General features: G+C 65.8%; 34 protein-coding genes and 1 pseudogene (1 of these 35 cut by a window edge). 13 read left to right on the top strand and 22 right to left on the bottom strand.

Features of this window, described 5'->3' with window-relative positions; genetic code table 11:
- Positions 1–341: 341 nt before the first annotated feature.
- Positions 342–1,340 carry a lytic transglycosylase domain-containing protein gene (locus ACPGXI_RS05400; RefSeq protein ID WP_526650565.1) on the top strand — a complete coding sequence of 333 codons (999 nt, stop codon included), beginning with the start codon at positions 342–344 and terminating at the stop codon, positions 1,338–1,340.
- Between the two features lie 32 nt (positions 1,341–1,372).
- On the opposite strand, the gene ACPGXI_RS05395 is transcribed toward ACPGXI_RS05400, so the two are convergent.
- Positions 1,373–2,713, bottom strand: coding sequence for a cytochrome P450 (locus ACPGXI_RS05395; RefSeq protein WP_526650563.1), 1,341 nt, complete (start codon positions 2,711–2,713; stop codon positions 1,373–1,375).
- An 89-nt stretch (positions 2,714–2,802) separates the two neighbouring features.
- A complete protein-coding gene (locus tag ACPGXI_RS05390) occupies positions 2,803–3,693 on the bottom strand; it encodes an SDR family NAD(P)-dependent oxidoreductase (RefSeq protein WP_526650593.1) in 891 nt (296 codons plus the stop codon).
- A gap of 74 nt (positions 3,694–3,767) precedes the next feature.
- Here ACPGXI_RS05390 and ACPGXI_RS05385 point away from each other — a divergent pair, with 74 nt between their 5' ends.
- The 3 genes from ACPGXI_RS05385 (at position 3,768) to ACPGXI_RS05375 (ending at position 6,588) form a co-directional block, all read left to right on the top strand.
- On the top strand, positions 3,768–4,211 hold the full coding sequence (locus ACPGXI_RS05385) for a nuclear transport factor 2 family protein (RefSeq protein WP_526650562.1): 444 nt from the start codon (positions 3,768–3,770) through the stop codon (positions 4,209–4,211).
- A gap of 101 nt (positions 4,212–4,312) precedes the next feature.
- Complete coding sequence (locus ACPGXI_RS05380; RefSeq protein WP_526650591.1) at positions 4,313–5,473, top strand: acyl-CoA dehydrogenase family protein; 1,161 nt, start codon at positions 4,313–4,315, stop codon at positions 5,471–5,473.
- Positions 5,474–5,481: 8 nt separating this feature from the next.
- Complete coding sequence (locus ACPGXI_RS05375; RefSeq protein ID WP_526650560.1) at positions 5,482–6,588, top strand: acyl-CoA dehydrogenase family protein; 1,107 nt, start codon at positions 5,482–5,484, stop codon at positions 6,586–6,588.
- A gap of 22 nt (positions 6,589–6,610) precedes the next feature.
- Here the strand turns inward: ACPGXI_RS05375 and ACPGXI_RS05370 are convergent, their stop codons facing one another.
- From ACPGXI_RS05370 to ACPGXI_RS05325, 10 genes and pseudogenes are all read right to left on the bottom strand, one after another.
- Positions 6,611–7,858: a threonine/serine exporter family protein gene (locus ACPGXI_RS05370; RefSeq protein WP_526650558.1), complete on the bottom strand. Its 1,248-nt coding sequence runs from the start codon at positions 7,856–7,858 to the stop codon at positions 6,611–6,613.
- 49 nt (positions 7,859–7,907) lie between these two features.
- Positions 7,908–8,789, bottom strand: a complete 882-nt coding sequence (locus ACPGXI_RS05365) for an LLM class flavin-dependent oxidoreductase (protein WP_526650589.1) — start codon at positions 8,787–8,789, stop codon at positions 7,908–7,910.
- 69 nt (positions 8,790–8,858) lie between these two features.
- Positions 8,859–9,998, bottom strand: coding sequence for a TDT family transporter (locus tag ACPGXI_RS05360; RefSeq protein WP_526650556.1), 1,140 nt, complete (start codon positions 9,996–9,998; stop codon positions 8,859–8,861).
- Between the two features lie 103 nt (positions 9,999–10,101).
- Complete coding sequence (locus tag ACPGXI_RS05355) at positions 10,102–11,118, bottom strand: nitronate monooxygenase (protein ID WP_526650554.1); 1,017 nt, start codon at positions 11,116–11,118, stop codon at positions 10,102–10,104.
- A gap of 40 nt (positions 11,119–11,158) precedes the next feature.
- Complete coding sequence (locus ACPGXI_RS05350; RefSeq protein ID WP_526650552.1) at positions 11,159–11,653, bottom strand: Rrf2 family transcriptional regulator; 495 nt, start codon at positions 11,651–11,653, stop codon at positions 11,159–11,161.
- A gap of 87 nt (positions 11,654–11,740) precedes the next feature.
- Complete coding sequence (locus tag ACPGXI_RS05345; RefSeq protein ID WP_526650550.1) at positions 11,741–12,493, bottom strand: 3'(2'),5'-bisphosphate nucleotidase CysQ; 753 nt, start codon at positions 12,491–12,493, stop codon at positions 11,741–11,743.
- A complete protein-coding gene (gene cysN, locus ACPGXI_RS05340) occupies positions 12,490–14,367 on the bottom strand; it encodes a sulfate adenylyltransferase subunit CysN (RefSeq protein ID WP_526650548.1) in 1,878 nt (625 codons plus the stop codon). Before cysN ends, ACPGXI_RS05345 begins: the two co-directional genes overlap by 4 nt.
- Before the next feature lie 63 nt (positions 14,368–14,430).
- Positions 14,431–15,404, bottom strand: a pseudogene (cysD, locus tag ACPGXI_RS05335) (sulfate adenylyltransferase subunit CysD).
- A gap of 163 nt (positions 15,405–15,567) precedes the next feature.
- The gene (locus tag ACPGXI_RS05330) at positions 15,568–17,178 is read right to left on the bottom strand and encodes a sensor histidine kinase (protein ID WP_526650546.1); all 1,611 of its coding nucleotides are present in this window, start codon (positions 17,176–17,178) and stop codon (positions 15,568–15,570) included.
- Positions 17,156–17,860, bottom strand: coding sequence for a response regulator transcription factor (locus ACPGXI_RS05325; protein ID WP_526650587.1), 705 nt, complete (start codon positions 17,858–17,860; stop codon positions 17,156–17,158). The genes ACPGXI_RS05330 and ACPGXI_RS05325 overlap by 23 nt, the downstream gene beginning before the upstream one ends.
- A gap of 246 nt (positions 17,861–18,106) precedes the next feature.
- Here ACPGXI_RS05325 and oppB point away from each other — a divergent pair, with 246 nt between their 5' ends.
- The 4 genes from oppB to oppA all read left to right on the top strand — a co-directional run bounded on the left by oppB (position 18,107) and on the right by oppA (position 23,642).
- A complete protein-coding gene (oppB, locus tag ACPGXI_RS05320; RefSeq protein WP_526650544.1) occupies positions 18,107–19,084 on the top strand; it encodes an oligopeptide ABC transporter permease OppB in 978 nt (325 codons plus the stop codon).
- Between the two features lie 69 nt (positions 19,085–19,153).
- The gene (gene oppC / locus ACPGXI_RS05315) at positions 19,154–20,065 is read left to right on the top strand and encodes an oligopeptide ABC transporter permease OppC (protein ID WP_526650585.1); all 912 of its coding nucleotides are present in this window, start codon (positions 19,154–19,156) and stop codon (positions 20,063–20,065) included.
- A complete protein-coding gene (gene oppD / locus ACPGXI_RS05310; protein ID WP_526650542.1) occupies positions 20,062–21,900 on the top strand; it encodes an oligopeptide ABC transporter ATP-binding protein OppD in 1,839 nt (612 codons plus the stop codon). The genes oppC and oppD overlap by 4 nt, the downstream gene beginning before the upstream one ends.
- A gap of 11 nt (positions 21,901–21,911) precedes the next feature.
- The gene (oppA, locus tag ACPGXI_RS05305) at positions 21,912–23,642 is read left to right on the top strand and encodes an oligopeptide ABC transporter substrate-binding protein OppA (protein WP_526650536.1); all 1,731 of its coding nucleotides are present in this window, start codon (positions 21,912–21,914) and stop codon (positions 23,640–23,642) included.
- Here oppA and ACPGXI_RS05300 read toward each other — a convergent pair.
- From ACPGXI_RS05300 to ACPGXI_RS05285, 4 genes are all read right to left on the bottom strand, one after another.
- Entirely contained in the window at positions 23,629–24,939 is a 1,311-nt protein-coding gene (locus tag ACPGXI_RS05300; protein WP_526650534.1) for an alpha/beta hydrolase, read from the bottom strand. The two genes, oppA and ACPGXI_RS05300, sit on opposite strands and share 14 nt — an antisense overlap.
- Before the next feature lie 31 nt (positions 24,940–24,970).
- Positions 24,971–26,515 carry a GMC family oxidoreductase gene (locus ACPGXI_RS05295; RefSeq protein ID WP_526650532.1) on the bottom strand — a complete coding sequence of 515 codons (1,545 nt, stop codon included), beginning with the start codon at positions 26,513–26,515 and terminating at the stop codon, positions 24,971–24,973.
- A gap of 105 nt (positions 26,516–26,620) precedes the next feature.
- On the bottom strand, positions 26,621–29,299 hold the full coding sequence (locus ACPGXI_RS05290; RefSeq protein ID WP_526650530.1) for an AAA family ATPase: 2,679 nt from the start codon (positions 29,297–29,299) through the stop codon (positions 26,621–26,623).
- Complete coding sequence (locus ACPGXI_RS05285) at positions 29,296–30,519, bottom strand: metallophosphoesterase family protein (RefSeq protein ID WP_526650583.1); 1,224 nt, start codon at positions 30,517–30,519, stop codon at positions 29,296–29,298. The genes ACPGXI_RS05290 and ACPGXI_RS05285 overlap by 4 nt, the downstream gene beginning before the upstream one ends.
- Positions 30,520–30,644: 125 nt before the next feature.
- On the opposite strand from ACPGXI_RS05285, the gene ACPGXI_RS05280 reads away from it, so the two are divergent.
- The gene (locus ACPGXI_RS05280) at positions 30,645–31,208 is read left to right on the top strand and encodes a SixA phosphatase family protein (protein ID WP_526650528.1); all 564 of its coding nucleotides are present in this window, start codon (positions 30,645–30,647) and stop codon (positions 31,206–31,208) included.
- Between the two features lie 34 nt (positions 31,209–31,242).
- Here the strand turns inward: ACPGXI_RS05280 and ACPGXI_RS05275 are convergent, their stop codons facing one another.
- Together ACPGXI_RS05275 and ACPGXI_RS05270 are read right to left on the bottom strand one after the other, a co-directional pair.
- Positions 31,243–31,737 carry a DUF3558 family protein gene (locus ACPGXI_RS05275; protein ID WP_526650581.1) on the bottom strand — a complete coding sequence of 165 codons (495 nt, stop codon included), beginning with the start codon at positions 31,735–31,737 and terminating at the stop codon, positions 31,243–31,245.
- Between the two features lie 50 nt (positions 31,738–31,787).
- The gene (locus ACPGXI_RS05270) at positions 31,788–32,372 is read right to left on the bottom strand and encodes a DUF3558 family protein (protein ID WP_526650526.1); all 585 of its coding nucleotides are present in this window, start codon (positions 32,370–32,372) and stop codon (positions 31,788–31,790) included.
- A 128-nt stretch (positions 32,373–32,500) separates the two neighbouring features.
- Here ACPGXI_RS05270 and ACPGXI_RS05265 point away from each other — a divergent pair, with 128 nt between their 5' ends.
- On the top strand, positions 32,501–34,243 hold the full coding sequence (locus ACPGXI_RS05265) for an ABC transporter ATP-binding protein (protein WP_526650524.1): 1,743 nt from the start codon (positions 32,501–32,503) through the stop codon (positions 34,241–34,243).
- Positions 34,240–36,156, top strand: coding sequence for an ABC transporter ATP-binding protein (locus ACPGXI_RS05260; protein ID WP_526650522.1), 1,917 nt, complete (start codon positions 34,240–34,242; stop codon positions 36,154–36,156). The genes ACPGXI_RS05265 and ACPGXI_RS05260 overlap by 4 nt, the downstream gene beginning before the upstream one ends.
- A gap of 60 nt (positions 36,157–36,216) precedes the next feature.
- Here the strand turns inward: ACPGXI_RS05260 and abmR are convergent, their stop codons facing one another.
- Positions 36,217–36,816, bottom strand: a complete 600-nt coding sequence (gene abmR, locus ACPGXI_RS05255) for an ATP-binding transcription factor AbmR (protein WP_526650521.1) — start codon at positions 36,814–36,816, stop codon at positions 36,217–36,219.
- A gap of 111 nt (positions 36,817–36,927) precedes the next feature.
- On the bottom strand, positions 36,928–37,131 hold the full coding sequence (locus tag ACPGXI_RS05250) for a hypothetical protein (protein ID WP_526650519.1): 204 nt from the start codon (positions 37,129–37,131) through the stop codon (positions 36,928–36,930).
- A 71-nt stretch (positions 37,132–37,202) separates the two neighbouring features.
- Here ACPGXI_RS05250 and ACPGXI_RS05245 point away from each other — a divergent pair, with 71 nt between their 5' ends.
- The gene (locus ACPGXI_RS05245; protein WP_526650517.1) at positions 37,203–38,105 is read left to right on the top strand and encodes an AIM24 family protein; all 903 of its coding nucleotides are present in this window, start codon (positions 37,203–37,205) and stop codon (positions 38,103–38,105) included.
- A gap of 8 nt (positions 38,106–38,113) precedes the next feature.
- Here the strand turns inward: ACPGXI_RS05245 and dtd are convergent, their stop codons facing one another.
- Entirely contained in the window at positions 38,114–38,563 is a 450-nt protein-coding gene (dtd, locus tag ACPGXI_RS05240; protein ID WP_526650515.1) for a D-aminoacyl-tRNA deacylase, read from the bottom strand.
- Between the two features lie 307 nt (positions 38,564–38,870).
- Between dtd and ACPGXI_RS05235 the strand changes: the two genes are divergently transcribed.
- Complete coding sequence (locus ACPGXI_RS05235) at positions 38,871–40,343, top strand: diguanylate cyclase domain-containing protein (RefSeq protein WP_526650513.1); 1,473 nt, start codon at positions 38,871–38,873, stop codon at positions 40,341–40,343.
- 89 nt (positions 40,344–40,432) lie between these two features.
- On the opposite strand, the gene ACPGXI_RS05230 is transcribed toward ACPGXI_RS05235, so the two are convergent.
- On the bottom strand, positions 40,433–40,563 hold the end of the coding sequence (locus tag ACPGXI_RS05230) for an adenylate/guanylate cyclase domain-containing protein (protein ID WP_526650511.1). It continues 997 nt past the right edge of the window; only the last 131 of its 1,128 coding nucleotides appear in the window; its start codon lies off the right edge, out of view; it ends in the stop codon at positions 40,433–40,435.

Raw genomic sequence — 40,563 nt, 5'->3', positions numbered from 1 at the left:
ACGGCAGAAGAAGCGCGGCCTGCGACCGCGGGTGCTGGTCACCGCGCTATTATTCCGCCGTGGCTAACTATGCGGTGGTCGCAGGGATCGTCGTAACCCTGCTCGGTGCGCTGTGGTTGGTGTGGGTCTACGTAGGTGCCGCAGCCGTAAAGTGCGGGATTTGCGGTCACAGGCAGAGACTGCGAGCAAGCCGGAAGCAAACATTCACCTGCCGACGATGCAAGAAAACGTTGCCACGCCGGTTGGCCTACCGGGTCGGCGCCTAACCGCAGGGCCGCGAATCAGCCCGGTCCGCTCACCGCGAGCGGTCGGGGGCCAACCTGAATGAGGTGGGGTACGCGATGATCACCAAGAGGTCGATCACCAAGAGGTCGATCACCAAGAGCTTGGCCGTGTCGTCGCTGATCACCGCCATCGCCGTAGCCCTCCCAGGATGCTCGGAGCCCGGCGGCCCACCCACCGTCACCGCGAGTGCATCTGACACCGGCAACGCCCTGGCGCCGGCACAACCCATGCTGACACCAGTCCCCCCACCCGCCGCCCCGCAACCACAACTGCCCGAACCGGCGCAGCCACGGCTCGCGTCTGACCCAGCGCAGCTGGCCGACGATCTGATCGCCGACGAGCAGGCGCTGCGGGACCCGTCGTCTCCAGAGGCTGTCAAGGCGGCAGCAGCGCGCCGTCAACAGGTCGCCTACCGCGCGATTGGACAGCACCCCGAATGGGACCCGGTCACACGGCCGCGAATCCCGCCGTCGCTTCTCGATAACTACGACCGCAATGTCAACGCCCGCCGGCAGCTGGCGGCGATGCACACCCACGGACAACCCACCCTGCCAGCGTGGCGGATCAATCCGCCGACACCTACCGGCGAGCTGCTCGGCTACTACCGGCTGGCCGAGTCAGCGACCGGCGTCGGCTGGAACTACCTGGCGGCGATCAACATGATCGAAACAGCGTTCGGCCGTATCGCGGGAGTGAGCACCGCCGGCGCCCAGGGTCCCATGCAGTTCATGCCGGCCACGTTCGCCGCCTTCGGCGAAGGCGGCGACATTCTGTCGCCCCACGACAGCATCATGGCAGCGGGCCGCTACCTCGCCGCGAACCGTTTCGCCGGAGATCCGGACTACGCCCTATACAGGTACAACAACTCGAACCGGTACGTTCAGGCAGTCCATGACTACGCGGCGGTCATCGCCGCCGATCCGACGGCATTCGACGCCTACCACCGGTGGGACGTGTACTACAGGACGACCGCCGGTGACGTCATCCTCCCGATCGGCTACGAGTCCGCCTCACGCATTCCCGTCGACGAATACCTGGCCGCCAACCCACAGTGACCGCGCCGCGGCGAACCGCAGGAATCCACGCTTCACGCATGAACCTCCGTGCGCCGGGACAGCTGATCCACGTACACGCGGGCACCGTTGCGCGGAACGAGGACCGGGGCGGCGTGGGTCGCCGCGGACTCCTGCTGTCGGCTGACCGGGCGTAGCTCGGCTTCACTGAGCATGGTGTGCAGAATCGTGGTGAGCTCACACATGGAAAAACTGGCCCCGATGCACCGCTTGAGCCCTCCACCGAAGGGGACCCAGCCGTACGGACTGGGTTTGGCTCCGACGAAACGGTCGGGATCGAACCTGTCTGGCTCCGGATAAGTCCGCGGATCGCGGTTGATGACATCGAGTAACAGCACTATCCGCGTCCCGGCGTCCAATGTGTAGTCACCGAGTCGGTACTTGCCGACGGTCATCCGGCCGGTGATCGGGGCCGGCGGGTGCAGGCGCAATGTCTCGTTGATCACCGCCTCGGTGTAGTCGCAGTGGCCGGTGCCGACCTCCGCGCGTACCCGGTCCTGCACCCGCGGATGGTGTGCCAACAGGTCCACCAACCACGCCAGGGTGGTCGCGGTGGTCTCGTGGCCGGCGAGCATCAACGTCACGATGTCGGCCCGAATTTCTTTGTCCGACAGCTGCTCCCCATCTTCTGACCGCGCATCGACCAACATGCTCAGAATGTCGGTGGGCTGTCGCCGCGTCGCCACCGAGCGCCGCCGCGCGATCAACGGCAGAACCAGATCGTCGATCTCGCCGTTGATGTCGGCGAGGGTGCCCCAGGACCGCAACGCCCCCAGACGTCGTGCCGCGTAGCGGACGGGTGTCTCGGTCGACAGCGCCAAATCGAGCAGCCGGGCGAACGGCGCGCCCAGTCTGGCGACTTCGGTGGCGTCATGTGCCCCGAAGATCACCTGAACGATGACGTCCAGCGTCAGATCGCGGCCCGCGTCGAGCATTCGCATCGGCACCCCGGCCGGCCATGACGCCATCGCGGCGCGGGTTGCGGCTTCGATCGCCGGAACGTAACCGCGCAGGGTCTCACCGTGCATGGGCGGTGTCAGCAGCTTGCGCCGACGCAGATGGTCGGGTTCCTCGAGCACGAACATCGACCGGCGACCGTAGATCGCGGCCGCGGGTCCGACACCTTCGCCACCGAGCAGCACATCGGGTCTCGCCGTGAACACCTGCTTGGCCAACGCCGGATCCGCGACGGCGACGACCCGGCCGTAGCCGAGAACAGGAAGCGCGATCACCGGACCGTAGCTCTGCACGAGCCGGCGCATCAGGGGTTGCCCGCCGATTCCATATGCCGCGGCGTACAGGCCGCCGAACAACGGAGAAATCAACCGCGGAGCCGGCAAACTTGGGGGACGCATGACAGACACGATGACACGCCGGCGCGACAGCAGGGCGCGCTTTGCCCGCCATCTGCTGGGTCCGATTTCTCTTTGGGACCACCGAACGGCTAGATGCCCAACCTGGTGCCCGTTTCGAGTTCGGCGAATTCCCACAGCCGTCGCGCATCCTGGTAATCGCAGGCGGCCTGTGTGCGGCCGCTCAGCGTCGGCCCGCCCTTGTAGCCCAGCCTCCCGTCGATGCCGACGTAGCTACCCGGCGGGATCGGCTCGGTGATGCAGTACAGCGTGGGTGCGGCCCCGGCCTCGATATCGTTGCCGATCTGGTTGGCCACGGAGTTCACCACCATGTGGAATGCGGACATGATCTTGGTGTCGGAGACCTGTGCCAGGTTGGATGCCACAAAGCCCGGGTGGGTCAGATAGGTGGTCACCGGGGCGCCTGCGGTACGCAGCCGACGGTCGAGTTCAAGCCCCCACAGCATCACCGCGAGCTTCGAACGTGCGTAGGCCGGGAAGGCCGACCACTTTCGCGATCGAAGATGGGGATCATCGAAGGCGATCGATGACATCTTGTGGGCATCCGAAGCGACGTTGATGATCTTCGAACGCACCCGATCGAACAACAGGTTGGTCAGCGCGAACGGCCCGAGGAAGTTCGTGCCCAAGGTGATCTCGAAACCGTCGACGGTGTCACCGCGGCGCTGCGCAACCATGCCCGCGTTGTTGATCAGGACATCAACGTCGCCGTCGAACAGGTCGGGGAAGGCTCGCACCGACGACTGATCGGCCAGGTCAAGCTTGACAACGGACGTGGCCCCGCCCATCTCGGCCGCGCGCAGCGCACCCAGTTCGACATTGCGGACCGCCAGCAGCACCTGGGCGCCCGCCCGCGCGAGCGCTGTCGCCGTCGCCAGCCCTACACCGTTGGTGGCGCCGGTGACGATGACGCGCCGACCACTCATATCGCCCAGCCGGGCCGCTGACCATTGCGATGTCACGGCTTTGAGGCTAACGGTACTCACATCAGCGGATTGTGTTGACATGACGACCCCCGGCTGGTTTTCTACCGCCGATGAGCGACGCCGCGCGCGAGATCGAGAACTTGATCTACACCTATGCCGAGCGGATCGATGCGGGCGATGTGGACGGTGTCGCCGCACTGTTCGCCCACGGCCGGATTCGGGGCATGGAGGACGGCCCACCCGAGACGGTCTTCGAGGGCGCCGCCCGGGTGCGGAAGATGTATGACATGACCATTCGCCTGCACGACGACGGCACGCCCAGAACCAAGCATTTCACCACCAACGTGCAACTTCGTGTCGACGAGGAAGCCGGCACCGCGCGCGGCAGCGCCTACTACTGCGTCACCCAGGCGACTCCGGGACTTCCCCTGCAGGTCATTGTCACCGGCCGATACCGCGACACTTTCCACCGCATCGATGGAATCTGGTGGTTCGACACCCGAATCATGTTCGTCGACCAGGTCGGCGACACTGCCAGTCACTTGGAGTTCTGACCGGCCTGGCTGACCGACGCGATACCGGGCACCCCGGCCACGCTCGACCAACCCGGTGGTTAGTCTGCTTGGAGATCCATCGACTGACCCAGGAGGCCGCCATGCAGTTGGCGTTGACACCCGAGGAAGCCGACTTCCGTGACGAGCTTCGCGCGTTTTATCGCAACCAGATCCCGGCAGAGATCCGCGAGCGCACCCGCACCGCCTCGGAGGCCAACCGCGACGACATCGTTGCCACCCAGAAGATCCTCAACGACCACGGGCTCGCGGTGCCCAATTGGCCGGTCGAATGGGGTGGCAAAGACTGGACCCCGACCCAACAGCAGATCTGGCTCGATGAGATGCAGCTGGCCAGCGTGCCAGAACCGCTGACGTTCAACACCAACATGGTCGGACCGGTGATCGCCGAGTTCGGCTCCCAGGCAATCAAAGAACGCTTCCTGGCCCCGACTGCGGCCCTGGACATCTGGTGGTGTCAGGGCTTCTCCGAACCCGAAGCCGGCTCGGACCTGGCATCGCTGCGGATGACAGCGCTGCGAGACGGCGACACCTACCTGGTCAACGGCCAGAAAACGTGGACAACGCTGGGGCAGTACGCCGACTGGATCTTCTGCCTGGTCCGCACGGACCCGGCCGCCCCGAAGAAGCAGGCCGGAATCTCTTTCCTGCTCATCGAGATGAACACCCCGGGCATCACCCTGCGGCCCATCAGATTGGTCGACGGCAGCTACGAGGTGAACGAAGTCTTCTTCGAAGACGTCCGGGTGCCCGCCGATCAGCTCGTCGGCGAGGAAAATCAGGGCTGGACCTACGCAAAATTCTTACTGGGCAACGAACGCAACGGTATCGCCCAGGTCGGCCGCACCAAGCTCCGCCTCGCCGAGATCAAGGAGCTCGCCACCGCGAACGGCCTACTCGGTGACCCGCTGTTCGCCGCGCGGCTGGCCGAGGCCGAAAATGACATCGTTGCACTGGAATTGACACAAATGCGGGTCGCATCGGGTTCGGAGGGCGGCAAACCGAATCCAGCCTCGTCGGTGCTGAAGCTGCGCGGCAGCCAACTGCAGCAGCTCGCCACCGAATTGCTCGTGGAGGTAGCCGGGCCCGACGCATTGCCGTTCGACGCCGGCGGTGGCATCGCAACGCCGGAGTGGGCGCAACACAGCGCACCGCGATATCTCAACTACCGCAAGACATCCATCTACGGCGGCAGCAATGAGGTGCAACGCACCATCATTGCGTCGACGATTCTCGGATTGTGAGGTGAACCATGGACTTTCAACTGACCGAAGAGCAGGTCCTGCTCCGCGACACCACCCGAGACGTGCTGTCGCGGGCCTATGACCCCGAGAGCCGGCTGCAGGTCGTCGGCACCGACCTGGGCTGGAGCCGCGACGTGTGGAACCAGCTGGCCGAGATCGGCATCCTGGGCCTGGGTTTCGACGAGGATGCCGGCGGCCAGATCGAGATTCAGGTGGTGTTGACCGAAATTGGACGACGCCTTGCGCCTGAGCCGGTCGTGCACGCAGCGTTGGGTCCGGGTGCGCTGATCGCCGAAGTGGGCACCGCCGCGCAGCGCGCGGTGCTCGATGAGGTCGCAGCCGGTGAGCGGCTGCTGGCCTTCGCGCATTCGGAGCCCGGGATGAGGTTGCCCACCGCGAAGGTGACGACAAAGGCGGCGCGCGAAGGTGATTCGTGGGTGCTCAGTGGGCGCAAGAATCCGGTCCTGGCCGGCGACTGCGCCGACACGCTGGTGGTCAGCGCGGCGTTGCCGGATGGCGGCACCGGGTTGTTCCTCGTCGATGCCGCGGCGGCGCGCCGGCAGCCGTACCGAACCTTCGACGGTCTGCGGGGCGCCCAGATCGACTTGGAGAGGGTGGCCGCCGAACCTCTCGGTGAGCCCGTTGACGCCTCGACCGCGATCGACGCCGCCCAGGTGCGGGTGACGGCGGCGCTGAGCGCCGAGGCGCTGGGCGCCATGGAGGAGGCCCTGCGTCTGACGGCGGAGTACCTCACCCAGCGCAAGCAGTTCGGCGTCACATTGAGCAAGTTCCAGACGCTCACCCAGCGTGCCGCCGACATGTACGTCTCACTCGAACTCGCCCGAAGTATGGCGCTGTACGCAGCGATGTCGATCGCCGATGGCAATCTCGATCCGACCATCGCCTCGCGGGCGAAGCTGCAGATCGGCCGCTCGGGGCGTCACATCAGCCAGGAGGCGATCCAGCTGCACGGTGGTATCGGGGTAACCGACGAATACCCGGTCGGGCACTACGCCGCACGGCTCACCGCGATCGAGCACACCCTCGGTTCGTCGCAGGACCATCTGCACGTGCTGGTGGGCCAACTCGGCGATTACGAGGTCGTCACCGTCTGACGCCGAGCGTCGGTGAACTCCCTCAGGTGGTCGCTTTCCCGCGCGAGTGCACGGTGTCGTAGATGCTCCAGGCGAAAAGTGTGCCGAGCGCGATCGAAAAGACAGCGGCGAATGTGCTGCCCAGGGTGTCGGCGTCCAGTGATCGGGTCGTTGCCGCAGCGCTGAGCGATTCGAAGCCGAGCGCTCCGGGCACCAGCGACCAGAACGCTGCAAGGAGTAGGACGTACATGGGCGGTGCGGTCTTCATCTGTGCCGCGACTACCGCGAACGGGACAACCAGAAGAGCGCCTAGTGCGCCTGAGTGCGCCGACGATAGAAACAGGCCGCCCACCTTCTGGCCGACCAGTGCCACCGCGATGGCCGCCATCAGCCAGAACAGGGATCCGCGGGGTGCCGAGAGGTAGATATAGAGCCCCACAGCGATGACCACGATGGCCACGTAGAACGACAGTGGGCCCATCCTGGTTGCCGTCTGGTGCGGTGCCATCTGTCCTGCGATCGCGAGGCCGATCACCACACCGAAGGCCAACAGCATCAGCTGCACAATGCCGTACACCAGGCGACTCGATCCCGCCATCACCGCTCCGCTGGCCAGTTCCATCGCACCGATAGTCAGCGACAGCCCGGGCAGAATGGCTATCAAAGCCGGCGCGATGATCCTCAGCAGGTCATCGCCGGCCGCGTCAGCGACGAACCAGATGGCCAACAGCGTCACCAATGCCGCAGAAAGCGAGGGGACGATGGCGGCGAGCGCCGGCAGGCGTCCGGCCACCACGACGATTACGCCGACCACCGCGCCCAGGAATATGTAGGCCCACAGGGCCGTCCACGCGGGATTCATCACGATGCCGAACCCCAGCGTCGTCAGCACGTAGCCGGCCAGCGCGGTGAGCGGGCCGAAGCGGGGACTTGCCGTACGCGCGGCGATGATGTCGTGAACCGCGTCGGCCGGCGTGATGGCCCCGGCCTCGGCGAGTCGGGTGATGTCGTCGACCTTGCCGGCGCGGTCGAGCCGGGTGGTCCCGCGCGTCGACCCCGCTACCTCGTGCCCGGTGCTGCCCACCTGGATGATCAATGCCGTCGGCAGCGCGACCACCTGGACGGGCTCGGTGGTGTATCGCCGGGCAATGCTGAGCAGCCGTGCCTCGACCACGCCGCTCGGTACCTGACCCTCCAGCAGCGCGATGCCGATCTCGCGCAGCATCTGCGCAACGGCACTGGCGGAGTAGGTGTCTGGCTCCGCCAGCGGCGCCGGCGACTGTTTACTCACCGATCCCCACAAACGTTGGGCGCGAACGCCCCAGCTACTCACCATGTCGCTACTCGAAATCCTGGACGACGTCGGCAACCCGCCGCAGCTGATCCATGTCCGAGCTGGTCGGGATCAGGTGTAGCTCGTCGGTGCCGATGTCGGAGAACCGCTGCAGGACCGAGTGCAGTTCGTCGTCGGTGCCTGCCCAGCCGGTGGTCGGCGCCATGGCGTCGACGATCTCCGACGGTATCCAGTTCATGTAGCGGCGCAGATGTCGATGCACCTGCGCCCGTGGTTGGTCGCCATCTCCGATCGCGAACCAGAACGACGTCGCCAGGTGCGGGGCCGGTCGGGCCGCCTGCTGCCACGCGTGGCGTGCCACGTCGAACAGCTCGCTCTGGCTGGCAAGATCCAGATCAAGGGTGATTCCGGCGAGCCCGTCGGCCCAGCCGGCCGCATGGCGCGTCGTCTTCGGTCCCATCGTGCCCACCAACAGCTTCGGGCCGCCGACCTGAAGCGGCGACGGGCCTACGGGCAACGTCGAATCGGTCACCTTCTCGCCGGACCACACCCGCTTCATCACCGCCACGCGGTCGGCCATGTCGCGCATGGTCTGGGTGGCCGGGTCAGCGCCGGCGGCACGATAGTCCTCGTGTCGCCCTCCCACCCCGAAGCCGACCGTGAGCCGGCCTCCGCAGAGCATGTCGCCGGTGGCCAGCGCCTTGGCCAGCATCACCGGGTCGTGCAGCTGTGGAATCAGCACTGTCGTCACCAACTGCACCCGCTCCGTCCAGGCGGCCAGCGCACCGAGCAGGGTAAGGCTCTCCGGATTGTCGAAGGCCATTCGCTCGCCCCAACACAGCGACGAGAACGGGCCGCTGTCCACGAGAAGCGCCCAGTCCTTCAACGTCGCGGCGTCGAGTTCGGCCTCCATCACCGGCAGAGTCATCCCAATACGCACGCCCGCGATTCTGGCATGTCCGGCGCATCGGGTGCGCGTGGTACCGCTGTGCGGTGCTCAGCGCGCCGGTTCCGCGGCGGGCGGGTCCTTGTGAGCTCGGATCGGGCCGGAGGCCGGTGTGGCGAACAGGATGCCTTGCCGGCCATCGCGGAATGTGCGCACCGCCACCAGGACCCAGGTACACAACAAAGCGACATAGGCGATCGCGGCGGCGATCCGAAACGCCGGTAGGCCCGTGTGCAGAGCAAGTTGGGTCGTTCCCAGGACGAAGGTGCCGACCGGGAACGTCAGACTCCACCAGGTGAGCGCAAACGGCATACCCCGCCGCAGTGTCCGCGTCGTCAACGCGGTGGCCAGCGCGATCCACAGAACGGCGAAGCCCCACACCGGAACCCCGTAAAGGATGGCGAATGCCCTCATGCCGTCGGCCACCTTCTCGTCGACTGCCAGGGCCGCGTCGGTGGCGAGTAGCCCTACCGCGGTGATCGATTGTCCGAGCGGCCCCAGCACGATCCACAGGGTGGGCACCCGCGCGGTTCCGGAGGTGCCGTAGAGCGCCAGGCGGCTCCACACCATGCTGATGATGATCAGCGAGGCGACCAGCGACATGCCGAACATCGCGTAGCAGGCGTACAGCATCGTTGTGCGGCCGGTTCCGGGCGCCATGTGTGGAATCAGCAGCGCGCCCGCGGAGGCCGACACCATCGGCGGTACCACCGGCATGAGCCAGCCACCGAACGCGGCGTCGGCCTCGACCCGGTGCTGGGTGAACATCAGGAACGGGATGCTCGTCGCGGTGAACAGGCCGCCGACCGTACCCGCGGTCCACAACACCCAAGCGAGATCGACCGCAGCGCGCTCACCGATGAGGTCTCTGCCAACCAGCAGCGCGCCGGCACCGATGGTGAGCAACGCCATCGGGGCGGCCCCGTAGAAGTGCGCCATCTGCGGATTACGGACGTGACTGCGCGCCACTCTGGGATTGCGCACCCAATGGGCGCCCATCGCCAGCGTCAGCAGAACCAGCCACACAGCCGAGGCCACCCACACCACCAACGCGAATGTCCGCAGCCCCGGGACGTGCACAGGTAGCGTCGCGCCTGCCATGGCGACGACGCCCGTACCCATCACCGAAGCGAACCAATTCGGCCCGAGATAGCTCACGAGTGTCGGTTTGTCGGTAGACGTATCGGCCATCATCAAGACAGTATGGCCAAAGCGAGCGTGCGTGAAATGCCGTTATCTACGGTGTGTCGACGCACAGACGCGCGCGCTCGCGGAGAACTGTTCGGGCGCAGCATCAGCGCGCCAGCGTCTCGATGATCGTGGCCGCTGGGGCGGCCTGGGCCCGTCGATATCCCGTGCCCGCCCACAGGCCGGCGGCCTGCGGATCACCCGCACGCACCGATGCGGCACGCAACGGGCTGGTCAGATGGTGAACCTCGGGATACCCCAGCGGCGCATCGGCCCCGTGGTCGTCGACGAAACGATTGCGCAGTCCGCGCGCATAGCGGCCCGAGAATGCCGGTGTGACAACGGTTTCGGAGAACTGCTGATCCCGCAGCGCTGATCGGTGCACCAGGCTGCTTCCGGCTTCGTCGGCGAGCAGGAAGGCGGTTCCCAGCTGGGCGGCCACCGCCCCGGACTGCAGCATCCGTCGCACATCTCGACCGTCCATCAACCCGCCCGCGGCGACCACCGGGATGTCGAGGTCGGCCACGATCGATGCCAGCAGCTCATCCAGTGACTCTTCCGACGGCAGCGCCGTCGCATCGAATGTGCCGCGATGCCCACCCGCCGATGGACCCTGCGCGACGATGGCGTCGACGCCACAGTCCGCCGCGAGCTGGGCCTCGGCAAGCGTGGTCACCGTGCCCACGGTCGTGACGCCGGCCTCGGTGAGTCGTCGCCTCTCGTCGACGCCGGGCAGGCCGAAGGTGAACGATGCCACCGCCGGCCGTAGCTCCAACAGCACCTCGAGCTTGGACTCCCAGCTGTCATCGTCGAAGCGAGGCTCCCCGAGGGTGACGGCGTACCGTTTCGCCTCGCCCGCCAGCGTGTTGGCGTAGGCGGCGATGGCCGCGGGCTTAGCCGCACTGGGCTGCGGTGCGAAGAGATTGGCGCCGATGGGTCCGGTGGTCATCCGCTGCGCCGCTTCCAGACGCTCGGCGAACACCTGGGCCGTCAGATAGCCGGCCGGCACAAACCCCAGTCCACCCGCATTGGTCCCGGCCGCAGCCAACGCCGGGGTGGACGGCCCGCCTGCCATGGGCGCGACAAGGACTGGGATGGCGAGATCACGTAAGTCGAACACCACCCGATCTTGGTATCACGGCAGCCGCATCAAGGCAGTGGCATCACTCCAATGCCGAGTGCCCGCGCTCCTCCTCCTGGGCGCGGTAATCGTCAGCCAGAGCCCGTACATGCTCAGGAAGTTCGCCGGCGGCGACAGCGGCGAGCGTGGTCTGCTCGAGCACCGAACGCATACTGGCGCGCAAGGCTCGCCACACGTCGGTCAGCGACGCAGTGGGACCTGAGTAGGGCAGGTCCCCCAGCCCTATGTCGCGCACGCTGGCCAGCGGCCCGTCGATGCAGCGTAGGACGTCGGCGATACCGATGTCCGCGGCCGGCCTCGCGAGCGCGTATCCGCCCTCGCGGCCGCGGTGACTGCGCACCAGCCGATCATTACGTAGGTCGGACAGGATGTCGACGAGGAATTGTGGTGGGATGCCCTGGGCCTTGGCCAGGTCTTCGGTCTTGACCAGAGCGCCATCATCGACCGTAGCCATCTGAACCATGGCCAGCTGAACCATGGCCCGGACGGCGTACTCCGCCTTGGCCGACATCCGCATAGGGGAAGGTTAGTCTGCCTATACCGAAGACAGCCGCATCGGTAGCCGTAACCCGTGGCGCGTCAAGCCCGTACGGGCGCTCAGGGGTCAGCCCGAAGTCACGGCCAACACGGCGTCGGCGTACTCGGGGCGGCACACGATCAGGTCGGGCAGCTTGGAGTCCCGCTGGTTGTACACCAACGGAGTCCCATCGATGCGCGAGGTGTGCAGCCCAACTGCCCGCGCAACGGCCACCGGAGCTGCGGAGTCCCACTCGTACTGGCCGCCCGCATGCACGTACACATCCGACTGTCCCTGGATCACCGAGGCGACTTTCGCTCCCGCGGAGCCCATCTCCACGAGAACGCCGTTCAACGCTTCTCGCACCTGTAGCGCGACGGCGGGCGGACGGGTACGCGAGACCACGATCCGGGGTACCGCGGGAGCGGCAGGCGGAGCAGCCACCTTCGGGGTGGCCAACGTGACGCCCTGCGCCGGCAACGCGACAGCGCCGGCGACCAGTTCCCCGGAACCGCCGTTGCGCCGCCAAAGAGCCACGTGCACCGCCCAATCGGTGCGACCGAGCTCCGAGAACTCCCGGGTGCCGTCGAGCGGATCGACGATCCACACCCGACCGGCAGTGAGCCGCGCCGGATCGGCTTCTTCCTCCGGTCCCTCCTCTGAGAGGACCGCATCCCCGGGCCGCTCAGCGGCCAACGCCGCCATCAGAAAATCGTGAGACCGCTTGTCCCCCGCGACTTTCCTTTCCTGCGCTGTCGCACCGGCGAGTTCGGTGCGAATGCCCAGCAGGAGTGCGCCGGCCTCGGTGGCCAGTCGTGCTGCGAGCTCGTGGTCGGTCACTCTTGCCCGCAGCTCTTCGCACCAGCGCTCATCGCCTGCCGCTCGAGCAGCTCGATGACCGAGGCTGCCAGCTCATCGGGAGTCAGGTCGGACATCAGGCGCAGGTCCGGGTTCTTCGGCCGCTCATAGGGACTGTCGATACCAGTGAAGTGGGTGATCTCACCGGCACGGGCTTTGGCGTACAACCCCTTTGGATCACGTCGCTCGCAGTCGGCCAGCGGGGTGTCGCAGAACACTTCGAAGAACTCGACGCCGGCATCGCTGGCCACCTTGCGCGCCAACTCTCGATGTTCTGCCAGCGGACTGATCGCAGGCACCAGCACAACCTGACCGGAGTCGGCCAGTATCGCGGCCACATGCGCAAGTCTGCGTAGGTTCTCCGACCGGTCCGCCATCGAGAAGCCGAGGTCGGAGTTGAGTCCGTGACGCAGGTTGTCGCCGTCGAGAACGTAGGCGGGGATACCCTTTTCGAGCAGCTTCTGCTCGACGAGCACGGCCACCGACGACTTGCCGGACCCCGACAGCCCGGTGAACCACACCGCTCGCCCTTTGGTCAGCCGATCCTCGGCCGTACACAGCGACTCGTGCCGCACCGTATTCGGGCTCGCTGCGCGCGCGGTGACGTCTCGCAAGACCATGCCTGCGGCAACGGTTCCGTTGGTGTTGGGGTCGATCAGGATGAAGGAGCCGGTCGCGGCGTTGCGGCTGTACTCGTCGAGCAGAAGCGGCACCTGGGTGCGCAGCGAAATTCGTCCTAGCTCATTGAGTTTGAGCGCGGTCGCCGACTTGTCCCGGTGCAACGTATTGACATCGAGCCGGTAATCCAGACCCATCACTTTGGCCCGCGTCGTGCGGGTGGTCTGCTTGATCAGGTAGTCGCGGCCGGGCTCGAGCGCTGCGTCGTCGGACATCCAGCACACCGTGGCATCGAACTCCTGGGTGACCCGCGGTTGATTGTTGGGGCGGGCGATCAGGTCACCCCGCGAGATGTCTATGTCGTCGGCCAAGCTGACCGACACCGCCATTGGAGGGAAGGCTTCGTCCGCCGGGCCTCCGGGTGCTTCAATCGCCCGGATCCGACTGGTCCTGCCCGCAGGCAGCACGACGACATCGTCACCCACCCGCATCACACCACTGGCGACCGTTCCCGCATAACTCCGATGATCGTGATGGTCGCGGGTTTGGGGCCGAATCACGTACTGCACCGGGAACCGTACGTCAACGAGGTTGCGATCCCCGGCGATGTACACCTCTTCGAGGTGAGCCAGCAGCGACGGCCCGTCATACCAGGGCGTCACATCGGATTTGGTGACGACGTTGTCACCGTTGAGCGCCGACAGCGGAATGGTCGTCACATCGTGGATGTCCAATCGGGCTGCGAAATCATGAAAGTCGTTGCGGATCTTGTCGAAACGCTCCTGGTCCCAGTCAACGAGATCCATCTTGTTGACCGCCAGCACGACATGCTGGATGCCAAGTAGCGAGGCCAGGAACGCGTGGCGACGCGACTGCTCGAGCAGGCCGTGGCGCGCATCCACCAGCACGATCGCAAGTTGCGCTGTCGAGGTCCCGGTGACCATGTTGCGGGTGTACTGGATGTGCCCAGGGGTGTCGGCAATGATGAATTTCCGCTTGGCCGTGGCGAAGTAGCGATAGGCGACATCTATGGTGATGCCCTGCTCGCGCTCGGCCCGCAGGCCGTCCGTTACTAGAGCCAGGTCGGTGTAATCGTTTCCGCGCTCTTTGGAGGTGCGTTCGACGGCCTCTAGCTGATCCTCCATGACGGCCTTGGAGTCGAACAGCAACCGGCCGATGAGAGTGGACTTTCCGTCGTCGACCGAACCCGCGGTCGCGATCCGCAACAGCGTCGCCATGTCTATCTCCCCCGTCGCTTCGCTCGCCCCATATCTATTCCCCCCGTCGCTTCGCTCGCCCCATCAGAAATAGCCCTCGCGCTTGCGATCTTCCATGCCGGCTTCAGATATCCGATCGTCAGCGCGGGTAGCTCCGCGCTCGGTGAGCCGCGACACCGCGGTCTCAGCGATCACCTCGGAGACGGTGCCCGCCAACGATTCAACGCAGCCCGTGCAGGTGACGTCGCCGACGGTACGGAACCGGACGATCTTCTCGACGATCTCCTCGTCGGCGTGCGGCTGCAGGTGCTTGTCGACGGCCAGCAACATGCCGTCGCGCTCGAATACTCGCCGCTGGTGCGCGTAATAGATGGACGGCAGCTTGATCTCTTCGGCGCCGATGTAGGACCAGATGTCGAACTCGGTCCAGTTCGATATCGGGAACGCCCGGATGTGCTCGCCCTTGTGGTGGCGGCCGTTGTACAGGTTCCAGAGCTCGGGGCGCTGCGCCTTGGGGTCCCATTGACCGAATTCGTCGCGGAAGCTGAACACACGCTCCTTGGCGCGGGCCTTCTCCTCATCACGGCGTGCACCGCCGAATGCGGCGTCGAACTTGTTCTCGCGGATCGCACGGAGCAACGTGAAGGTCTGCATCGGATTGCGCGAAGGAATGGTCTCAACAATCCGGCCCGCATCGATATCGTCCTGCACCTTGGCCACCACCAGACGCACGCCGGACTCTGCGACAAGTTCGTCACGGGAGGCCAGCACCTCCTCGAAGTTGTGACCGGTATCGACATGCATCACCGGGAACGGCAGCCTGCCCGGCCGGAAAGCCTTGAGCGCGAGGTGCAGCATGACAATCGAGTCCTTGCCGCCGGAAAACAGCAGAACCGGGCGCTCAAACTCGGCTGCCACCTCCCTGATGATGTGGATGGCTTCGGCCTCCAGCACGCGCAGATGGCTGAGCTCGTACTTGACTGCGGGCTGCTCAAGGCTCGGAGTTGTCGTCATAGCTTTCTTGTAAATCCGGTAGGGTTTACCAAGTTTAAACGCATGGCCCGGAAATTTACTCGTCGGGGCCGTTGGTGTCAATGTCGGTAACGCGCCCATCCCGATCGCGGCCACGGCACCGATCGGGATGGGGCCCCGCCTGGCCCGGTGCGCGATCTACTCCGAATTTCCGGCACCCGGGCTCGGTGTCAATCGGGCCAGAAACGCTTAGTCCCCGCGCGGCAACCGGACGACGAATTCCGTTCTGCCCGGCACACTGTGCACCTCGATCTCACCATCGTGCGCCCGAACGACAGCGTGCACAATCGCCAGGCCCAGCCCCGTACTACCGCCGAGCCGGGAGCGCGAGGAGTCACCGCGTGCGAACCGCTCGAAGATCTCGGGCACCAATCGGGCCGGGATGCCGGGGCCGTTGTCGACCACCGCCAGCACCACGTCGGCGTCCTCGCCGACGTTCAGCGATGTGGTGATAGAGGTGCCCGGCGGCGTGTGGTTGCGCGCATTGGCCAGCAGGTTGCCCAGCACCTGATGCAGTCGGGCCTCGTCACCGGCGACCACGACGGGCTCCTCGGGTAGGTCAAGTTCCCAGGTGTGGTCGAGGCCGGTTATGTGGGCGTCGCTGACCGCATCCACGACGAGCCGGGTCAGGTCGACCTGTCCGCGCTGCAGCGGCCGCCCAGTGTCCAGTCGGGCGAGTAACAGCATGTCCTCGACCAGCTGGGTCATGCGCCCAGTCTCCGATTCCACCCGGTTCATGGCGTGCGCGACGTCCTCGGGTAGCTGCCCGTGTTTCCGTTGCGCCAGTTCGGTGTAGCCGCGGATGGCAGCCAGCGGCGTTCGCAATTCGTGGCTGGCATCGGCGACGAACCTCCGTACCCGGGTCTCACTGGCCTGTCGCGCAGACAGTGCCCCGGCGATACGGTCGAGCATGCGATTCAGCGCCGCACCGAGTCGCCCGACTTCAGTGTCGGCGGCCGCCGGGTCGACCTTGACGATGGGGGTGGGCAGCCGCACCTCGCCCCGGTCGAGTTCGAGGTCGGCGATCTGCTGCGCGGCCGCCGAAACCCTTGCCAGGGGGGCGAGTTGGCGACGAATGATGACGATGCCCGCCGTCGTTGCGGCCATCAAAGCGATGGCTGCAACGACACAGAAGATGACCAGTACCCGCAACAGCGTGGCATCGATGTCGGCGGTGGGCAGGCCGGTGACGATCGATTCGCCAGCGTGCCGGGCGGGAAAGCTCACCAATCGGTAGCGGCCCAATCCATCCAGTTCGACCGTTCTCGGCTGCATGTCAGCAGGAATATCGGCGAGTTGTTCGGCTGCCGAGGAGGCGATCTCGGCACGGGCACCTTCTGTGGTGATGACGCCGGCTTCAATTGTCCTTCCGTCCGCGACCACGGCACCGACCGTGCGGGTGGCCTGGCCCGGCGCGTTCAGAAACTTCGGTCCCGACCCCTCGTCGTCACCGATCACCACCCGTCGGCCGGGCCCGGGGCGAGGCGGCCCCCTCGGGATATCGCGCGGTCTCATCCCGGGCCGGCCCATACCTGGCGGCGGCGGGGGCCCGAAGTCGAAGATCCCCGCCGAACGCCCGCCGGCCTCCACCACCTGACCGTCGAGTTGGTTCATCAATAAGCGATGCAGCGCAAACTCCGTCGCGATGCCGATACCCGCACACACCACCGCCAGCAGAACAACCTGCGTGACCAGTAGCCGCGTCCGCAACGTCCACCCGCGCGGTGAGCGCAGGGCCGACGAACTACCTGGGGAGCAATCCGCCGCCCGGGCGCGCTCAGCGCGCGGGCTTGAGGACATACCCCGCACCACGGAGCGTATGAATCATCGGTTCTCGCCCTGTGTCGATTTTCTTGCGCAGGTAGGAAACATACAGTTCCACAATGTTGGACCGCCCGCCGAAATCGTAGCTCCACACCCGATCGAGGATCTGCGCCTTGCTCAAGACCCGCTTGGCATTGCGCATCATGAAGCGCAGCAGTTCGAACTCAGTCGCGGTCAGTGCGATCATCTCACCGGCACGCGTCACCTCGTGGCTATCTTCGTCGAGCACCAGATCTCCGACGACGATCTTGGCTCCACCGTCGTCGGTGGTGACCCCGGTACGCCGCAACAGCGCCCGTAGTCGCAGCACCACCTCTTCGAGGCTGAACGGCTTCGTCACGTAGTCGTCTCCACCGGCGGTCAGGCCCGCGATGCGGTCCTCGACCGAGTCCTTGGCCGTGAGTAGCAGCAGAGGCAGTCCGGGTATCTGATCGCGCAGCTTGCGCAGCACCTCCAAGCCACTCATGTCCGGCAACATCACGTCGAGTACGACGACGTCCGGTGGGGTGTCGCGGGCCAGGGCGATGGCGGTCGCACCATCACCGGCGGTCGCTATCTCCCAACCCTCATAGCGCAGCGCCATAGACACCAGTTCGGCCAGCACCGGTTCGTCGTCGACGACCAGCACGTGGATCGGGCTGCCGTCGGCCCGGCGCATCACGACTCGCGCGGCGTGATCACCGCCGACGGCTGCCGCGGCGGATGCGGGAATAGGGGCCACCCACCCATTATGTGTCCGGGTCCTAGTCGCTATCTATGCGATTCCTATGCCCACGCTGTGAGAACCACGCCTCTGCGACGCCCCGGCCAGCCGCTCGTCAGCCACGCCGGGAACACATGAACGGGCTGCGTCACCAGATTTCTCATAACCTGTGCGGATGCAGAGCAGCGGCGGAGTCATCACATGACCCGCTTTCTGGCGCGCCGCCTGCTCAACTACATCGTGCTGCTGGGGCTTGCTTCGTTCCTCACCTTCTGCCTTACGTCGCTGACCTTCGAGCCGCTCGACAGCCTGCTGGAACGCAACCCGCGACCTCCTCAGGCCGTCATCGACGCCAAGGCGGCCGAACTTGACCTCGACAAACCGATTCCCCTGCGTTACGCGAACTGGGCCTCAGGCGCCGTCCGAGGGGACTTCGGAACGACAGTCACCGGGCAGCCAGTGAGCGCCGAGCTGTGGCGGCGCATCGGAGTCAGCCTGCGGCTGGTGCTCATCGGATCGGTTGTCGGCACGGTCGTTGGGGTCGTGGTGGGCGCATGGGGCGCAATCCGCCAATACCGGTTGTCGGACCGGGTCATCACCGTGCTGTCCCTGCTGATCCTGAGCACCCCCACCTTCGTAGTGGCCAACCTGCTGATCCTGGGCGCGCTGAAGGTGAATTCAACCCTGGGCGTCCAGCTGTTCGAGTACACCGGGGAGACATCGCCCGACGCGGTGGGCGGCACCTGGCAACAGTTCGTCGACCGCCTCCAGCACCTGGTCCTGCCCACCTTCACCCTCGCTCTGGCGTCCATCGCCGGATTCAGCCGCTACCAGCGAAACGCGATGCTCGACGTGCTCGGCCAGGACTTCATCCGCACCGCGCGGGCCAAGGGGCTGACCCGGCGCCGAGCACTGTTCAAGCACGGGCTGCGCACCGCGCTCATCCCGATGGCCACACTGTTCGCTTACGGTGTCAGCGCACTGGTCACCGGCGCGGTGTTCGTCGAGAAGATCTTCGGCTGGCACGGCATGGGTGAATGGGTGGTGCAGGGCGTCGCGTCCCAGGACACCAACATCATCGCGGCGATCACGGTGTTCTCCGGGGCGATGATCCTGCTGGCGGGCCTGCTCTCCGATGTGATCTACGCGGTACTCGACCCCCGAGTGCGGGTGCGATGAGCGCCTGCGCGAAGAGCCGAGGACCCCGATGAGCGCCTGCGCGAAGAGCCGAGGACCCCGATGAGCGAGATGCCCGACGAGCACCGATTCGTGACCCGCCGCACCCTGGTGGTGCGCCGGTTCCTGCGCAACCGGGCGGCCGTGGTGTCGCTTGTCGTGCTGTGTTTGTTGTTTGTCGGCTGCTACGCACTGCCGCCTTTGTTGCCCCACTCCTACAGCGACCTCGACTACTACGCGCTCCAGCAACCGCCCAACCCGACGCACTGGTTCGGTACGAATGCGCTGGGCCAGGACCTGTTGGCCCAGACTTTGCGTGGCATGCAGAAGTCTCTGCTGATCGGTGTGTGCGTCGCGTTCATCTCCACGGTCATCGCGGCCACCGTGGGCGCGGTCGCCGGCTACTTCGGCGGCTGGCGTGACCGGACCCTGATGTGGATCGTCGACCTGCTCCTGGTCGTCCCGAGCTTCATCCTGATCGCGATCGTCACCCCCCGAACAAAGCAGTCAGGCACCATCTTGTGGTTGATACTGCTGCTCGCGGCGTTCAGCTGGATGATCAGCTCGCGGATCGTGCGAGGGCTGACGATGAGCCTGCGCGACCGCGAATTCGTTGTGGCCGCAAGGTATATGGGCGTCAGCCATTGGCGCATCATCACTCGTCATATCGTCCCCAATGTGGCCTCTATCCTGATCATCGACACCGCGTTGAACGTCGGTATGGCGATCCTGGCGGAGACTGGTCTGAGTTTCTTGGGCTTCGGGGTGCAGCCTCCCGACGTGTCGCTGGGCACCCTGATCGCCGACGGCACCCGTTCAGTGACGACTTTTCCATGGGTGTTCCTGTTCCCAGCGGGCATTCTGGTGCTGATCGTGTTGTGCGCCAACCTCGTTGGCGACGGACTGCGCGACGCCCTGGACCCCGGTGTTCGCCCGATGAGCCGCAGTCGACGACGCGCCGAGGCGGCGAAGGCCCGCCCATGACCCTGCTCGAAGTGCGCGGCCTGACGGTCGACTTCCCCACCGACACCGAACGCGTCGCCGCGGTGCGCGGTCTGGACTACCACGTCGATTCCGGCGAGGTTGTCGCGCTGGTCGGCGAGTCCGGGGCCGGGAAATCAGCGGGTGCGATGGCTGTCATCGGGCTGCTTCCCGGCTACGCCGAAGTATCCGGTTCCGTGCGCTTGCACGGCGAGGAACTGCTCGGGTTGTCTGACCAACAGATGTCCCGCATCCGCGGCAACAAGATCGGCACCGTCTTTCAAGACCCGATGTCTGCGCTGACCCCCGTCTACACCGTCGGCGACCAGATCGCCGAGGCAATCCAGATTCACCGACGCGACGTCAACAAACCGGCTGCCCGCGCCCGCGCAGTCGAACTACTCGAGCTGGTCGGCATCGCTCAGCCCGAGAAACGCTCTCGGGCGTTCCCGCACGAACTCTCGGGTGGGGAACGTCAGCGCGTCGTCATCGCGATCGCGATCGCCAACGACCCGGATTTGCTGATCTGCGACGAGCCGACGACAGCGTTGGACGTCACCGTGCAGGCACAGATCCTCGATGTGCTGCGCACCGCGCGCGACGTCACGGGTGCGGGCGTGCTGATCATCACCCACGATCTCGGCGTCGTCGCCGAGTTCGCCGACCGCGCGCTGGTGATGTACGCCGGCCGCGCCGTTGAGGCGGCTCCGGTCGCCGATCTGTACCGCAAACGCCTCATGCCCTACACCGCCGGGCTGCTGGGATCGGTACCGCGACTGGACGCATCCCAAGGCTCGCGGCTAGTGCCCATCCCCGGCGCTCCTCCGTCACTGGTAGCGCTGCCGCCTGGCTGCCCGTTCGCTCCCCGGTGCCCGCTGGCCGTCGACGCATGCCTTACCGCTGAACCTGACCTGAGGACAGTCGGCGCCGGCCACGAGGTCGCGTGCATCCGGGGTGAAGACGTCGCCGGTCGCAGCGCGGCCGAGATCTACGGCGTTTCGACGGCATCGCCATCGGAGCCGGATGCGGCCCTGGCGGAACCCGTCGTGTTGCGCGTCGATGACCTCGTCAAGACCTACCCGTTGACCAAGGGCGTGGTGTTTCGGCGCCGGGTCGGCGAGGTCCGGGCCGTCGACGGGGTGAGTTTCGAACTCCAGCAGGGTCGTACGTTGGGAATTGTCGGCGAGTCCGGCTCGGGTAAGTCCACGACGCTGCACCAGATCCTGGATCTCGCCGAGCCGCAGGGCGGGACCATCGAAGTGCTGGGTGCCGATGTCTCGACGCTCACCAGACGCGCCCGGAAGGCGCTTCGGGGCGATCTGCAGGTGGTGTTCCAGGATCCCGTGGCGGCACTGGATCCGCGACTGCCGGTATTCGACGTACTGGCCGAGCCGATGCGGTCCAACGGCTTCGACAAAGCCGCCACCGTCGATCGAGTGGCCGAACTGCTCACCGTGGTCGGACTCCGCCGGGAGGATGCCAACCGGTACCCGGCGGACTTCTCCGGCGGGCAGAAGCAGCGTATCGGGATCGCCCGGGCGCTAGCGTTGCAGCCGAAGATCCTGGCCCTCGACGAACCGGTGTCGGCGCTGGACGTGTCGATTCAGGCGGGAATCATCAACTTGCTGCTTGACCTGCAGGAACGCTTCGGGCTGGCCTACCTGTTCGTGTCTCACGATCTTTCTGTGGTCAAGCATCTGGCCCACCGGGTGGCGGTGATGCACCAGGGCACGATCGTCGAGCAGGGCGACGGTGAGCAGGTGTTCGCCCATCCACGCCACGACTACACGCGCCGTCTGCTGTCGGCGGTTCCGCGGCCCCTGACCGATCACGGTTAGAGTCAGTGCACATGACGAACCTCGTGCCGCGAGCAGTCGCAAAGTCGCACAACTGGCCCCTCAAGAGTGCGATTTCGCGTCTGTTCGCCGTCGGAGTGACCACAGCGCTGGTGCTGACCGGTTGTTCCGGCGCAGAGAACGACGTGCCCTCCGCGGGCGGTGAGGCCGAGATCGGGGCGACCGCCGACATCAACCCGCAGGATCCGGCCACCCTGCGCCAGGGCGGCAACCTTCGACTTGCGCTGTCGGGCTTCCCACCCAACTTCAACTACCTGCATGTCGACGGGAACCTCGCGGAACTGGGCGGGATGCTGCGCGCGACGCTGCCGCGCGCCTTCTTCATCAAGCCCGACGGACAGATGACGGTCAACAGCGACTACTTCACCAGCGTCGAACTGACGAGCACCGACCCCCAGGTCGTCACTTACACCGTCAACCCCGACGCGGTGTGGTCGGACGGTACGCCGATCACCTGGGAGGACTTCGCAGCGCAGATCCACGCCACCAGCGGGAAGGACAGCGAATACCTGTTCGCAGCACCCAATGGCAGTGAACGGGTCGAGTCGGTGACCAAGGGCGTCGACGATCGCCAGGCGGTCATCACGTTCGCCAAGCACTATGCCGACTGGCGGGGAATGTTCGCCGGAAACAGCATGCTGGCCCCCAAGGCGATGACCGAGGATCCCGCCGCGTTCAACAAAGGCTTTCTCGACGGCCCCGGGCCGTCGGCGGGACCGTTCATGATCACTTCAGTTGACCGGGGCGCCCAGCGAATCACGTTGACCCGCAACCCGAAATGGTGGGGTACGCCACCTGTTCTTGACTCCTTCACTTACACCGTGCTCGATGACGCGGCCAAGATCCCCGCCCTGCAGAACGACGCCCTCGACGCGGTGGGGCTTGCGACGCTGGATGACCTGACGATCGCGCGCCGCACCGAGGGAGTCTCGATCCGGCGGGCGCCGGCGCCGAGTTGGTACCACTTCACGTTCAACGGGGCGGAGGGTTCGATCCTGTCCGACCCGGCCATGCGAACCGCGATCGCCAAGGGTATCGACCGCCAGGCCATCGCCGCGATCACGCAGCGCGGACTCGCCGACAACCCGGTGCCCTTGAACAATCACATCTACCTGGCCGGCCAGGAGGGTTACCAGGACAACGGCATCGCCTTCGACCCAGAGGAAGCAAAACGCATCCTGGATGCGCTGGGCTGGCGGCTCAGTGACGGCGGAAATGGCCAATTCCGCGAGAAGAACGGACGCGAACTGATCGTTCGCGACGTGTTCTACGATGCACAGAGCACCCGTCAGATCGGCCAGATCGCCCAGAACAATCTGGCCCAGATCGGCGTCAAACTCGAGCTGAATGCCGTCGCGGGCGGTACGTTGTTCAGCGACTATGTCACCCCCGGCAACTTCGACATCGCCCAGTTCGGCTGGGGCGGTGACGCATTCCCGTTGGCAAGCCTCACCCAGATCTACGCCTCGGAGGGCGAGAGCAACTACGGCCAGATCGGCAGTCCGCTGATCGACGCCAAGATCGAAGAGACGCTGTCCGAGCTTGATCCGGCCAAGGCCCGCAGTCTCGCCAACGAACTCGACAAGATGATCTGGGACGAAGGCCACAGCCTGCCGCTGTTTCAGTCTCCCGGCAACGTCGCGGTTCGCAGCACCCTCGCCAACTACGGTCCCGCCGGCATCGGGGACCTGAACTACACGGCGATCGGCTTCACAAAGGATTGACCGACCGGACCGGATTGACCGACCGGACCGGATTGACCGACCGTACCGCGCGCGGTACGGCGTCGGGCACCACCGACTCCACCCTCGCGGCGATACTGATTCCCCGAACCAGCAGTCTCACCGCCAGATTGGCCGGCAAGGCATCCAGTTCGGCTGAGCGGGAGGGCAGTTGGCCAATCCCACCGGTGCACGCCGCCTTGCAGATCTGGAGTGCAGCGTGGTCGCGAGTGTCCAGGATGCTGTGTCCGGCGGTCGGCAGTTCGACGAGAACCGAGTCGGGTATCAGATCGGCGACCCGCCGCGCCACGGTCGGCGGCGTCGTGAGGTCGCGAAGGCCGGAGATCACTGCGGTAGGCCACGTGAATCCTGACATCGCTGAGATCAGATCGTATGGCTCGGCGACGAAGTCGACATCGCCACTGGCGATCTCGCGAAAAGCCACCGCGGGGTCCAGCGGCCCGCCGTCCGGCACGGCGCCATAGTTCAGTTCCCGGTATGCGATGCGCTCGACGAGGTCGGGCTCGTGATGGTACGGGGTCTGGCGTTCCAGCAGAAACCTCGTCCCCAACCCCACCGCCGTCCACAACCAATCATGACCGGCCAGCAGCAGATCCAGCTGCCGTCGGAGCACATCCGGTCCGGCGATGCCGTACAGGTCCGCGGCACGCAGCACGGTCGTTGGGGCGAGCACGCCGTCGGCGACCAGGCGGCGCATCTTGGCCGCGAGCTCGGCCCCGCCGTCCGAACCGTCAGGGCCGTCCGAACCGGCAGGGCCGTCCCACAGCAACCGCCGGATCTGAGCCCGAACGTCGTCGATGTCATCGGCCGAAAGCAGCGGAGAGTCCAACACCATCGTGTGTATCCGCGTCGAGTGGCGCACACCGAGACCGGCTGCCAGATAGCTGCCGTATGACGTGCCGTAGACGACGGCCTGATCGACTCCGGCGTCGTCGAGCACGGCGCCGATGTCGTCGACGGCCATGTCCACGGTGAGCGCGCTCGGGGGCAGGTCACGGCCTGCGTCGTCGTGGCGAGACAGTCCCACCCCACGGTGTTCGACCATGATGACGTCGAGACCCTCGGCCGCGGCCCGCCGCCGGAGCGCCCGGTACAGCGCTATCGATGCCGCACCCGGGCCGCCCGGGATGACAACCAGCGGATGGGCGGACTTGCGACCGGTCCGCACGTAGTAGAGGTCGAACTCTTCGTCACCGCCACGGTGGACGGGCCGGCGAACTGGCCGGACGCCGGCCAGCGCCGCCAGCTTGTCATGCATGAGGCGACGCGAAGTGTTCATCGTCAGTGCCTTCGTTGCGCAAAGCCCGCGGTTAACCGGGGGTGCGGCGGATCAGGTCGGCGGCCTTCTCGCCGATCAGCACCGTCGGTGCGTGGGTGTGGCCACGGATGATCGAAGGCATCACCGAGGCGTCGGCTACCCGCAATGCCCGCACGCCGCGGACCCGCAGTTCAGGATCGACGACGCTGGCGTCGTCGTTACCCATCCGACAGGTGCCAACCGGGTGATACAACGTGTGCGCCAGGGATTCCACCGCTCGTGCCAGCGTTGCGTCATCGAGTTCGGTCGCATCCCGCGGCCGGGCGACTCTACCGATGATGCCCTGCAGCGCCGGCGCGCGGGCGATGTCAGCACACATGCGCAGCCCGGCCATCAGCGCCTCGCGATCGGCCCCGGCGGGGTCGGTCAGGTAGCCGGGATCGATCAGCGGCTTGTCATGCGGGTCGGCGGAGCGCAGCGCGATCGTTCCCTGACTCTGCGGCTTGAGCAGGATGGGTCCCATCACCACGGCGTGCCCGACGTAGGGATCGCCAATTCCCTCATCGAAATATGGTGCGGGGGCAAAGATCAGCTCCAGGTCTGGTAACTCCAGATCAGGCCTGCTCTTGACGAAGCCGTAGGCCTCCCCCACGTTCGAAGTGAGCATGCCCCGGCGGCGCGCGAGGTAGTTGGCCAGTTCCACCGGCTTCTGCGCACCGAACAGGGAATCGTATGGAACGTCGAACCCCAGCGGGATCACGAGGTGGTCGAGCAGATTGGCGCCCACCTCGGGCGAGTGCACGGTGCTGACGATCCCGTGTCCGGTCAGCTGGTCGCGGTCACCGATTCCGGACAGCATCAGCAGCTGCGGAGTGTTTACCGCCCCCGCACACAGCACAACCTCGCGGCGCGCGGTCGCCACGGTCCGGCCGTCCTTGCCCTCGAACTCCACGCCGATCGCGCGATCACCGGCAAAAACCACCCGGGTCGCGGTGGCCTCGGTGAGCACTGTCAGGTTCTTACGGTTGCGGAGTGGCTTGAGGTAGGCGTCGGCCGAACTCCATCTGGCGCCTCGGCGTTGCGTGACCAGCGTTTCGCAGAACCCTTGTGGCTCAGCCTGGTTCGGCGCTTCGACCCGATGCCCACACTCCTGCACCGCGGTCAGCCAGGCGGAAGTTGATGCCCGCGGGCTTCGTTGGCGCGAGATGACGAGTGGTCCTGATTCGATGCCCCGCAGGTACGGCTCGAGGTGTGCGTAGTTCCATGCGTCGCCGGCGTGCTCGCCCCACTCGTCGTAGTCGGCGGCGAACCCGCGCACCCACATCATCGCGTTCATCGACGACGAGCCGCCCAGCATCTTGCCCCGCGGCCAGTACACCCGGCGTTCACCGAGGCCGTGCTGGGGCTCGGTCAGATAATCCCAGTCGAGTGGACCCCGGAACAGCTTGGCAAAGGCCGCGGGGATGTGGACCGACTGGTTCTTGTCCCGCTTACCCGCCTCGAGCACGACAACCCGCACAGAGGGATCGGCGCTGAGACGATGGGCCAGGACGGCGCCGGCAGAGCCTGTTCCCACGATGACGTAATCGGCGTCCACGAGCGAAGTCTAAAGCGTGCCAACCGCAGAGCGGACGCTGCGGTGCTCAACAGGACCGTTCAGCAGGTCCGCTCACCAGCACATTGCAGCGTTCAAAAGGACCGCTCAACAGGACATTGCAGCGTTCAACTCAATGCGGTGGGCGCAGCCGACACCCGAATAGCGTTGCGGACTGCACGTGAGGATGATCACCTGACTGTCGCTGGCGACCGCGTCGAACACCTCGGCCATCTTCGTCAGCCGTTCAGCGTCGGTGAACCCGAGCGCGTCGTCGATCACGACCGGCACGCTGTCCTCCTTGGCGACCATGGCGGCGCCGGCCAACCTGGCAACAATGCCCAGCTGCTCCTTGGCTCCCCCCGACAACGATTCGTAGGGGACGGTGCGCCCCGACAACGTTCGGTGTCCGATGCGCAAATCGCTGTCGACATCCACCTCGAAGCTCTCGCCGAACACGATGCGGCCCAACCGTTCCAGCTCACCGCGGAACGGGTCGACGTAGCGCTGCCGCATGGCGTGACGGTGCCGGCCCACGACAGCCTTCAGCAGCTCTGCGGCCCGCGCCCGGCGCTGCACTCGCCGGAACTCACCCTCGGCATGCTGGCGCGCAGTCTCGGCGGAGTCCAACCTGCCCTTGCGCCCTTCGGTTCCGTACACCTTCAACTGCATGGCGACCTCTCGCAACGCCACTTCGGCCTGGTCGTGACGCTGCTGAACGCCGCCGTACTCGCGCTCTGCGTCCTCGAGCTCGGTGTTGACCATTTCTGGCTGGTGACGGGCCAATTCGTCGTCGAGTCTGACAACGAGTTCCTGAGCCTTGGTCGACGCCTCGGCGTCGGCCTCGGCGTTGACGGCCAACTGATCATCGCCAACTTCCTCCCGCTGGGCGGCGAGGCGCTGGACCGCCAGGGCCAGCTCCGCTTGCGCGGCTTCGAGCTTCTCCTTGGCACGGGCTGCCCGCACGCCACGGTCGGCGAGCAGCCTGGCCGCCTCCTCGGCGACCGTTCGATGCTGGTCGCAATCCTGGACAGCCTGCTGGTGCGCTGTGCCGGCGGCCTCGAGTTCAGCGCGCAGGGCAGCCGAATCGTGGCGTTCCGCCACTGTTGAGCTCCGCAGGCCGTCATCGACGACCGCGATTCGGGATCGCACCTCGGACAGCCGGGAGCGCAGTTCATCGACGTCACCCTCGGCTGTCACCGCATCGAGAATCCCCTGCAGCCGCTCACCGGCGTTGAGCAGGCCGCGACGCTGCTCATCGAGCACACGCGCCGCAGCGACGTCGGCGACACCAGCCTGCCGCAGAGCCGCCGACAGCGCCGCCTGGGCAGTGTCGAGCGCGGCCGCAGTCGTGGTGGCCGGGGCCCCCGGGGTCACCTGCACCGAGACAACACCGGGAACCTCGACCCCGGTCGGACCGCTGAGTGCCGCCGACCACGTACCACCTGCACGCAGCACGACCGGCTCGCCGCCAATCTGCAGCTCGAGATCGCTGGCAGCGACCAGTTCGATGTGGGCTGAGGCTCGTTCGGCGGCGGCGGTGGCACTATTGACGACCTCCGCGGCGTCCTCGATGGTCTGCATCAACTGGCCGGTGAGCGTGATCGCCGCCAGATCGCGCTGGGCTTCGTGGAGGTCACGCTGATGGCCCTCGATAGCGGTGATCCGACTGGTGAGCTGCTCGGCCTGATCCCAGTCGGCCAGCTGCTGCACGGCGCGCCGAGCCGCGTCGATGCGAACCCTACTGGCCTCGAGCGCGGCCCGGGCCGCCACCGCCGCCTGGTCGGCGGCCAGCCGCACCTCATCGGCGGTCGACAATTCCACCGCCGCTTCGGCCGACGCTGCGTGCAGGCCCGCGATCGGCTCCGTGCGCCCGTCGAGATCTGCGCGTACGCGGCGTCGTTCGGTGAGAGCTGCCATCGACGCGGCGTGCGTCGACCTAGCAGCATCGGCGACAACGGTGGCCTGGTCGATCTCGGCTCTCAACGTGGCGACCAACTGGGCGGCGTCACGGGCGCGCACGAGTCGCTCGGCGGCCCGGGTGCTTTCGACCGCCAAAGCCGCCAGCTCACCAGTGTGCGCAATGTGGCTGCGGACCGCTTGGTCAACCTCGGCAATCGCCGCCGCGCAGCTGGCCACGTCCCGGTCTGCGGCCTGCAGGCTGCTGGCCGCCGCAGCCCATTCCCCGGTGGGCCGCCCCGTCGCGGTGAAGTAGCGCCGGTATTCCGCGTCGATGCGGTCGATCAGCAGCGTGTCAACGTCCCCGCCCGGTGAGGTTCGCGGGTCAGCGGCGTTGTCGACCTCGCCGGCCACCACGTCGAGCGCACGGGACAACGCGTTGCATCCCGACAAATCCGCAGCGGAGGTCGGCGCCGACTGCAACACTCGCTGCGCCCGCCACAGATCCAAGTCGACGGTCTCGTTGAGTATGGCCCGCACCTTGTTGTGGGCTTCGTCGCCGGTGAGTTGCTCGCGCCGCGGCGCCAGCAGCGTCAGCTCTGTCTCGGCACGCTTGTGGAAACGCTTGCGGTACACGAACCGGTAGGGGCCGGTTGAGATCTCAGCTGTGACCTCGGCGCCGACATCGGCGTGGGTGGGCTTGACCTGCTTGACTTCCCGCTTGGTGGACCGGTCCTTGGCCTCGAGCAGCAAGTCGAGTGCCTCGAGCATCGAAGTCTTGCCCGTTTCGTTGGCGCCGCTGACGATGACTATGCCGTGATCTGGAAACTCGATGTCGCGGTGGGTGATGCCGCGGTAGTTGGTCAGGGTCAGCCGGTGCAATTTCATGCCGCACCGCCCTCGGCGAGCCGCAGCAGCAGAGCCAGCGCGGCGCTCGCGTCGTCGGCGTCCTCGCCCGCGGAGCGCGCAGTAGCCACCAGCTCGTCGACCGCGGCGGCGGCAAACCCTCCGATGCCAAGATCGTCGAATTCTCCGTCGGCGGGCATCACGGCGATGTCGGTCTGCTTGTCCCACGGCACGAGCGCTGCGAACAGTCGCGCGTGGCGGTCCAGACAGGCATCCAGCGCGGCCCGGTCGGTGATCGTGAGCGAGCCGGTCAGACCCAGCCGAACAACCGTGCATTCTTTGTCCGGCATGAGGTCGAGATTGATGTCGAGGTCGGCGATGTCACGACCGTTGTCCACCGCATGGCGCAGCGAAACGAATCGCCAGCGACCAATACGGCGGGCATCGACCTGTACGGGACGCAGCGGATCGGATTCGTCGATGTCGACCACCAGCACCTGCCCCGGGTCCGGCTCGATATCGTCGTAGTTCGTCACCTCCGGCGAGCCCGAATACCAGATCCGGCCGGTGGAGCCGACCCTCATCCGGGAGTGCTTGTCCCCCAGAGCGACATAGTGCACCGCGCCCCGGGCGATAGCCGACTCGATCGCTGTCAGCCGGATCAGCGACTCCCGGTCCCTGTCTGGGACGAGGATGTCGACCGCACCGTGGCCGACGACGATGCGGGTGAGCCCATCGGGGGGCGCGGCATCGAGGCTGCTGTCCAGCACATCACGGTCGTCACGGTCGTCACGGTCGTCACGGTCATCGAAGCGATCGAGGCTACTGACGACCTCGCCGACCAAATCCGTGGTCGGTGCCTTCGAGGACCACGGCGCGGCGACGAGCTGCAGCCCTGGCCGCACCTCGTGGACGCCGGGGCGGTCCAGGACGATCACGTTGTCGGGTCGTTCGGCGGTGAACAGCGCGCTGGTGTAAACCGACGACGCGTCCAGCGGGTCGTGGTTGCCGGGAAGCAGATACACCGGCACGTTGATGCCCCGCATGGCCTCGAGGGACTGGCTGACGTCGCGGGGATCGAGTTGGTTGTGCTCGAATACGTCACCGGCCACGACGACAAACTCCGCGCCGACCTCACCGGCGAGCGAACCGAGAGCAGCTACCGCGGCGCGCCGCGCGGCAGAGTACCTGGGCTGCGCCTCTCCGTTGAGGAAGTAACGGGTCATGCCCAGTTGCCAGTCGGCAGTATGCAGAAACCGCATCCAGAACACCCCTTCCCGCCTGCTCGGAGCCCATTTCACCGGCATGTTTGCGTTGTCACCGCGAGTGTAGGACGGGCCACCGACAAGTCCGGGGATGCGCACCGGCATGCCCTACCGTTGTGCCCATGAGCACCGCATCTGACACCAGCGACAGGTATCGCACGCTGCTGTTGCTCCGACACGCCAAGTCCGGCTATCCGTCGGGCGTGGCCGATCACGACCGCCCGTTGGCCAGCCGGGGTATCCGGGAGGCCGCATTGGCAGGTGATTGGATCCGGGCCAGGCGGTCCGGCGGCAGCGAGATCGACGCAGTGCTGTGCTCGACGGCCACTCGTACCCGGCAGACGCTGGAACGCACCGGGATCACAGCGCCGGTGCGGTATGTGGATCGCATCTACGACTCAACACCCGGCATCGTCATCGACGAGATCAACGGAGCCCGCTCACGGTTCGCCGGGGATATCGGCGACCATGGGAATCTCTCGACGCTGCTCGTGGTCGGCCACGAGCCGGTGATGTCGTCGCTCGCCCTCAATCTGGCGAACCGCTCAACCTGTAATGGTGCTGTCGCCCAGCAGATCTCGGCGAAGTTTCCTACCTCGTCGATCGCGGTCCTGCGCACCGTCGAGCCGTGGGACCAACTGAAGCCCGGCGGAGCCGAGCTGGTCGACTTCCACGTCGCGCGCTGAGCCTGCGCCCCGCGTCCGCAGGGCCCGAGCAGCTTTAGGCGCGGGTAGCCAGGGTCAGTTCCATCAGCTTGACCACCATCGAGCAGGCATCGATACCGGGCGACTGGGGATTGACCCACCAGCCCACGACCCCGACGGCGTCGCTCGCCACACCGCACGCTCCGTTCGGATCGTCGGGGCGCATCATGAAGGATTCGATACCCGCGATGGACCGGTTCTCGATCTGATACCCGAGTTGCTCGGCGGTCTTACGCTCGTTGTCCAGACTGCCCTGTTCGAACCAGAACCGGGTGATGTCGACAAGTCCTGCGGGATTGGCCGCCTGCCACCGGCACACCGCACCGACGAAGGTGCTCTGAATGTCCAGGGGGTCCGCGCCGACGGTCTCAGCCAGGATGTCCTCGGTGAGCACGTCGCATTCCTTCAACAGGTTCGGGTACTTGCGCTGCGAGTCGTTGTTTCGCGGCACGTCTCCCGAACCCGGTTTGGCCGCGGTTCCGTCGACAGTCTGAGTGCAGCCGGTCAACATGACCAGCCCGGCCAACACCGCGGTCGCACGCACCAGCACGCGGCGGGCGCTCACGTGGCGTTCACAATCGACTGGCGAGTCAATTCCACAGCGACGTCGCAGGCATCTGGGAACGGCTCCTGGGCGAAGCTGATCGACCACTCGATGAAGTCGTCGTCGAACTGGATGCCGACCTCGCAGAGGTTCACGACGCCGGTGGCCAGGTCTTCGTTGATGCCGATGAAGCCGTCATGTCCTTCGATGCTGATGTCCTCCACGCTGGTGCGGGATAGTTCCATGGTCTTGCGTTCTCGCCCGATGGGGCTGCCGCGGAACCAGGTGAAGGAGAAATGCGGGCCCAAGATGCTGCCACCGGACAACCACTGGCATCCCACCGACGTCTGAGCAGTGTTGACCAGCCCGACCACCTGCGTCTGCTCGGTCATCTCCTCATCGCTGACGCCACCGCACTCCGGGAAAAACGGCCCGTGGGTTATGCCCTGCGACGGCACCTCGGTGGTCGGCACCTCGGGCGACGCCGGCCCCGCGTCGGAGCATGCGGCGAGAACCGGAAACATGGCCGCAGCCGCAACGGCCAGCGACCCGCGCGCGGCGAAAGCAGCCTTCGCTGACTTGCTGGGTGTCACGCCATGCACTGTAGCGGCAGCGCGCGGCCGCAACCACCGACATGCCGATTGACCTGGTAATTTATGGAATCCTCAGGTGGCCCGGCCGAACATGCGCCCAGCCGGGTGGGTACGCGCGGGTATGCAAAGGTAGCGAGATGCTCTGGAGGTTGCTCCGACAGCACGTGCGGCCGTACCGACGGTTGCTTGCAGCGGTTGCCGTGTTCCAAGTGATCAGCACCCTCGCGACGCTGTACCTGCCGACGATCAATGCCGCGATCATCGACGACGGCGTAGCGCAGGGGGATCTGCCTCGCATTGTCGAGCTCGGTCTGGTGATGCTCGTGGTGACCGCGCTGCAGGTGGTCTGCGCCGTCGGTGCGGTGTACTTCGGATCACGGGCGAGCATGGGCCTCGGCCGGGACCTGCGATCGGCGATCTTCCACCACGTGACCGGATGGTCGGCCGAAGAGACTGCGCGGTTCGGCGCCCCGTCGTTGCTGACCCGGACGACCAACGATGTCCAACAGATTCAGCTGTTGGTACAACTCACCTGCACGATGCTGATCACCGCACCGATAATGTGCGTCGGCGGCATCTTCATGGCTATCCGCCAGGACGCCGGCTTGTCGTGGCTGCTGGTCGTCAGCGTGCCGTTGCTCGCGGTCACCAACTACTGGATCGTGTCGCATCTGATGCCGATCTTCCGCCGGCTGCAACGCCAGATCGACGGAATCAACCGGGTGATGCGTGAGCAGCTGGCGGGCCTGCGAGTCGTTCGGGCGTTCGCCCGGGAACCTTTCGAGCGCAACCGATTCGCCGAAACCAATCACGCGCTGGCGGATACTGCGCTGGCTGCCGGGCGGTGGCAGGCGTTGATGCTGCCGGCGACCACCCTGGTGATCAATGTGTCGAGCGTGGCGTTGATCTGGTTCGGCGGCATCCGGATAGACTCGGGCCAGATGCAGGTCGGCTCGCTGATCGCCTTCCTGTCCTATTTCATGCAGATCCTGCTCGCGGTGCTGATGGCAACATTCATCCTGGTGATCATTCCGCGTGCGTCGATATGCGCGGAGCGGATCACCGAAGTGCTCTCCACCGCGCCCGCCATCACCGGCGGCCCGGCAGTAGTGTCGCCGACGACGATCACGGGCGAAATCCGTTTGGATCGAGCGACATTCAGCTACGCTGGCGCCGATCGCGCGGTGGTCCAGGATGTCTCGCTCACGGCGCGGCCGGGTACCACGTGTGCGATCGTCGGATCCACCGGGTCGGGCAAGTCGACGCTGCTGTCGCTGATCTGCCGACTGTACGACGTAACCGCCGGCTCGGTCAGCGTGGACGGGATCGACGTGCGCGACTTCGACATCGAACGACTCTGGTCAGCGATCGGGTTGGTGCCCCAGCGTGGCTATTTGTTCTCCGGCACCGTCGCCGACAACCTTCAACTGGGCGCCGCCCCAGGGCATGTGGCCACCGAAGAGGAAATGTGGGACGCGCTAAGGGTAGCCGCGGCAGACGATTTCGTGGGCGCCCACCCCGACGGGCTGGAGATGCGGGTCGCGCAGGCCGGTATGAACTTCTCCGGAGGGCAGCGGCAACGCCTGGCGATCGCGCGGGCCGTTATTCGCCGCCCTGCGATCTACCTGTTCGACGACGCGTTCTCGGCTCTCGACGTGCACACCGATGCGCGAGTTCGCAGCGCATTGCGGGAGGTATCCGCTTCAGCCACGGTGTTGATTGTCTCGCAGCGAATTTCGACCGTCGCGGAGGCGGACCTGATCGTCGTCGTCGACGACGGCCGGGTGGTTGGCGCCGGAACCCATGCGCAGTTGCTCGGCACCTGCAAGACATACCGGGAGTTCGCGGAATCCCAGTCGGCTACTGCCGGGCAATCATGACCGAACCGTTGGCGCGACCCATGCGGACGTCCGAACCGGCGGAGGTTCGATCTCGCGACTTCAAGGGCTCGACCATCCGGCTGCTCAAACGGCTCGTTCCCCAGCGTGGCCTGACCATCGCGGTGATGTTGCTCGGCGTCGGCGGAATCGCTCTGGGCGTCGCCGGACCGCGCATCCTCGGCCATGCCACCGATCTGCTGTTCAACGGTGTCATCGGCCGACAGTTGCCGGCCGGCCTGTCCAAGGAGCAGGCTGTCGAGGCAGCGCGAACCCGCGGCGACGACAATTTCGCCGACCTGCTGTCCGGGATGAACGTGGTACCCGGACAAGGTGTGGACTTCGCCGCTATCGGCCGCACCCTTGCATTGGCCTTGGCGCTGTATCTGGTAGCTGCCCTGATGGTTTGGATGCAGGCCCGGCTGCTCAACGTTGTGGTGCAGCGGACCATGGTGGCGTTGCGCGCCGAGGTCGAGAACAAGGTGCACAGGCTGCCACTTCGGTACTTCGATTCCCGGCAACGCGGCGAGGTGCTCAGCAGATTGACGAACGACGTCGACAACGTGCAGACCTCCCTGTCGATGACGATCACTCAGTTGGTGTCCTCGGTTCTGACGGTGTTCGCCGTACTGGTGATGATGTTGACAATCTCCCCGCTACTGACGTTGCTCACAGTGGTCACGGTGCCGATATCGCTGTGGGTCACCCGGTCGATCGCACGGCGCTCCCAAAAGCTCTTCGTCGCACAGTGGCGCAACACCGGCAGGCTCAACGCGCACATCGAGGAGACCTACAGCGGCTTCACCGTGGTCAAGACCTTCGGGCACCGTGCACGCGCCGAGGATGAGTTCGGTGAGCTCAACGACGAGGTCTACCGCGCCGGCTTCGGAGCGCAGTTGCTGTCAGGACTGGTTTCGCCAGCGACGATCTTCATCGGCAACCTGAGCTATGTGGCGGTCGCGGTGGTCGGGGGACTGCAGGTAGCCACCGGTCAGATCACACTTGGCGGCATCCAGGCGTTCATCCAGTACGTCCGCCAGTTCCACCAACCTCTCACCCAGATTGCCGGGATGTACAACACCATGCAGTCCGGGATCGCCAGCGCCGAAAGGGTCTTCGAGCTGCTCGACGCCGAGGAGGAGCCGCCAGATCCGGCGCTGGCGCTGCCTGCCGTGGACGCCGGGCACATGGGCCGTACCGGGGGTCGGGTCGAGTTCGAGCAGGTCCGGTTCAGCTACGTTCCCGGCACCCCGGTCATCGAGGACCTGTCCCTGGTTGTCGAGCCGGGCACTACGGTCGCCATCGTCGGTCCGACAGGCGCAGGCAAGACAACGCTGGTGAACCTGCTCATGCGGTTCTACGACGTCGACTCGGGCCGGATCCTGCTCGACGGGGTGGACATCTCCTCGATAAGCCGCGGCTCACTGCGCTCGCGCATCGGGATGGTGCTGCAGGACACTTGGCTCTTCGCCGGAACGGTGTACGACAACATCGCCTACGGGCGTCCAGACGCCACCGATGAGGAGGTGATGGAGGCGGCCAGGGCGGCCTACGTGGATCGCTTCGTTCAGACGCTGCCCGACGGGTACCAAACCCGCGTCAACGACGGCGGTACAAACATCAGCGCCGGCGAAAAGCAACTGATCACCATCGCCCGGGCGGTGCTGGCCCGGCCTGAGATCTTGATCCTCGATGAAGCCACCAGCTCGGTGGACACCAGGACCGAGGTTCTGATTCAACAGGCCATGAGTCAAATCCGTCGCGAACGAACGAGTTTCATTATTGCGCACAGGCTTTCGACGATTCACGATGCCGACGTGATCCTGGTGATGGAAGCGGGCAGAATCGTGGAGCGCGGCAGCCACACCGAACTCTTGGCCCGCCGCGGGGAGTACTGGGCGATGACGCAAGCCTAGATTTTCCCAGACGACATTCCGAGACCACGCTTTCGGACAAGGTCAAGCCTGGTCCCCCGTCTACGGGCCCTCTGCCCGCAGATCATCGACGTTGCGCATCGCTTCGCGCAGCTTGCCGAGCCACTCGTCGGCGTGCTCACCGACCAGGCGGACCGACCACGCGAGTGCGTCCGAGCGCGACCGGGCCACACCCGCGTCCACCAGTGTGTCCAGCACCTGGCGCTCAGACTGCCGCAGGCGAGTCATCACCGGTACAGCCATGTGCGTGAACAAGATTCGCTCGGGTCCCGAGGCGTCCGCATCGAATGCTGGAATTTCCACGCCCCAGGCGACCTTACGCCCGTAGCGGGCTTCGGCCTCGTCAGCGATCCGCATCCGTTCCGCGCGCGTCTGTTCACGGAACCGTGCCGCCCGGCCCGACGCACGGGCTTCACTCTCGCGCGCACCGTGCGACTCCGATTCAGACGGACTGCCGGGGGTCGGCAACCGCCCGACAACGGTGATCTCTTCACGGTCGACCACGACCTCGGGATCACCGGCGAACCAGTCATCTGGGAGTCGGCCGGCGAACCAGTCGGCGCAGTCTCCGGCATCGGGTTGGTCGGATTGCTGCCAGCCGCCGGATCGGGCAGAGCGCCGGCGATGGGGATGATGTCTCATGATTACATCATTACATCGTTACTAGGCGTCTGGAGAAACGTTCGCCACCGGCGAATTCGTCGGCGGCTGATATCGCAGCAGTTGCATATCGCAGCAGCGTTGCGGGGCCTGTCAGCGGCGTTTGAGCACCAGCGCCGCACCGCCACCCACAACCCCGACGATCAGCAGCAGTACCGCCCAACCCGCACCGAACAACCACCACACGGCAGCCAGGCCCAGCAGAGCCGGCGACAACGCGAACAACAGCATGCCGGGGTGTTCCTTGATAACCGCGAGGGCACCTTGGGCGCGCTGGCGGTCAATTTCCTTTGCCATCGCCCAAGGATGCCAGCTCCTGAGCCGCTAGGCATAGGGTGTGAAACCGGCGCAACGCTAAGGAGGTAACGGTGACAGGACCCGAACAAGGCAGCTGGCAGCCCGATCCCGAGGGCCGCTACGAATACCGGTGGTTCGACGGAAATCAGTGGACCGATCAAGTCTCCCAGCAGGGCCAGGTGGGCCGGGCGCCGCTCGGCGGCGCACCCGCTCAGCAGGCCTCGCCACCGGGGCAACAGCAGCCGCAGGCGAGCCAGGCGCAGGCGAGCCAGGCGCAGCCTGTTCCCGGCGGAGGCGGCGACGGTTTCACCGGTGTCACCGGGGACTTGGTCGACGGGCGATTCAGCGAAAAAGAGGCCAAGGCGATTGGCAACCAGAACTCGAAGCTACTTCGGGTGCGTCTCGGTGAACCGTTCATGGCCCGACAGGGGTCGATGGTTGCCTACCAGGGCAACGTGGACTTCTCGTTCGAGGGAGGCGGGGCCTCGAAATTCATCAAGAAGGCCCTTACCGGCGAAGGCCTTCCGCTGATGCGCTGCGCCGGCCAGGGCGATGTCTTTCTCGCCGAGCGGTCCTACGACGTACACCTGCTCAACCTGAACAACTCCGGATTGTCGATCAGCGGCAAGAACGTCCTGGCGTTCTCCTCGAACCTGGACTGGAACATCGAGCGGGTGAAGGGCGGCAGCATCGCGACCGGAGGTCTGTTCAACACCATGCTGCGCGGCACCGGATGGGTGGCCCTCACCACTGACGGCCCACCGGTGGTACTCAACGCGGCCGAGGCTCCGACCTTCGCGGATACCAATGCCGTGGTCGCGTGGTCGGCGGGCCTGCAGACGCAGCTCAAGTCGAGCTTCAAGGCCGGTGCCCTGATCGGCCGCGGCTCTGGTGAGGCCGTGCAGGTGTCGTTTCACGGCAACGGATTCGTCATTGTGCAACCCTCCGAAGGCTTCACCGTCGTGACGCAGTAAAGCCCGGCTCACAGCTCGAGCAATACCGTTACCGGGCCGTCGTTGACGAGCTCTACCTGCATGTCCGCGCCGAAGAGGCCGGTCTGCACCGGCGCGCCGAGGGCCACGAGCGCCGCGGCGAACGCGTCCACCAGGGGTTCGGCGACCGGGCCCGGTGCGGCGGCGTTCCACGTCGGCCGTCGCCCCTTGGTGGAGTCTCCGTACAGCGTGAACTGACTGACCACCAGGATCGGCGCGCCGACGTCGCTGGCAGACATTTCATGGTCGAGAATCCGTAACTTCCAGAGCTTTGCTGCCAGTCTCGAGGACTTATCGACGTCATCGGTGTGAGTGACTCCGATCAGCGCGAGCAGCCCTTGCCCATCCGGGCGAATCTCGCCGACAGTGACAGCCTCAGCCCCCGGGTCGCCCGCCACCGTCACGCGCGCGGAGGTGACCCGCTGAACCAGGACTCGCATACCGAGATGGTGCCACGCGCTGACGGAACCCGAGGACCTCGGTCACCGGGTTGTTGGCGCGATATGTGATCGCCGCGGCCCTGCAGCAAGTACCCGCCGGCATGTCTGAGGTGACTACCAAACGGATCCCGGAGCCTGGTGGTCGCAACTCGGGGAAACCAGCCAAGCGTCAACCGGGCCAGACCGACGACACGCAGCACCCCCGGGAAACAGCTATCCGGGATCTCCATAGGCAACTTCCATCGGAAAAGAACTACTCGATCACGGTTGCCGCATTACGGTTAGTTGCACAACTGGAAGGGTTGACGTGCCCACGACTCTGCCGGAACGCGCTTCGCGGCTGGAAGCGGCGCCGACCACTCAGGTTGACGGCGGGTGGGGGCGGGCTGTTCTCTGGCTTCCGGGTGCGCGTTGGCGCGGAGGCCTATTGCTGTTGGCCATCTTCTGCGCCTACGCGGGTGTTGCGTTGCTGTACCCGTTCACCGAGACCGGCGGCGTCTCGTTGCTATGGATGCCCAACGCGGTACTGGTCACCGCGCTGCTTCGGTTCCGGCCACGCGATTGGCCCTATGTATATGCGGCGGGGCTACTTGCCGAGGTTGTGGTCGACTTGCGGTTCGACGTGGCGCCGCATCACGCGCTCTCTTTCGGAGTCGTGAACATCATCGAAGCCACGTCGTTCGTACTTCTCGCTGCACTCATCGCCGGAAGCCGACAACAGATCGGGCTGCTTTCGGTGCGCGGTGCGGTAGCCGTGATCGTCACCTCGATGATGGTCCCGGCGTTGACCGCCACACTCGGAGCCTTGGCCGCGGCATGGACGTTCGACTCCGACTACTTCACCGGTTGGCGGACCTGGTGGTTTGGGGACAGTCTGGGGCTACTGGTCGGGGTACCCCTCGGCTTGCTTCTTCGGGACGCCGTGGCATCAGTTGCGCTACGGCGCTCACGCCGACTTGCGCTTGGAAGCATCGCAGCGGCGACGCTCCTGATTGTGCTGGCCGGCTACCTCGCAGCCAATGAGAACTTCTGGGGGACACAACAAACCGCGCTGGCCGCCGGGGTACTTCTCTCTTTGACCTTCGGAGCTGTCGGGGCGCCGCCAGCAGCGGTGCTGACGGCAACCGTGACCCTGATCGGCTTAGCGCACCTGGCCGACTTCACAACGGCCCCGCAAGAACAGGCCCTACTCTTTGTGGGCTTCGCCGCTCTCTATGCCATCGCCGCAACAACCGAATCATCAGACCGCCAAAAGAAGCAACTGACAGAGGCGCACCGGGAGATGGAGCAATTGGCCCGCGTCGACTCACTGACAGGGCTGGTAAACCGCGGCGAAGCCTTCGCCCGCCTTCAAGCCGCCCTGAAGTGCTCACGAAATCCTGGACCGGAACTCGGCCTCTTGTTCTGCGACATTGACCGCTTCAAGGATGTCAATGACACTTTCGGACACGCTACGGGCGACGTCGTGCTCTCCACCCTGGCAAACCGAATCCGCGAATGCGTCCGCCACGGGGACACCATCGGTCGTACCGGCGGCGACGAGATGCTGGTCCTACTACCCGACGTCCACAACCTCGACGAGGTCGCCGCCATCGCCGAGAAGATCCGTAGCCACGCCGCCGAGCCGATCCAGCTATCCGGGACGACGATCCACACGACAGTCAGCATCGGAGCCACCCTCGCCGCCCCAGGCGAATCCGACTCGGAAACGACGAAACGGGCCGACGAAGCGATGTACCGGGCCAAACGGGCTGGCCGCAACACCGTAAGCCGCATCTGAGAGACCACGGCCGATGGAAGGCTCAGACACCGACCAGCCGGGGTGTGCCGTCCGGGTTGGCGGTATCAGCTCCGCAGCTGATACGTCAGCTAGGTACTCTCACCAACGGATCTGCGCGCGCGATACAGCCTCACATCAGACTGAATGCCCTTGAGGTGTCGCGCGCCGGCGAACGACCAGGCGAACCGTTCGTCATCTCCGACCGCTCCCCGCGTCGCCT

The organism is Mycobacterium sp., assembly GCF_049608025.1.
Lineage (GTDB): Bacteria > Actinomycetota > Actinomycetes > Mycobacteriales > Mycobacteriaceae > Mycobacterium.
This window is presented reverse-complemented; position numbering and strand designations above follow the sequence as displayed.

Bases quoted from the DNA above. Each gene is read 5' to 3' on its own strand.
- ACPGXI_RS05400 (WP_526650565.1), top strand. From the start codon at position 342: ATGATCACCAAGAGGTCGATCACCAAGAGGTCGATCACCAAGAGCTTG.
- ACPGXI_RS05395 (WP_526650563.1), bottom strand. From the start codon at position 2,713: ATGCGTCCCCCAAGTTTGCCGGCTCCGCGGTTGATTTCTCCGTTGTTC.
- ACPGXI_RS05385 (WP_526650562.1), top strand. From the start codon at position 3,768: ATGAGCGACGCCGCGCGCGAGATCGAGAACTTGATCTACACCTATGCC.
- ACPGXI_RS05380 (WP_526650591.1), top strand. From the start codon at position 4,313: ATGCAGTTGGCGTTGACACCCGAGGAAGCCGACTTCCGTGACGAGCTT.
- ACPGXI_RS05375 (WP_526650560.1), top strand. From the start codon at position 5,482: ATGGACTTTCAACTGACCGAAGAGCAGGTCCTGCTCCGCGACACCACC.
- ACPGXI_RS05365 (WP_526650589.1), bottom strand. From the start codon at position 8,789: ATGACTCTGCCGGTGATGGAGGCCGAACTCGACGCCGCGACGTTGAAG.
- ACPGXI_RS05360 (WP_526650556.1), bottom strand. From the start codon at position 9,998: ATGGCCGATACGTCTACCGACAAACCGACACTCGTGAGCTATCTCGGG.
- ACPGXI_RS05350 (WP_526650552.1), bottom strand. From the start codon at position 11,653: ATGCGGATGTCGGCCAAGGCGGAGTACGCCGTCCGGGCCATGGTTCAG.
- cysN (WP_526650548.1), bottom strand. From the start codon at position 14,367: ATGGCGACGCTGTTGCGGATCGCGACCGCGGGTTCGGTCGACGACGGA.
- ACPGXI_RS05330 (WP_526650546.1), bottom strand. From the start codon at position 17,178: ATGTCCTCAAGCCCGCGCGCTGAGCGCGCCCGGGCGGCGGATTGCTCC.
- ACPGXI_RS05325 (WP_526650587.1), bottom strand. From the start codon at position 17,860: ATGCGCCGGGCCGACGGCAGCCCGATCCACGTGCTGGTCGTCGACGAC.
- oppB (WP_526650544.1), top strand. From the start codon at position 18,107: ATGACCCGCTTTCTGGCGCGCCGCCTGCTCAACTACATCGTGCTGCTG.
- oppC (WP_526650585.1), top strand. From the start codon at position 19,154: ATGCCCGACGAGCACCGATTCGTGACCCGCCGCACCCTGGTGGTGCGC.
- oppD (WP_526650542.1), top strand. From the start codon at position 20,062: ATGACCCTGCTCGAAGTGCGCGGCCTGACGGTCGACTTCCCCACCGAC.
- oppA (WP_526650536.1), top strand. From the start codon at position 21,912: ATGACGAACCTCGTGCCGCGAGCAGTCGCAAAGTCGCACAACTGGCCC.
- ACPGXI_RS05300 (WP_526650534.1), bottom strand. From the start codon at position 24,939: ATGAACACTTCGCGTCGCCTCATGCATGACAAGCTGGCGGCGCTGGCC.
- ACPGXI_RS05290 (WP_526650530.1), bottom strand. From the start codon at position 29,299: ATGAAATTGCACCGGCTGACCCTGACCAACTACCGCGGCATCACCCAC.
- ACPGXI_RS05285 (WP_526650583.1), bottom strand. From the start codon at position 30,519: ATGCGGTTTCTGCATACTGCCGACTGGCAACTGGGCATGACCCGTTAC.
- ACPGXI_RS05280 (WP_526650528.1), top strand. From the start codon at position 30,645: ATGAGCACCGCATCTGACACCAGCGACAGGTATCGCACGCTGCTGTTG.
- ACPGXI_RS05275 (WP_526650581.1), bottom strand. From the start codon at position 31,737: ATGTTGACCGGCTGCACTCAGACTGTCGACGGAACCGCGGCCAAACCG.
- ACPGXI_RS05265 (WP_526650524.1), top strand. From the start codon at position 32,501: ATGCTCTGGAGGTTGCTCCGACAGCACGTGCGGCCGTACCGACGGTTG.
- ACPGXI_RS05260 (WP_526650522.1), top strand. From the start codon at position 34,240: ATGACCGAACCGTTGGCGCGACCCATGCGGACGTCCGAACCGGCGGAG.
- abmR (WP_526650521.1), bottom strand. From the start codon at position 36,816: ATGAGACATCATCCCCATCGCCGGCGCTCTGCCCGATCCGGCGGCTGG.
- ACPGXI_RS05250 (WP_526650519.1), bottom strand. From the start codon at position 37,131: ATGGCAAAGGAAATTGACCGCCAGCGCGCCCAAGGTGCCCTCGCGGTT.
- dtd (WP_526650515.1), bottom strand. From the start codon at position 38,563: ATGCGAGTCCTGGTTCAGCGGGTCACCTCCGCGCGCGTGACGGTGGCG.